The organism is Methylobacterium sp. Leaf125 (genome assembly GCF_001423085.1).
GTDB lineage: Bacteria > Pseudomonadota > Alphaproteobacteria > Rhizobiales > Beijerinckiaceae > Methylobacterium.
In genome coordinates this window covers 1-41,644 of sequence record NZ_LMNU01000013.1, presented here as the reverse complement: position 1 = coordinate 41,644, position 41,644 = coordinate 1, and the positions used below count along the sequence as shown (strand labels likewise).

The 41,644-nt window shown below is 71.7% G+C and carries 35 protein-coding genes and 2 pseudogenes; 22 read left to right on the top strand and 15 right to left on the bottom strand.

Translation table 11 applies throughout. The features are described 5' to 3' along the window. The first annotated feature begins 416 nt into the window (after nt 1–416). Entirely contained in the window at nt 417–746 is a 330-nt protein-coding gene (locus ASF58_RS15075) for a hypothetical protein (protein ID WP_055953974.1), read from the top strand. Nucleotides 747–751: 5 nt separating this feature from the next. Here the strand turns inward: ASF58_RS15075 and ASF58_RS15070 are convergent, their stop codons facing one another. Further along, the gene (locus tag ASF58_RS15070) at nt 752–1,078 is read right to left on the bottom strand and encodes a hypothetical protein (RefSeq protein WP_055953971.1); all 327 of its coding nucleotides are present in this window, start codon (nt 1,076–1,078) and stop codon (nt 752–754) included. Between the two features lie 174 nt (nt 1,079–1,252). On the opposite strand from ASF58_RS15070, the gene ASF58_RS15065 reads away from it, so the two are divergent. The 4 genes and pseudogenes from ASF58_RS15065 to ASF58_RS15055 form a co-directional block, all read left to right on the top strand. After that, nucleotides 1,253–1,522: a hypothetical protein gene (locus ASF58_RS15065; RefSeq protein WP_055953968.1), complete on the top strand. Its 270-nt coding sequence runs from the start codon at nt 1,253–1,255 to the stop codon at nt 1,520–1,522. A 270-nt stretch (nt 1,523–1,792) separates the two neighbouring features. Beyond that, the gene (locus ASF58_RS15060; protein ID WP_055953965.1) at nt 1,793–2,260 is read left to right on the top strand and encodes a MucR family transcriptional regulator; all 468 of its coding nucleotides are present in this window, start codon (nt 1,793–1,795) and stop codon (nt 2,258–2,260) included. A 437-nt stretch (nt 2,261–2,697) separates the two neighbouring features. After that, nucleotides 2,698–2,831 (top strand): annotated as a pseudogene (locus ASF58_RS27195) (DNA-binding response regulator); the annotation flags it as partial. A gap of 1 nt (nt 2,832) precedes the next feature. Beyond that, a pseudogene (locus tag ASF58_RS15055) lies at nt 2,833–3,569 on the top strand (response regulator transcription factor); the annotation flags it as partial. Nucleotides 3,570–5,090: 1,521 nt separating this feature from the next. Here the strand turns inward: ASF58_RS15055 and ASF58_RS27190 are convergent. Further along, entirely contained in the window at nt 5,091–5,867 is a 777-nt protein-coding gene (locus ASF58_RS27190) for a calcium-binding protein (protein ID WP_280137546.1), read from the bottom strand. Continuing rightward, a complete protein-coding gene (locus ASF58_RS25045; protein WP_162242051.1) occupies nt 5,764–6,876 on the bottom strand; it encodes a M10 family metallopeptidase in 1,113 nt (370 codons plus the stop codon). The genes ASF58_RS27190 and ASF58_RS25045 overlap by 104 nt, the downstream gene beginning before the upstream one ends. 565 nt (nt 6,877–7,441) lie before the next feature. Between ASF58_RS25045 and ASF58_RS26865 the strand changes: the two genes are divergently transcribed. Continuing rightward, entirely contained in the window at nt 7,442–7,801 is a 360-nt protein-coding gene (locus ASF58_RS26865) for a hypothetical protein (RefSeq protein WP_055953952.1), read from the top strand. 626 nt (nt 7,802–8,427) lie between these two features. On the opposite strand, the gene ASF58_RS15030 is transcribed toward ASF58_RS26865, so the two are convergent. After that, the gene (locus ASF58_RS15030; RefSeq protein ID WP_055953949.1) at nt 8,428–9,315 is read right to left on the bottom strand and encodes a LysR family transcriptional regulator; all 888 of its coding nucleotides are present in this window, start codon (nt 9,313–9,315) and stop codon (nt 8,428–8,430) included. Nucleotides 9,316–9,412: 97 nt separating this feature from the next. On the opposite strand from ASF58_RS15030, the gene ASF58_RS15025 reads away from it, so the two are divergent. Together ASF58_RS15025 and ASF58_RS26710 are read left to right on the top strand one after the other, a co-directional pair. Then, nucleotides 9,413–10,348, top strand: a complete 936-nt coding sequence (locus ASF58_RS15025; RefSeq protein ID WP_055953945.1) for an alpha/beta hydrolase — start codon at nt 9,413–9,415, stop codon at nt 10,346–10,348. A gap of 235 nt (nt 10,349–10,583) precedes the next feature. Then, a complete protein-coding gene (locus ASF58_RS26710; protein WP_181017440.1) occupies nt 10,584–10,727 on the top strand; it encodes a hypothetical protein in 144 nt (47 codons plus the stop codon). A gap of 145 nt (nt 10,728–10,872) precedes the next feature. Here the strand turns inward: ASF58_RS26710 and ASF58_RS15020 are convergent, their stop codons facing one another. The 3 genes from ASF58_RS15020 to ASF58_RS15015 form a co-directional block, all read right to left on the bottom strand. Continuing rightward, on the bottom strand, nt 10,873–11,076 hold the full coding sequence (locus tag ASF58_RS15020) for a hypothetical protein (protein WP_055953942.1): 204 nt from the start codon (nt 11,074–11,076) through the stop codon (nt 10,873–10,875). A 165-nt stretch (nt 11,077–11,241) separates the two neighbouring features. Then, on the bottom strand, nt 11,242–11,418 hold the full coding sequence (locus ASF58_RS26705; RefSeq protein WP_181017441.1) for a hypothetical protein: 177 nt from the start codon (nt 11,416–11,418) through the stop codon (nt 11,242–11,244). Between the two features lie 277 nt (nt 11,419–11,695). Beyond that, nucleotides 11,696–11,941 (bottom strand): hypothetical protein, encoded by a 246-nt coding sequence (locus tag ASF58_RS15015; RefSeq protein ID WP_055953939.1) that lies wholly within the window; start codon nt 11,939–11,941, stop codon nt 11,696–11,698. 336 nt (nt 11,942–12,277) lie between these two features. Here ASF58_RS15015 and ASF58_RS15010 point away from each other — a divergent pair, with 336 nt between their 5' ends. From ASF58_RS15010 to ASF58_RS27180, 3 genes are all read left to right on the top strand, one after another. Beyond that, nucleotides 12,278–12,526 (top strand): hypothetical protein, encoded by a 249-nt coding sequence (locus tag ASF58_RS15010; protein ID WP_055953935.1) that lies wholly within the window; start codon nt 12,278–12,280, stop codon nt 12,524–12,526. A 167-nt stretch (nt 12,527–12,693) separates the two neighbouring features. Continuing rightward, entirely contained in the window at nt 12,694–13,002 is a 309-nt protein-coding gene (locus ASF58_RS15005) for a hypothetical protein (protein ID WP_244477342.1), read from the top strand. Between the two features lie 72 nt (nt 13,003–13,074). Continuing rightward, on the top strand, nt 13,075–15,567 hold the full coding sequence (locus tag ASF58_RS27180; RefSeq protein ID WP_280137545.1) for a DNA topoisomerase: 2,493 nt from the start codon (nt 13,075–13,077) through the stop codon (nt 15,565–15,567). Between the two features lie 24 nt (nt 15,568–15,591). Here ASF58_RS27180 and ASF58_RS27505 read toward each other — a convergent pair whose 3' ends face one another. Further along, complete coding sequence (locus ASF58_RS27505) at nt 15,592–15,720, bottom strand: hypothetical protein (protein ID WP_274533541.1); 129 nt, start codon at nt 15,718–15,720, stop codon at nt 15,592–15,594. Nucleotides 15,721–16,166: 446 nt separating this feature from the next. On the opposite strand from ASF58_RS27505, the gene rocF reads away from it, so the two are divergent. Beyond that, on the top strand, nt 16,167–17,096 hold the full coding sequence (gene rocF / locus ASF58_RS14995; RefSeq protein WP_055953932.1) for an arginase: 930 nt from the start codon (nt 16,167–16,169) through the stop codon (nt 17,094–17,096). Between the two features lie 207 nt (nt 17,097–17,303). On the opposite strand, the gene ASF58_RS14990 is transcribed toward rocF, so the two are convergent. After that, entirely contained in the window at nt 17,304–17,762 is a 459-nt protein-coding gene (locus tag ASF58_RS14990) for a hypothetical protein (protein WP_055953929.1), read from the bottom strand. A 190-nt stretch (nt 17,763–17,952) separates the two neighbouring features. Between ASF58_RS14990 and ASF58_RS25885 the strand changes: the two genes are divergently transcribed. Next, nucleotides 17,953–18,096, top strand: a complete 144-nt coding sequence (locus tag ASF58_RS25885; protein WP_156375695.1) for a hypothetical protein — start codon at nt 17,953–17,955, stop codon at nt 18,094–18,096. A gap of 87 nt (nt 18,097–18,183) precedes the next feature. Here ASF58_RS25885 and ASF58_RS14985 read toward each other — a convergent pair whose 3' ends face one another. Continuing rightward, nucleotides 18,184–19,200: a PAS domain-containing protein gene (locus ASF58_RS14985; protein ID WP_055953926.1), complete on the bottom strand. Its 1,017-nt coding sequence runs from the start codon at nt 19,198–19,200 to the stop codon at nt 18,184–18,186. Between the two features lie 246 nt (nt 19,201–19,446). Here ASF58_RS14985 and putA point away from each other — a divergent pair, with 246 nt between their 5' ends. The 4 genes from putA (at nt 19,447) to ASF58_RS14965 (ending at nt 29,899) form a co-directional block, all read left to right on the top strand. Further along, nucleotides 19,447–23,190, top strand: coding sequence for a bifunctional proline dehydrogenase/L-glutamate gamma-semialdehyde dehydrogenase PutA (gene putA / locus ASF58_RS14980; protein ID WP_055953923.1), 3,744 nt, complete (start codon nt 19,447–19,449; stop codon nt 23,188–23,190). 154 nt (nt 23,191–23,344) lie between these two features. Next, complete coding sequence (locus ASF58_RS14975; RefSeq protein ID WP_055953921.1) at nt 23,345–24,595, top strand: DNA repair exonuclease; 1,251 nt, start codon at nt 23,345–23,347, stop codon at nt 24,593–24,595. 60 nt (nt 24,596–24,655) lie between these two features. Further along, complete coding sequence (locus tag ASF58_RS27500; RefSeq protein WP_055953918.1) at nt 24,656–28,108, top strand: YhaN family protein; 3,453 nt, start codon at nt 24,656–24,658, stop codon at nt 28,106–28,108. Between the two features lie 561 nt (nt 28,109–28,669). Further along, entirely contained in the window at nt 28,670–29,899 is a 1,230-nt protein-coding gene (locus ASF58_RS14965) for a GGDEF domain-containing protein (RefSeq protein WP_055953915.1), read from the top strand. Between the two features lie 114 nt (nt 29,900–30,013). Here ASF58_RS14965 and ASF58_RS14960 read toward each other — a convergent pair whose 3' ends face one another. Together ASF58_RS14960 and ASF58_RS14955 are read right to left on the bottom strand one after the other, a co-directional pair. After that, nucleotides 30,014–31,138, bottom strand: coding sequence for a hypothetical protein (locus ASF58_RS14960; protein WP_156375694.1), 1,125 nt, complete (start codon nt 31,136–31,138; stop codon nt 30,014–30,016). 70 nt (nt 31,139–31,208) lie between these two features. Next, the gene (locus tag ASF58_RS14955) at nt 31,209–32,117 is read right to left on the bottom strand and encodes a LysR family transcriptional regulator (RefSeq protein WP_055953909.1); all 909 of its coding nucleotides are present in this window, start codon (nt 32,115–32,117) and stop codon (nt 31,209–31,211) included. Nucleotides 32,118–32,243: 126 nt separating this feature from the next. Here ASF58_RS14955 and ASF58_RS14950 point away from each other — a divergent pair, with 126 nt between their 5' ends. The 5 genes from ASF58_RS14950 (at nt 32,244) to ASF58_RS14930 (ending at nt 36,751) form a co-directional block, all read left to right on the top strand. Beyond that, nucleotides 32,244–33,203, top strand: coding sequence for an NrtA/SsuA/CpmA family ABC transporter substrate-binding protein (locus ASF58_RS14950; protein ID WP_055953906.1), 960 nt, complete (start codon nt 32,244–32,246; stop codon nt 33,201–33,203). Between the two features lie 29 nt (nt 33,204–33,232). Next, nucleotides 33,233–34,051, top strand: coding sequence for an ABC transporter permease (locus ASF58_RS14945; protein ID WP_244477344.1), 819 nt, complete (start codon nt 33,233–33,235; stop codon nt 34,049–34,051). Between the two features lie 38 nt (nt 34,052–34,089). Beyond that, a complete protein-coding gene (locus tag ASF58_RS14940) occupies nt 34,090–34,869 on the top strand; it encodes an ABC transporter ATP-binding protein (RefSeq protein ID WP_055953900.1) in 780 nt (259 codons plus the stop codon). A gap of 105 nt (nt 34,870–34,974) precedes the next feature. Next, nucleotides 34,975–35,892 carry a polysaccharide deacetylase family protein gene (locus ASF58_RS14935; protein WP_055953898.1) on the top strand — a complete coding sequence of 306 codons (918 nt, stop codon included), beginning with the start codon at nt 34,975–34,977 and terminating at the stop codon, nt 35,890–35,892. Further along, nucleotides 35,882–36,751, top strand: a complete 870-nt coding sequence (locus ASF58_RS14930) for an alpha/beta hydrolase (RefSeq protein ID WP_055953895.1) — start codon at nt 35,882–35,884, stop codon at nt 36,749–36,751. The genes ASF58_RS14935 and ASF58_RS14930 overlap by 11 nt, the downstream gene beginning before the upstream one ends. Nucleotides 36,752–37,016: 265 nt before the next feature. On the opposite strand, the gene ASF58_RS14925 is transcribed toward ASF58_RS14930, so the two are convergent. From ASF58_RS14925 to ASF58_RS14915, 3 genes are all read right to left on the bottom strand, one after another. Further along, entirely contained in the window at nt 37,017–37,238 is a 222-nt protein-coding gene (locus ASF58_RS14925; RefSeq protein ID WP_055953892.1) for a hypothetical protein, read from the bottom strand. Nucleotides 37,239–37,813: 575 nt separating this feature from the next. Then, complete coding sequence (locus ASF58_RS14920) at nt 37,814–39,163, bottom strand: HlyD family type I secretion periplasmic adaptor subunit (RefSeq protein ID WP_055953889.1); 1,350 nt, start codon at nt 39,161–39,163, stop codon at nt 37,814–37,816. Then, nucleotides 39,163–40,917: a type I secretion system permease/ATPase gene (locus tag ASF58_RS14915; protein ID WP_055953886.1), complete on the bottom strand. Its 1,755-nt coding sequence runs from the start codon at nt 40,915–40,917 to the stop codon at nt 39,163–39,165. The genes ASF58_RS14920 and ASF58_RS14915 overlap by 1 nt, the downstream gene beginning before the upstream one ends. Between the last annotated feature and the right edge of the window lie 727 nt (nt 40,918–41,644).

Here is a 41,644-nt window from a genome sequence, read left to right as displayed (position 1 = left end):
CTCTCGGTGCGGTGTGAAGACACCTTAGCGACAGGGCAGACTTGGCGACTAGTGCAGATGCGCAACACCCAGATCAGATTGGTGAAGCGCCAGATGGTCTAAGACTGCGTTAGGGTTTTACTTACCATGTTGTTGAGGGTTGCCTCAACTGGCGGTGGCTCGATTGGTTCCGTGAAAAGCCGGAAAGCCGCGAAGCCGTCAACGCCCCACCGGCCTCGAGGAGACGAGTGGGATGCCGGCCGGCGTATCCAGGGCCTGATCCAGAACCAAGCCAACGGGTCCCTCGGGGATGCTGCTCACGGCGCGGCCTGAACGGAACGCCGTGGCAGGCGTCAGCCATGGTTCAGCAGCCGAGGCGCAGCCTTTGCTCTTGCCGGTCGGTTGAGCAGAGACCGGACGCCAATGAGGTTCAGGTCATGGTACGCGTGAAGGCCTTCGGGATAGCTACGGTGATGCTTGCCGGACTCGGTCTGGCAACGTCCGTCCACGCGGCTTCCCTTTCGTTCGATCCCTTCGAAGAGGGCCGCGGTGAGCCCGTCATCGAATTCGTCGCCGGTGGCTGCGGACCCGGCTTCCATCCCAATCCCTGGGGCCGCTGCCGCCCGAACGACCGCGGCTACGGCTATGGCGGCTACGGTGGACCTCGCCGGTTCTACGAGGGACGGCCCTACGGCTACGGTGAAGGGTATGGCCGTCGGGAGAGCTACGGCTACGACCGTCCGCGTCGATACTACGACGGCTATTGAGATCATCAGGGCTGGCGGCCCTCGGGCCGCCAGCCGTTCAAGCCGGCCCAGGCCTTGTCGATGATGCGCGTGCGCCGCTCGGCACGGTCCTGGGCGGCATCGGCGACGATGCGCAGCGCAGCCTCCATGGCCTCGGGGCCGCCGGCTGCCGCGGCGTCCTCGCCCTTTCGCCGGATCGCCGCCTGGAAGGCTTTCACCGCGGGTCCAGCCGTGGGGCCACTCTCGACGGCGGCAACGAGGCTCAGCAGAGCTTCGGCGATCGGTCCGATGGCCTCCTGCCAGGGGGGCGCAGGAGGCCGAGCCGGACTGTGCGGCGCCGCGGCGGACAGCATGGTCGTTCGTGGACGGATCAAAACGTCGTACTCCTGAGGCCGAGATATCGATGTGATGCCTGAGTGCCAAACGGCACGGCATTCCCGCTGCGGTAAGCCTAGATCAAGGTCACTGAACAAGTCACGGCCCACCGCCATTTGACGGAGACCGCGCAAACCCAAGTGGATTGTGCCATGAACACGCGTTTTGCTTCTCCCGTTGCTGCCGTCGTCCTGAGCCTCGGCGCGATGGCCTCGCCCGCCCTGGCCCAGAGCTATACCGCTCCCGCCGGCATTTCGGCCGCCGCGGCGCCCGGCAGCCACGCGGCCCGCAGCTACGACGACATCACCACCGGCTCTATCGGCTACGGACGGGACTACACCTCCGCTCAGCAGGGCAACGCCGAGCAAAACAACTTTCCCGTCTGGCAGTTCGGCCGCACCTCGGGCGGCACGGCCCGCTAGGCCTTCGATGCCTTGAGACGACCAGCGGCGGGGCGAAAGCTCCGCCGTCCTCGTTTCAGGCGTTGGCCCTCGACGACCCCGTCAGGACATTGTCCGGGTCCGATAGCAACGCCTCCCAGCTCGGATCGCATCGGCGCAGCATGAGAAATGTCTAAGAAGGCTATAGGACATAGGATGTGTACGGGAGCGCGAAGCACGCTACGTTCCTCTTGAACATTAATCTTGTATCGATCATGCCTTTCTCTGAGATCTTCACAACCAGATGGCAGCATGACGAACAGCTTCGACAACCAGAACTCCAATCTTATCGACCTCACCGGCGATATCGTCTCCGCCTACGTCTCACACAATTCGACCCCGGTGTCCGAACTGCCGGGGCTGATCCAGAGTGTCCAGGCGGCGCTCACGCGCCTTGCCACCGGCATGGCAGAGCCTCCTCCGGAGGAGGTCCATGAGAAGGCTACGCCTGCGCAGATCCGCAAGTCGGTGACACCCGGCGGCATCGTCAGTTTCCTCGACGGCCGGACGTACAAGACGCTCAAGCGCCATCTGACCGGTCATGGCCTCGATCCGCACAGCTACCGTCAGCGCTACGGCCTTCCGGCGGACTACCCGATGGTCGCTCCGGATTATGCCGCCCAGCGCTCGGCCCTGGCCAAGTCGATCGGCCTCGGCCGGGTCGGCGATCGCAGCGAGGAGCCGCAGCCGAAGGCCAAGGATCGTGGCAAGGCCGCATAAGCTCTCCGGCGCGGAAGTTGGACCGCCATGCGGCGCGCCGACGCGACCCGGACGCTCAGGGGCGACATCGCGGTCCCACATCGACACGCGCGACGCAGACCGACCGGGTCACCGAAGGCCTGCATCCCGAGGCCGAGCCCCATTGCGGACCGGCTCGTCGGTGAGAGGGACGAACCGCCCCGCCGGCCAGGGCTCGGATCGGGCGGCGGGGCGGCTTCATTGAACGTTAACGATCCGATCCCCACCTTGGCCCCAGACCGATCAGGGCTCTACGGCCCGATCGGATGCGGCCACGATGCCGGGATAGGGTGACGCCGAATGTACGCGCACCGTGCCCCAGCGTCCGTGGCCGTTGTTTTGTTTGGCCTCGGTGCAACCTTAACGGTTTGTTCGCGATGCCCGTTCAGGATGCCTCAACCTTTGGAGGATCCTGGCCCATGCGCGTGCTGCTGATTGAGGACGATGCCTCTGTTGCGCAGAGCATCGAGCTGATGCTCAAGTCCGAGAGCTTCAACACCTACACCACCGATCTCGGTGAGGAGGGGATCGATCTCGGCAAACTCTACGACTANCAAGTCCGAGAGCTTCAACACCTACACCACCGATCTCGGTGAGGAGGGGATCGATCTCGGCAAACTCTACGACTACGACATCATCCTGCTCGACCTGACCCTGCCCGACATCTCCGGCTACGAGGTGCTGCGGTCCTTGCGTGCCTCGAAGATCAAGACGCCCATCCTGATCCTGTCCGGCATGGCCGGCATCGAGGACAAGGTGAAGGGCCTCGGCTTCGGCGCCGACGACTACCTCACCAAGCCCTTCCACAAGGACGAGCTCGTCGCCCGGCATGGCCGGCATCGAGGACAAGGTGAAGGGCCTCGGCTTCGGCGCCGACGACTACCTCACCAAGCCCTTCCACAAGGACGAGCTCGTCGCCCGCATCCAGGCCATCGTGCGGCGCTCGAAGGGTCATGCCCAGTCGGTGATCACCACCGGCGACCTGATCGTGAACCTCGACCAGAAGACCGTCGCGATCGCAGGCAGCTACGTGAAGCTCACGGGCAAGGAATACCAGATCCTGGAGCTTCTTGCCCTGCGCAAGGGCACGACGCTGACCAAGGAGATGTTCCTGAACCATCTCTACGGCGGCATGGACGAGCCCGAGCTGAAGATCATCGACGTCTTCATCTGCAAGCTGCGCAAGAAGCTCGCCAACGCCTCCTCGGGCAAGAACTACATCGAGACCGTCTGGGGCCGCGGCTACGTCCTGCACGATGGCGTAGCCGAGCTGCAGGCTCTGGCCGGCTGACCGGCACATCGTTCTGTGTGTGAGGTCGCATCACCGCCCAGCGCGCCTTCAGGGGCGGGATTGGGCGCCACCCGGCACGTCGCGTCGGCCGAGGCCGCGATCAGCCTCGGCTGTTGATGCGCTCAGCGATCTTCAGGCTGGCGCGCTGGGCAACGGCCACTGCACGGTCGCGGCATCTGGCAGGTCGACCCGCGACCGCTAGGCCCTGACCGCGAACGCGCCGCGTCGGTGCGGCCAGCCCAATCCTCAGCGACCCCATCGGTGGGCGCGGCTGCGTGGCGGCTGACCGACTGACCGGCAGCCTCGCCACCCAGGCCGAGGCGCATGGCGAGGCGGGCCTCGACCCCATCACGCAGGACAGCCTCACCGCCCCGGCCAACGACATTTTCGGCTTCGCGGGCGCGGATCTCGCCGTCCTGCCGGCGCCGACTCAGCCCCTGCCCGTCGCCACAGACGCCCGCGGTCTGACCAGGACAAGCCGAGCGCGCCCTTGGCCGCGACGGACGACCGGCCGCCAGAGTTGCCTCTCCTGCTCGGCGCCGGCCCGCGCGGCACCTTCGTCAGGGACGATCCCGGCAGCGACGTTATCCGCGTCTGCGTCGGCCAGTCGGGCGCGGCGACCTCGTCCCGCCCGTGATCGCCGCGGGCGAACCGCAGGCCGGCCTGTCGGCGCCGGGTCGGGTCGAGCGGGCTCGAGGAGGAAAGCCGGGTCAGCGCCGATGCGATGGCGCTCACGGATACGCCCGGTCGGATTGTTGCCGGGCTCGACGAGCCCGAACGGCAAGGCCGAGCCCGCGGCACCCTCTGGGCGCCACGGGCTTGTTCGCCGTCAGTCCGTCTTGCTTCAGGCGAACAGCATCATGTCGTTGTGACCCTGACCCGCGCCGAGGTCGAGGTCGGTCACGCCCGCGAGCTGGAACGTCTCGCTCGCGCCGCCATGGTCGGTATCCGCCGTGATCGTGTAGAGGTCCGTGCCCCCGGCTGCGTGGATCAGCTTGGCCCCTGAGCCGAAGCCGTAGAATGCCAGATGATCACCCGCCGCCCCCGCGGCGGTGAAATCCATGACCTTGTCGCCGTTGGTCTCGCCCGCGCGGAACACGAAGGTGTCCGCACCGCCCCCGCCGATGAGCATGTCCTTGCCGCCGCTGCCGTCGAGGACGTTGGCCGCATCGTTGCCGATCAGGATGTTGGACTGGAAGTTGCCCGTGCCGTTGATGGCCTCCCGACCCGTCAGGGTCAGGTTCTCCAGGTTGGCCTGCAGCTTGAACGTCACCGAGGCCAGGACGGTATCGGTGCCCTCATTGGCCAGCTCGATCACCCGCTCGGTCGGGCTGTCGACGATGTAGGTGTCGTCGCCCTTGCCGCCGTCGAGCGTGTCGTTGCCCGTGCCGCCGTCGAGCGTGTCGTTGCCCGCCCCGCCGGAGAGGGTGTCGTTGCCGGCGCCACCGAAGAGATGATTGTCGCCCGCNAGGAACCAACCCATGCGGGTCTATTACGATCGTGACGCCGACCTCAACCTGATCAAGGGTAGAGCGTGTCGTTGCCCGTGCCGCCGTCGAGCGTGTCGTTGCCCGCCCCGCCGGAGAGGGTGTCGTTGCCGGCGCCACCGAAGAGATGATTGTCGCCCGCGTTGCCGGTCAGCACGTTGGCCAGGGCGTTGCCGGTGCCGTCGATGTTGGACGTGCCGGTCAGCGTCAGGTTCTCGACGCCGCCGTCCAGGGTGTAGGAGATCGCGGCCTCGACCGTGTCGGTGCCGCCGCCCGCATACTCCACCACCACGTCGCCCCTGGTGTCCACGACATAGGTGTCGTTGCCGGTGCCGCCCGCCATGATGTCGGCGCCGAGGCCGCCGTCGAGGCGGTCGTTGCCGGCATTGCCATAGAGCTGGTTGTTGCCGGTGTTGCCGACGAGGACGTTGTCGAGGTCGTTGCCGCTGCCCTTGAGGTCGGCCGTGCCGGTCAGGGTCAGGTTCTCGAGGTTGGCCCCGAGATCGTAGCTGATCGCGGAGAGCACGGTGTCGATGCCYTCCYTGGCGGCCTCGACGACCACGTCGCCGCGCGCGTTGACGACGTAGGTGTCGTCGCCSGTGCCRCCGACCATGGTGTCGTTGCCGACGCCGCCGTCGAGCGTGTCGTTGCCGCCGAGACCGACCAGCCGGTCGTCGCCRGCGCCGCCCGACAGGGTGTTGGCGGCGTCATTGCCGGTGAGGATGTTGGCCAGGGTGTTGCGCGTAGGCGATCGAGGCGAGGACGGTGTCGCTGCCCTGGTTGGTGTACTCGATGACGGCGTCGCCGGCATTGTCGACCACGAAGGTGTCGTTGCCGAAGCCGCCATACATCCGGTCGGCTCCGGCGCCGCCATTCAGCGTGTCGTTGCCCGAACCGCCGGCCAAGGCATTGTCGACACGATTTCCGACGATCGTATCGTTGCCTGCGCCGCCGATGGCATTCTCGATGATCGACGCCAGATTGTCGTCATAGAGGAGCGCATTGGCAATATTGCCGACCGCGTAATGGCCGGCACCGAGCAGGGCCAACTGACCAGCGGAGGTCACCGTCCATCCCCCGGGGGACAGATCGATACTTAGGTCCGTACCATAATTTGAGAAGTCGTATGTATCATGTCCTCCGCCATCCCAAACCGTCATGAACAAGCGGTTTTGCGACGGCACGTAAAACCCGTTTCCGTCAATCGAGAGCTGGCCTGTATCGGGGCTCCACTGGTACACGTTATCGCCGGCGTTGACGCTATAATTCGCTCCGTACATGTATTGCAGCGCTGCAATATCGTACATCATCAGCGATTGAGGAAAGCCATTGGCCTCGTTGTAGGCGTACATTCCATCAGACCCGACATAGGAATTGTAGGTCATGAGCGAATATTCGCTGGAATCATGGTCGTAGGTCATGGCGCCGAAGCTATCGGTCTCGTGACCGTGCTTCAGGCCGAGCGCGTGCCCAATTTCGTGAACGATGGAGTAAAAAGCATAATTTCCGACGACTGGATGATCGTACCACCCATTCGTGTTTCCATACCAACTGTCGCCGGCCTGGGGGGTATTGCCCGGATAGTAGGCCCACGCGGTCGAGGGCGTATCCGACATCGCAAAGCGCAAATCGCCGGCCCCGCCAGCCACCTCGGTGAAACTGACATTCGCGACCGAAGCAATGTGGCTCAAGGTGCTCCGGACAGCCTCCTGCTGCCAAGCGCTGAACGCCTCGAAGTTGTTGTTCTTCTCGCCACTATATTGGTACTGAGCAGGGTCTGTCGGAAAACTGAACGTGATTTGGGGGTTCGCCCAGCGCACCCCCGATAGCAATCCGTCGACATCTTGATTGCCGCTTGCGAAGACAGACGCAGACGTATTCCCCAATTTCCCCTCCAACCAATATAATTTTGGCTTTTGAACGTTTCTTGTGGCTGCTCACGTCCGGCCGACACCCGAACGATGCCCGGACATGCGCGCGTGCTGACCGACGTGCTCAGCATGTTGGCATGGAAGTGCACCTCCCAAACCATGCTTTAATTATTCTTCGCAAGAGTGTGTCGGCCGCGCGTCACCCAATTTGGGTGCAGGTGTAGCCGCGTTGCTGTCTTGGTGGGCGTTGAGCATATCACAGCCGTGGCGGGCATTGCGTCGGAAGTCTTCATGAGAACCGATATGTGCTTAATGATTCCTTTCGCAGGTGGGTCGCGGTGTCCGCGGGCGATCTCGCCTCGGCAACTGAGTTCTCCCGCCGCTGAAGCCAGGATTCGTCGACCGGAAGTCGGATGACGAGGACATCTCGGCTCAGGTATCGCGCCGCGTCGCAGGTCGGCCTTGGTTTGGCTCAGATGCCGATCAATACGGCGGCGGTCCAGGATCTCTCGATTTGCTCCGTGTCGTTGTCTTACTGCTGATCATCCTCACCTGTGGCGCTGCCCCGGATGCTGCGGCTCGGCCATCGACCCGTCGCGTCCAACTGCCGCTTCAAAGCGCGACGGGGACACCGGGCGAGACCGATCCTGCCAGGGCCGACGGCTCGCTCGAGGAGGCGCATGCCAAGTCGGTGGCGGTGATGGACGCCTTCGATCGAAGGATCGCGACGCGGACGCGCCGCGCCGTCTCGTCGATCTGCGATGGCTGCGCGTCGCCGCGCCGGGGCATCGAACCCCGCCGCGAGCGCTGGGAAGCGAGCGCCTTGCCTGACGGTGAGATCGTCGGTGACCCAGCCCAGGCCCCGCTCGACTAGGGTCTGTCATCGCGTGGTCCCATCGCGGGCTGCGGCGCGGCAGAGGGCGCCCATGACGCTGGCGGCGGTCGTCTCGGATCGGGTGGTACGGGCGCGCCCCTCTTCGAGCCCGGCCCAGGGGCGCGCGGGCGCGCCACTCTTCGAGCCCGACCCAGGGGCGCGCGACCTGACAGCGGTTGTCGTCGATCCCGTCCGGGCAAGCGGCGGCCGCCGCGTGGGGCCGGGGTGGGATCGCGGGCCGCGCGCCCAGGTTCCGGATGTGCTCGCGAAAGGCGTGGCTGGTGTCGCAGCGGTCCGGCAGCCCCAGCCGCCGCATGGTGCGCGCAGGGCGGTGTCGTCGAGGACCACCCTCCCGCGTTGGACGCCCCGCGCCCGCAGGCTGCCGAACCTCTCGCCCCAAAGTGACCGGAGCCTCCGCTGCTGAACGCCGCAGACGGCCCCAGATCCGCTGACGACGAACAACGGCTCGGGTTTGCCGGCAAGACCGGGATGGTCGTCGCGGCGATCCTGACCGGGGCGGCGGCCGGCAGGACCGCTTCGGCGATCCAGTGCCGGCCCGGACCCTTCGCGACGCGCAAGGAGGCGGTTTCAGGCCGCCATCACCCGTTCCGACGCCCTGAACCCCGTCAGACGGCCCGTACCAGCAGATCGATGAAGCGGCGGACCTTCGGGGCGAGATGGCGGCGGCTGGGATAGATGAGGCTGATCGGCACCGGCGGCGCGGCATGGTCCGTGACCAGCGCCACCAGCCGGCCCTCGGCCAGGTCGCGTTCGACGACATAGCCGGGAAGGAACGCCAGTCCCGCCCCGGAGACCGCCGCGTCGCGGAGCGCCTCGCCGCTGTCGAGCGACAGGCGGGCGCGCGGTGTGACCGCGACGGTCCTGCCCTCGACCGTAAAGCGCCACGGGCGCCTCTGCCCGGCGCTGACGTAATTCAGGCAGTCATGCCCCGCCAGATCGTCGGGATGCTGCGGCGCCGGACGGGTCGCCAGGTAGGCGGGACTGGCGACGACCAGATCGTGCTGCTGGGTCAGCGTCCGGGTGATGAGGCGGCTGTTCGCGCGGGGCTCGCCGATCCGGATCGCCAGGTCGATCCCGTCCTCGATGAGGTCGCTGACCCGATCGGTGAAGCTCACATCCGCCTTCAGCCGGGGCCAGCAGGCGAGGAAGTCGTTGAGCAGCGGCAGGATCACGACGCGGCCGAACGTCATCGGCGCGGTCATGCGAAACAGGCCCTGCGGCTCCCCGCCGCCATCGGACATCGACGTTTCCGCCGCTTCGAGGTCGGCGAGGATCTGCGTGCAGCGATCGAGAAACGCGCGGCCGTCGTCGGTCAGCCCCAGGCTGCGCGTCGTCCGGTGGAACAGGCGGACACCCAGACGGTCCTCGAGACGGGCGACGCTCTTGGCGATCCCCGACCGCGTCATCGCGCGGGCCCGCGCCGCGCCGACGAAGCTGCCCGCCTCGGCGGCCGCGACGAAGGCGACGATGTCGTTGATGTTGCCCGGTGCCATGCGGCGTTGCCGCTCCCCCGCAGTGTCGACGCCCCGTCGCCAATCACCGGCGTATAACGGGGAGGTGAACGGATCAACGCCATCAGGAGCCCGCGACATGACCTTCAACGACACCGTGCGTCACCGTCTCGATCAATGGGCCGAAAGCCTGCGGGACCTCGCCCCCGTCATCCTGGGGCAGAACACGGCGGTGACGCTCGACGACATCCGCCGGTCGTACATCCGCACGATGGCCGAGCATCCGACCCCGGCCGAAATGCGGATCGAGCCGGTCGACATGGGGGGCGTGCCGGCGAGACTGATCACGCCGGCGCAGGTCGAGGGGGACCGCGTGCTGTTCTACATCCACGGCGGGGCCTACATCGTCGGCGGACCGGGCGGCTATCACGGGCTGGCCGCGGCGTTCGCCACGGCATTGAAGGCGCGCGTCTACCTGCCCGATTACCGGCTGGCGCCGGAACACCCGTTCCCCGTTCCGATCGCGGATACGTTCGCAGCGTACCGCTGGCTGATCGCGCAGGGGCAGGATCCGGCATCGGTGACCTTCGCCGGGGACTCGGCCGGCGGGGCGATGGTGGTCTCGGTGATGGTCATGGCCCGCAACGCCGGCGTGAAGCTGCCGGCCGGCGGGGCGGCCCTCTCGCCCTGGGCGAACCTCGAGCACACCGGCGCGTCGATGGTCAATCGCGAGGGCTTGGACCTGCTGAACACCAAGGCGGGCCTCGACCTGATGGCCCGGACCTTCCTGGGCGGCGCTCTGCCGAACAGCCCGGAGGCATCCCCGGTCTTCGCGGATGTCCGCGGCCTGCCGCCGATCCTGGTGCAGATCGGCGAAGGCGAACTGATGCTGAGCGACGCCATCCGGCTCGCCGCGCATCTCGGCGAGAACCGCGTGCGCGTCTCGCTGGAGGTCTGGCCGGGCATGTTCCACGTCTGGCACATGTTCCATGCCGAGCTGGCCGAAGGGCGCGAGGCCATCGCGAACGCGGCGGCGTTCCTGGAGCGGGCCATGACGACGGCCTCCGCCGCCTAAGGGGGATCGCGGCCCCTGCGATCGGGCGTGGCGACGCGGGGCGTCGGAGGAGCCCGTCCCCGCCGACGCATCCGCGGGACGATGACACGCGGATCCCGGCGCCGCGGGGGCGCTTTGAGGATTTGTTCACCACGCCCGCGGAAGGCGCTGCGGCGGCGCGTCGGGCCATCGCACTGCAACAAAGTCGAAAGGGATCGATCCTATCCACCCCCTCTTAACGATGAGGGCAAGGGCGATGGGCGCGAAGGTGCTCCTGGCACTGACGGTGGTGGTCTACCTGACGACCGGATCCGCTCCGCGGATGCGCGAGGTTCGCAACCCGGATGCCGAGGTGAGCGGCGGGCGGGTCGCGGCATCCCTGAAGCGGAACACCCTCTAGGGGCGCCGCTGCCGCGCGCGGGAAGCCCCGTCCGCGCCACGGCCCGAACGGCGGCCGGCCCGACCTGATCCGTTCGCCGGCCGCGGCCGAAACGAAAAAGGGCCAGCCCGAAGGCTGGCCCCTGATGGAAGGCGGTGCGGGCCGCTTACTCGGCGGCCGACATCTCGGGCGTGAAGTGGCCGCACCAGTCGCTGGTGGCGACCACCGGCCAGAGGCCCTTCGATTCCGGGGCCGGCTGGGTCACGGGCGGGTTGTAGCGGCACAGGCCCTCTTCGCCGGCCGCCTGGGCGCCGTTCACCTTGTGCTCGTCGAAGAACTTGCAGCTGTCGCAATGCGCGTGGCCGGCCATGGGAGCTCCTTGGGAAGTGCGCGGCGGCGAAGGCCGCGCTCAGTTGCGAATTAGATCAATTCCAATCTGACTGTCAACGGCTGGCCTGGACACCGGTTCCCGCATGTCGGGGGAAGACTGCCTCGGCAAGCGGGACGCCGCGGTGGGGGCGCCCCGCGCGCGCCGTCAGTGCTCGGTGCCCGGCATGTTCTCGCGCGGCGTGCCGCCGTGGTCCCGCACGAAGCTCGATCGCTTCGGGTCGTTCTTCAGGTCGGCGACCTGCTTACGGGCCGCGAGGGCGAGGAAGCCGATGCCGCCGAGGGTTCCCAGGGCCAGGATCAAAAGTGGATAGCCGGCACTCATCCGTCACACTCCGGTTGACCCCGCTCGGACGTTTGGGGCGATCATGCATAATGCTGCAGAATACACGGAGGTTGCGCAGGAAATTTCCGAATCGCGGCGCGGCCGGCTGGCGCTCGCGGGCAATGACGGTGTTTGGAAGAGCGATCCGACCTCCTTCGTATCTGGGGTGGACCTTTGCCGCTCTCGTAGCCCCGTTGTCCGCGGGCCGCCGGAAGGCTTGGCTCAGAAGGCCTTGGCTTGGCTCCAAAGGCCTCGGGGTTGCAGCCCCTCCCCCGCCTCAGACCTTCCCGTGCGGCAGCGGGCGGGCTGCCGCATCCCACAGCCAGGCGGCGGCGAGATAGGAGACTTCCACCGCCGCCAGCATCAGCACGGCATCGCCGAGCACGGAGGTCAGGTCCCTCTGGTTGAGGGCGCCTTCGAGGCCCATGGCGACCGCCAGCAGCGCGACGAGCGCCAGCAAGCCCGGGACTCGGAACGCGCGGCTGGCCGCGGCGCCCAGGAGAAGAAAGGACAGGGTCAACATGGCATCACCGAAGGTAGGCCCGTTCAGACTACCTACGGTCCATGAAGGAACAAGTTCCACAAATAGGCTAGTTTGTGCTCTGCGGTATTAGTCGTGCATTGCAAAAAGCAGCATGTCAAAAGTGTTGTCAGGTCGAGATCGATGCAGCTCAGAGGACAGGTCCGCGGATAGTCGGGTCGAGCTGATCATCGGGCCTTTCGCGACACCGCGGGCACGCGGCGTCCCTCCGGGCGAGGCACGCCGCGCCGTGCTTCGGCCCCCATGTCCGGGTCGGACGGGACGTGGTAGAGGCGAAGGACGCAAGGCCCCCTTAAGGCCCCCGCCCCGGAACACGCGATGCCCCGCCTCCCCCACGCCGCCCTCCGCCTGGCGCTCGTCGCGCTTCCCCTGGGGCTGGCCGGCCCGGCCGCGGCGCAGAGTCCCGCGAAGGACTACCTGTTTCAGGAACAGCGCTTCAGCCGGGCCTGCCGGCCTCCCCTCAAGTATGCCGCCGGCGCCTGCGTCCGGCGCTGTCCCGCCGGCTTCGAGGATATGGGCCGCACCTGTCGGCAGCGGAGCATGCGGGGCGGCGCCGGCGGGCGGTAGCCGCGTCGGACCCCACCGCGACCCGATCGTCCCGTGCGCCTGCGGCGCGCGTACGGGACCCTGTGCCTGGCCACCCCTTGCCATCCGGGCGCCCTTGCTCTCATATGAGAACAGAGAGTGAACTCGGCGGTGTCCGAGCAGGTGTCGACGAGGGGAGTCAGAGCAGCATGGCCCGCTACCGCTTCCACTGCACTAACGGCCGCGAATGCGTCTTCGACGCCGTCGGGAACGACATCCGGGCGCCGCATCGCCTGCTGCGCCGGGCTGAGGCGGTGGCGCGGGAGGTGATGCGCAGCCTCGGCGAGCAAGGGGACTGGGCGGAGTGGCACGTGACCGTCCACGACCTGCGCGGCCGGCGCGTCCTCGTCCGGCCCTTCCTGTCCGTCGAGCCCCCGGCGCAGGGCCGGGACCGGCCGGGACGGACGGCGCAGCGCGCCCGGTTCCGGGACGGAGACGGCCTCGGGCAGGCCGCCTGAGCGTCAGCGCGCCATTCCATGTCTCCTGCCTCGCCCGTGTCTCCTGCCTCGCCCATATCCCCTGCCCAGCCCATGTCTCCCGCCCCGCCCGGCCGCACGCTGTTCTTCTTCGAGAAGCCGTCGGCGATGCGTCAGCTCCAGCGCTACTTCCGCTCGCCCGGCACCGTCTGCGTCGCGGCCGAGGGGCACCTGCTCGCTGCCGAGGAGCCGGGCCGGATCCGGCCGGACTGGAAGGCCTGGCAGTTCGAGACCCTGCCGATCGTCCTCGACACCCTGCCGGTGATCTGCGGCACCAACCGGTCCGGCCAGTCGCATGCGGGCAAGCTCGCGGCGATCGGCCAGGCCCTGCGGGGCGTCGAGCGCGTCATCATCGCCACCGATCCGGGGCGGGAGGGCTCGATGATCGCCTGGGAGGTGCTGGAGCATCTCGGCTGGCGCGGCCGGGTCGACCGCCTCAAGCTCGGCGCCCTCGACGACGTCTCGGTCCGGCGGGCCTTCGCCACCCTGGCCCGGGAGCCGGAATCCGGCGAGCGGGACTACGCCGCCTACCTGGAGGCGCTGTGCCGGCAATACGAGGATTACCATCTCGGCCTCAATGGCACGCGGGCGATCTCCCTGCGCCTGCGCCCGCCCGCCTTCCGCGAACCCTGGCGCTTCGGCGGCGTGCAGACGCCGACGCTGGCCATCCTGGCGGACCTCGAGGCGCGCATCCGGGCCTTCGTCCCGCAGGACTTCTTCAAGGTGGCGCTGCACGCCGAGACCGGCACGGGGGCGGCCCTGACCCTGTGGCACCTGCCGAAGGAGCGGATCTTCGAACGCGCCGCGGCCGAGACCATCCGGGCGGCGGCGGCCGCGTGGTCCGGCCCCCTCGGCGTGACGCAGCGGGACGTGCGCCGGGCGCCGCCGCGCCTGTTCTCCAAGGACACCCTGGCCCGGCGCTGCGCCAAGCGCTTCGGCTGGGACCCGCAGCACACGGCGCGGCTCGCGCAGGATCTCTACGACCAGGGCTACCTGAGCTATCCGCGCACCGAGTCGGACAGCCTGCCGGACGGACAGGCGGGGGATGCCGGTGCGGTGATGGCCGCCATCGCCTCCGTGCTGCCGGACCTCCGGGCCCTGCTGACCGCGGAACCGCCCGTCATCCGGCGCGGGGCACGGGGGCACTACGTCAAGGATCCGGGCGAGCACCACGCCATCGTGCCCCTCCGCAAGGTGCCGGAGCGCGGGCGCCTCGAGGCGGACCTCGCCCGCCTCTGGGAGCTCGTGGCCAAGGCCTATGGCGCCGCCCACCTGCCCGACGGCATCGATGCGCGCACGGAGGTCGTGGCCGAGGTGCCGACGCCCCTCGGCGCCAAGCGCTTCGCGGTCAGCGGACGCGTCGTGCGCGTGCCGGGCTGGCGCGCCCTCTACGGGGCGGAGGCCGAGGGCGAGGCCGATCTCGTTCCGGGCAAGGCCCGGCCCGACGACGAGGCGCGCGCCACCCGCCTGCCCGCCTTGCGCGACGGGGAGGCGGCCAAGGCCGCGGGGGCCGAGATTGCCGAGGCCGTGACCGAGCCGCCCCGCCGGATCACCCGGGGCGAGCTTCCCGTGGTGATGGGCCGCCTGATCGACCAGGTGGACGATCCGGCGGCGAAGCGGGCCCTGGAGAATCCCGTCAACCCGAACGAGCCGAAGGGGCTCGGCACGGCCGCGACCCGGGACACCATCCTGCCCAAGCTCCTGAAGAGCCACTACCTCGCCCTCGGGGACGGCAAGGACCCGGCCCTCACGGTGACCGAGGTGGGGCTCGCCTTCATCGCGGCGGTGCGGCGGGTGTTCCCGGCCTATGGCGACCCGGTGGGCCGGGCCACGTTCGAGGCGGAGCTCGCCGAGATCGGCCGGGCTCCCACGCGGGTCGAGGCGCGGGCGCGGGCGGAGGCCTTCCGGCAGCGCACCCGCAGCCGCCTCGACGGCCTGATCGCCGCCATCGCGCAGGCGGAGGTGGTCAGCCTGGACCCGAGCCTGATCCCGCCGTCGGGGGGGCGCGGCCCGGCGGGGGGCGGGGATCGTCCGCCGACGCCCGCCATGGTCGCCTTCGCGGTGGCGCTGGCGGCCCGCAAGGGCATCGCGCTGCCCCGCGGCTGCAAGAGCAGCCTCGCCCGCTGCCGGGTCTTCCTGGATGCCGAGGCCGGTCCCGCCGCGTCACGCACGGCGGCGCCGGGCGCGGATCGCGGGTTGCGTCCCCCCAGCGCGGCGATGCTGCGCTATGCCCGCACCCTCGCGGCGGAGCGCGGCCTGGATTGCCCAGCCGAGATCGAGACGCAGTTCGAGGCCTGTCGCCGGTTCCTCGACGCCCACGCGGCGCCGACGGGGACGGGTTCGTCCGCGCGCCAGGCGAGGCCGGGGCCGGTCGAGACGACGCCCGGCGGTGCGGCCGGCAAGGGGGTCGGCAAGGGGGTCGGCAAGGGGGCCGGCAGGGGGATCGGAAAGGCTGCCGGCAAGGAGTCCGGCAAGGGTGCGGGTAACGGTGCCGGCAAGGCCGCGGGGCGGCCGCGCCGGAGGGCGGCCGGTCGCGGCACCGGCTGAGCGGGCGCCGGCGGGGGGCCGGATTCAGGTGGCGGCGGGACGGCCGCGCAGGAGGCCGCCGAAGCTGTGGAACGGCAGCCAGAGGAGCTTCAGGAACGCCCGGATCGTCAGGACGGCGGCGACGGTGAAGAGCGCCAGCAGCGTTTTGATCATAGGAGAAACTCCTTGTGCGGGGTCGTGGCCGCTGCGTGATCCAGGGCCTCGACCCGCCCCAGTGGGCTCGGAGAAACGGGCGGGATTATGGACGCGCCGCCGAAATTCGGGACTCATCGGCGAGGCTGTCATCCGTTCCGCCGACCGCGCCGGTGGCCGAGGAACGGCGGCACGCTGCGGCCGGACTGGTTAACAAAACATGGAGGCCGGGATTCCGAGCCCCGCACGGGGCGGCGGAGACCTGCGGCGTCCCGCCCGGAACAAGCGTCATGGGGATCGCCTATCCTTCGATGGCAGGCCTTCCGCCCGGCCGATTTTCAGCCCGGCCGATTTTCAGCACGGCATGCCGGATCGCCCCGGCCCCGGCACGGGCCTGGCAAGATCCCGTCGGCGACACGGCCCCGCGAGGGGGCCGTGCCACCGGCGCTGCGGAGCGAGGCCCGACCATGACGAACCGACGCTGCATCCTTCTCGGCGCCCGCGTGCAGGAGGGCGCCGGCCGCCTCGGCTGCGACATGGGGCCGAGCGCCTACCGGGCCGCGGGCCTCGCCGAGACCCTCGGGGGCCTCGGCCTGGCCATCGTCGATGCGGGCGACCTCGCGCCGGCCGTCGCCGTGGAGCGGGCCCATCCCAACGGGGCCCTGCGCCACCTCGGCGCCTTCGCGGCCTGGACCGAGGCCCTGGCCGAGGCCGCCTACCGGCACAGCGCCGAGGGCATCCCGATCTTCCTCGGCGGCGATCACAGCCTGTCGGCCGGCACCCTGTCGGGGCTCGGGCGCCGGGCGGCGCAGGAGGGCCGGCCCCTGTTCGTGCTCTGGCTGGATGCGCACGCGGATTTCCACACCCTCGACACCACCACGAGCGGCAATCTCCACGGCGTTCCCCTCGCCTACGCCACCGGCCGGCGCGGCTTTTCCGGCTACCTGCCGGCCCCCGCCGCCCCGATCGACCCGCGCAACGTCTGCCTGATGGGCACCCGCAGCCTCGACCCGGCGGAGCGCGGGGCGGTGCTCGAGGCCGGCGTGCTCATCCACGACATGCGCAGCATCGACGAGGCCGGCGTCGTCGCGCCCCTGCGGGCGTTCCTCGGGCAGGTCGCCGCGGCCGGCGGGCGGCTGCATGTCAGCCTCGACGTGGATTTCCTGGACCCCGGCATCGCGCCGGGCGTCGGCACCACGGTGCCGGGGGGCGCGACCTTCCGGGAGGCGCACCTGATCATGGAGATGCTGCACGATTCGCGCCTCGTCGGCAGCCTCGACCTCGTCGAGCTCAACCCGTTCCTCGACGAGCGCGGACGGACGGCCCTCCTCATGGTGGATCTCGCCGCCAGCCTGATGGGCCGGACCGTGCTCGACCGGCCGACGCAGAGCTACTGAGGCGTCCCGCCGGGGGGGCGAGGCGGGGACCGCCGCCGCTGTGCCGCCCACGTCCCAGCCTCGCCATCCGATCCGCCGATCGGGTCCGCCAGGGTGCCCCTTCGGCACCGTCTCATCGGGCATCGGACGCCTGGGATCGGTGCGTCCCGATCCAAAGATGCTTTCGGGTGCGGTTGTCAGGCCGCTTGCGGCCACGCGGCCGGCGCCTCAGTCGCCGGCACGGGGCGGACGCCGCTGCGCCCAGTCCCGGTCCCGGGCGGCTTGGGCCTCGCGGACCTCGCCGGACCAGTGCTCCCACTCGGGATCGGCGGCCTGCGGGCGCCGCTGCGCACGCGCCGCCGCCTTCTTGCGCCGCGCCGCGTCCGCCGCCTTCTGCCGCTGCACCTCCTCCACCGTCACCGGCTCCGGGGCGGGCCTGGGCGTCGCCCAGGCGTAGGTGCGCTCGGCGGGCCGGCGCGGCCGGTCGCGGTTCGGTGCGGGGCCCGGGCCGGCTTGCGGGCGACGGGCATCCGCCAGGGCGACCGCGTCGGCGAGGCTGAGGCTGGCGGCGGCGGCCACCCGGGTCGCGGCGGCGCGTCCGGCCGCGCGCTCGCCGGGCGTGGCCCCGCGCTCCATCAGCGCTCGACACTTCGCGAACCGGTCGCGATCCAGGATCCCTGCAGCCATGGCCCACCCTACGGCCAAAGGCGACGGCGCGCCCCGGTCGCGCGCGACCGTCCACAGCGCGGCCGGGTGCGCCTCAGCACCGCGAAACCTGCCGGATCGGTCCATGGAGGATCCGGGCTCAGGCCCGTAACCATCGCAGGTGACGCTCCGATCCCCACCCGCCGATCCCATCCCGGCCGAGGAGATTCCGATGATTGCCGCAGGTCCGTTTCGTTGGCTCCTGACCCTCGTCGCGATGATTTCGCCCTTCGCCGCTGCGACCTGCAGTGCCGCCGACCGGAGCGGCCTCCAGCCGGAAGCCGACACCCGCGTGGTGTATCGCCACTTCCTGTAGACCTAGACCGGTAGACGCCTGCCGCAGGTCCCCGTTGCCGGGGCTTGTCCCCCCTTGCAGGGGCTTGGGCCGGGGCCGGGACGGCGTTCAGGCCGCGCCGGGCTTCCCGACGACGATGGTGGACCCCTCGACCAGCGAGAACAGGATCCCGGCCGCGCGCAGCGCAGCGATGGCCCGGTGCCGGCTGGACGGGACGAGGGCTTCCCCGCCTCCCTCCAGGCGCCGGATGGTCGAGAACGACAGCCCGCTGGCCCGGGACAGGTCGGCCATGGACCAGTCCAGCAGGGCGCGCGCCGCGCGGATGTGATGCCCTTCGAGGCGCTGCTCCAGCCCCTCCAGCATCGGGCCGGCGGCACGCACCGGCAATCCGGCCGGGCCGATGTAATTGGTCCAGTGTTCGAGCGTGCCCTGCCCATCCAGGACCGGGATCATGACCATGCGGTACGGGACGGTCTCGCCGTTGGCCAGGGTCAGGGTCGGCAGCGTGTGCACGATCCGGTGCGTCTGGTAGCATTCGCGTCCGTAGTCGCGCCAGTGGCGCCGCTCGGTCGCGACGACGGGCCGTGTCGGTTCGTCGAGCAGCTCGGCCTCGGGAAGCCCCACCAGCTCCAGCCACTCCGGCGAGAAGGTCCGGAAGGGGTAGATCGCCGTGGTCGAGGTGAAGGCCCGCACCTTCTCGAAGATGGCGCGCTCGCGTCGCCGCTGCGCCGCATGGGCCCGGGCCAGGGCCTCCCGGTCGCTGACATCGATGAGTACCCCGTGGGCCCGCAGGGGCCGGCCCGTGGGCGAGACGATGATCTCGCCGCGGCTCATGACGGTGCGCAGGGTCGAGTCCGGCCGCAGGATCCGGAAGGTCTGCTCCGTCAGGAGTCCGGCGTGTTGAATGGAGGCGGGACTCATCGTCGACGGGCGATCCGCCGGGTGGATCAGGCTGTGGAGGAGGCGGTAGTCGGCCCGGACGGTGCCGCTCGGCACGCCCAGGATGCGGAAGAGCCCCGGCGACCAGGCATGCTCGTTCTCGGCGAATCCCCAGCTCCAGGATCCCGTCAGGCCGAATCCTTCGAGCAGGCGCAGGGTCTCGACGGAGGCGAAGGGGGGAACCATGCGGTCTCGGGAACGAACGTCCAGGCGGAGGCCGATCGCTCGGCTCCGCGAGAAACTTACGGCTCTTGCTTTGGAGTGTCCAGTTGACGCGATGGTTCTACTGGCCTGTTCGCGCCGTCTATGCTTGAATAAGTCTCGGGACGGGCCTCGGCGCGTCCCCCCGCGGGCGGCGCCTCGACGCGCGCGGCGTCGCGTCCCATCCTTCCCGGCCGAGGCGGCGTCTCCGCCCGAGACCGTGAGCCCGCGATGCGCCCTGCCGATCCGGCACCGTCGTCAGCCCGCCCCTTCGGTGCCTTCCTGGAGCCGCGCGCCGCGCCGACGCCCCTGCGTCGCCGCCTGACCGCGGAGACCTGCGCGCCGGAGCCCGAGCGCGTCGCCGCCTGCCTGGAGGCGGTGACGACGGATCCCGGGGCCGCGGCGGTCACCGCGCGCCTCGTGCACGACCTCGTCGGGCGCCTGCGCGCCCAGGGCCCGGTGGGCGGCGTCCAGGGCCTGCTGCGGGAATACAGCCTGTCGACGGAGGAGGGCGTGGCCCTGATGTGCCTCGCCGAGGCGCTGCTGCGCATTCCCGATCCGGAGACCCGCGACGCCCTGATCCGCGACACGATCGGACAGGGGGACTGGGCGGCCCATCTCGGGCACAGCCCCTCGCGCTTCGTCAACGCGGCCACCTGGGGGCTGGTGCTCGCCGGGCGCCTCGCCCCCGCCGCGGAGCGCCGCGCGGCCGGACTGTCCGGCACCCTCGCCCGGGTCGTCGCCCGGGGCGGCGAGCCCCTGGTCCGCGCGGGCGTCAACCAGGCCATGCGGCGCATGGGCGGCCAGTACGTCACCGGCGAGACCATCGCGCAGGCCCTGCGCCAGGCCCGCCCCCAGGAGGCGCGCGGCTTCACCCACTCCTTCGACATGCTCGGCGAGGCAGCGATGAATGCGGCCGATGCCGCGCGCTACACGGCCGACTACACGCACGCCATCCACGCCATCGGCGCGGCCTCGGCGGGGCGCGGCCCCTTCGCCGGCCCCGGCATCTCGATCAAGCTCTCGGCCCTGCACCCGCGCTACGTCCGCGCCCAGCGGGACCGGGTGATGGCCGAGCTCCTGCCCCGCGTCGCCGCCCTGGCACGCCTCGCCCGCCGCGACGACATCGGCCTCAACATCGACGCCGAGGAGGCCGATCGCCTCGACCTCTCCCTCGACATCCTGGAGGCCCTCTGCGCCGACCCGGACCTCGCCGGCTGGAACGGCCTCGGCTTCGTGGTGCAGGCCTACCAGAAGCGGGCGCTGACGCTGACCGCGGTCCTCGTCGATCTCGCGCGCCGCTCCGGGCGCCGCCTCATGGTCCGCCTCGTCAAGGGCGCCTACTGGGACACCGAGATCAAGCGGGCGCAGGTGGCGGGCCTGGAGGACTTCCCCGTCTTCACCCGCAAGGTCCACACCGACCTGTCGTACCGCGCCTGCGCGGAGCGGATGCTCGCCGCCCCCGAGGCGATCTTCCCGCAATTCGCCACCCACAACGCCCAGACCCTGGCCGCCCTCCACACCCTGGCGGGGCCCGACTTCCATCTCGGGCGCTACGAGTTCCAGTGCCTGCACGGCATGGGCGAGGCCCTTTACGACGCGGTGGTGGGACCGAACGGCCTCGACCGCCCCTGCCGGATCTACGCGCCGGTGGGGACCCACGAGACGCTGCTGGCCTACCTGGTGCGCCGCCTCCTCGAGAACGGCGCCAATTCCTCCTTCGTCAACCGCGTCTTGGATGCGCGCGTGGCCGCGGTCGAGCTCGCCGCCGACCCGGTCGCGGTGGTGCGGGCCACGCAGCCCGTCGGCGCCCCCCACCCGGCGATCCGGAAGCCCCGCGACCTCTTCCCCGACCGGGTCGCGGCGGCCGGCCTCGACCTGTCCGACGAGCAGGGGCTGGCCGACCTCGCCGACTGCCTGGCGGCGGAGGGCGGGCGTCTCTGGCGGGCGGTGCCGATGCTGGCCGAGGCCGAGCGCACCGGGCCGGCCCGGGACATCCGCAACCCGGCCGACCGGGCGGACCGCGTCGGCACCGTGGTGGAGGCCGGAGCGGATCTCGTGGGGGAAGCCCTGGCCCAGGCCGGAACCGGCGCCGCCGCCTGGGCCGCGCGGCCGGGCGCGGCGCGGGCGGCGATCCTGGAGGCGGCGGCCGCGGCGCTGAGCGCGCGTCAGCCCGCGCTGATCGGCCTCCTGATCCGCGAGGCCGGCAAGTCGGCCGCCAACGCCCTGGCGGAGGTGCGGGAGGCGGTGGACTTCCTGCGCTACTATGCCGGCGCGGTCCGGGACGTCACCGCCGCCACGCACCGGCCCCTCGGGGTCGTCGCCTGCATCAGCCCGTGGAACTTTCCCCTGGCGATCGTCACCGGACAGGTGGCCGCGGCGCTCGCCGCCGGCAACGGCGTCGTGGCCAAGCCCGCCGAGGAGACCCCGCTGGTCGCCGCCGAGGCGGTGCGGATCCTGCGCGCGGCCGGGGTGCCGGCCGGCGCCCTCCAGTTCCTGCCCGGCGGTGGCGAGACCGGGGCCGCCCTCGTCGCCGATCCGCGCGTGAACGGCGTCCTGTTCACCGGCTCCACGGCGGTCGCGGCGGGCATCCAGGCGATCCTCGCCCGGCGCCTGAACCCGGATGGCCACCCCGTGCCCCTGGTGGCCGAGACCGGGGGGCTGAACGCCCTGGTGGTCGATTCCTCGGCCCTGACCGAGCAGGTGGTGGCCGACACCCTGGTCTCGGCCTTCGATTCCGCCGGCCAGCGCTGCTCGGCCCTGCGCCTGCTGGCGCTGCAGGCGGAGATCGCCGACCGGACCCTGGCCATGCTGACGGGGGCGCTCGCCGAGTGGCGGGTCGGCAACCCGGACCGGCTGGTCACCGATATCGGCCCGGTGATCGGCGCCGAGGCGCGCGACGCCATCGAGGCCCACGTCGCCGCGATGCGCGCCGCCGGATATCCCGTGCATCGGGCGCCCCTGCCGGAATCCTGCGATCGGGGCACCTTCGTCGCCCCGACCGTGATCGAGATCCCGTCCGTCGCCGCCCTCACCCGCGAGGTCTTCGGCCCGGTGCTGCACGTGGTGCGCTTCGAGCGCGCCGCCTTCGCGGCGACGGTCGCGGCCATCGACGCCACCGGCTACGGCCTCACCTTCGGCATCCAAACCCGCCTCGACACCGCGATCACCCGGGCCTGCGCCCAGAGCGCGGCGGGCAACCTCTACGTCAACCGCACCCTCGTCGGGGCCGTGGTCGGGGTGCAGCCCTTCGGCGGGCACGGCCTGTCCGGCACCGGCCCCAAGGCCGGCGGCCCGCTCATGCTGCGGCGCCTCCTCGCCGCCGCCCCGGCCGGGACCGGCCTCCCGCCCGGGCCTCCCGCCCCGGCGGCCCTGGCCTGGGTCCGATGGCTGCGCGATCAGGGCCGGCCCGGGGAGGCCGCGGCCGCTGAGGCGCTGATCGCCGGCAGCCCCGTGGGCGGCGGGCTCCTGCTGCCGGGACCCGTGGGCGAGGAGAACCGCTACGGCCTGCATCCGCGCGGCACCATCCTGTGCCGGGCGACAACCGGGACCGGCCTCGCGGCCCAGATCGGCGCGGCGCTCGCCACCGGCAACCGCGTCGTTCTCGGTCCCACCGCGGCGGCCCGGACGCTCCTCGCCGCCCTCTCCCGACCCTCCCTCCAACCCTCCCTCCAGCCCTTGCCCCACCCCCTGCCCCGCCCCTTGCCGCCCGCCCTGGACGGGGTCATCCGGGCCGCCGATCCGGAGACCGCTGCCGACGCGGTCCTGTGGGAGGGCGAGGCCGAGGCCCTGACGGCCTTCGCCGCGGCCCTGGCCGCCCGTCCCGGGCCCCTGGTGGCCATCCTGCGGCCCCGCCCCGATCCGGCCGCCGGCACCGAGGCCTATCCGGTCGAGGGCCTCGTCCGCGAACGCGTGGTCAGCCTCAACACGGCGGCCGCCGGCGGCAATGCCAGCCTGATGACCCTCGACGGGTGAGGGCCGCCGGCGCGACCCGGACCGAAAGCCGTGGAATCGTAAGGGCTTGTGGGCGGATCCGAACGCCCACGTTGCAATCGGGCGCCAAACCCGCGACCCTGGTGCCCGCATCCTCCCGCCTCGGACGCCTCTCAGGGCCCCTCATCCGCACAGCATGTCCGCGTTCACCTTCATCCACGCCGCCGATCTGCATCTCGGCAGCCCGCTCAGCGGCCTCGCCCTCAAGGACCCCGACATCGCCCGGCGCTTCGCCTCGGCGGGGCGCCGGGCCTTCGAGGATCTCGTCACCCTGGCGATCGAGCGGGGCGTCGCCTTCCTGATCGTGGCCGGCGACGTCTATGACGGCGACTGGTCCGACAACACCATCGGGCTGTTCTTCGCCCGGCAGGTCGCCCGCCTCGACCGGGCCGGCATCCCCGTCATCCTGGTGCGCGGCAACCACGACGCCGAGAGCGTCATCACCCGATCGATCACCCTGCCGGACTCGGTGCGCAGCTTCCCGACGACCCGGGCGGAGACCCACCGCCTCGCGGACGTCCGGGTGGCGCTGCACGGCCGCAGCTTCCCCAACCGGGCGGTGGAGGAGAACTACGCCCTCACCTATCCGCCCGCCCTGCCGGGCTGGTTCAACATCGGCATCCTGCACACCTCCTGCACCGGCCACGCGGCCCACGCCACCTACGCCCCCTGCTCGGTGGCCGACCTGGCGGGGCGGGGCTACGCCTACTGGGCGCTCGGCCACGTGCACGAGTATGCCGAACTCGCCCGCGACCCCTGGATCGTGTTTCCCGGGAACCTCCAGGGGCGCAGCATCCGGGAGCCCGGCCAGAAGGGCGCCGTCGCGGTGTCCGTCGCCGACGGGCGGGTGCAGGGCGTCGAGCGCCTCATCGTCGACCAGGCCCGCTTCCAGCCGGTCGAGGTCGATCTCGCCGGCGTGCCGGACGAGCGCGCGGCGGTCGCCCTGGTCGAGGCGGCCCTGCGCCCCCTGGCGGAGGCCGCCGCGGCGCGCCTCATCGCCGTGCGGGTGCGCCTGCGGGGGGAGACCCCCGCCCATGACCGCCTGGCGGCCGACCGCGAGGGGCTCACTGCCGAGATCCAGGCCGCCGCCCACCGCATCCACGAGGATATCTGGCTGGAGCGCCTGAAGATCGAGACCGCCCGTCCGCGCCGGCCCGTCGCCGAGGCCCGCCCCGACGCCTTCGCGGCCATCGACCCCGCCACGCTGCTGGCGGCGGTGGACCACGAGCCGGAATTCCGCGCCCGCGCCCGGGCGGCCCTGGCCGAGATCGCCGCGAAGATGCCGGCCGGCCTCGCCGCCGAGGACGACCTCGCCGCCGACCTCGAGGCCCTCTGCGCGGAGGCGGAGGCGGTGATCCTCGGCCGCCTCTCCGGGCGGACCTGCTAGGGCCCGAACCCGCCGTCGTCCGCCCCGAGCGTCAGACCCGCCTTCCCCCCCAAGGTTCCAATGCGTCTCCTCTCCCTCGTCCTCGAACGCTACGGCCCTTTCACGGACCGCACCGTCACGTTCCGCGAGGATGCGCGCCTGCACGTGGTGCTGGGCGCCAACGAGGCCGGCAAGAGTTCGGCGCTCAGCGCCGTCACGGACCTGCTGTTCGGCATCGAGACCCGGACCCGCTACGACTTCCTGCACGACATGCCGCAGATGCGGATCGGCGCCGAGATCCGCGCCGCGGACGGGCGCCGCCTCGGCTTCCGGCGGCGCAAGGGCAACCGGAACACCCTCGTGGACGCCGCCGACGCGGCCCTGCCGGAGGATGCCCTGGCGCCCTTCCTCGGCGGATTGTCCCGCGAGGTGTTCTGCCGCGCCTTCGGCCTCGACGCCCGCGCCCTGCGGGCGGGGGCGGCCGAGATGATGGATGCCGAGGGCGAGGTCGGCGCCAGCCTGTTCGCGGCGGCCTCGGGCCTGCGCGGCTACAGCGGCCTCCAGGCCGAGCTCGAGACCGAGGCCGCCGGCATCTTCATGCCGCGTGCCGCCCAGAGCCGGACGTTCTACCAGGCGCTTCAGCGCTACGACGAGGCCCGCAAGGCGATCCGTGCCGGGGAGCTGCGGGCGGGCGATTGGCGCGACCTCAACGGCGAGATCGAGGGCGCCGGGGCGACCCTCGTCGCCCTCAAGGCGGAGCGCGCGCGCATCGCCGCCGAGCAGGCCCGGCTCACCCGCCTGCGCCGGGTCGGCCCGCTTCTCCAGGCCATCGATGCGGCCGCCGCCCGCGCCGAGGCCGAGCCCGACCTGATCGCGGTGCCGGAGGCCTGGATCGATCGCCTCGGCCAGGCCCTGACCGTCCGGCGCACCACGGCGGAGGCCGCGGCCCGCACCCGGGCCGCCGCCGCGGAGGCCACCCTGGCCCTGGAGCAGGTGCCGGTGGAGGAGGGCGTGCTCGCCCGGGCCGACGAGATCCTGGAGGCGTTCCGCGGCGCCGACCGCTTCGACAAGGGCGGCATCGACCTGCCCCGCATCCAGGGCGAGGCCGATGCCTTCGCGCGCGAACTCGCCCAGCTCGCGGCCCGGATCGGCCTTCCGGATGCCGAGGCCCTGCGCGCGCGCCAGCCCTCCGATGCGGCCCGCACCCGCATCGAGGGCCTGATCCGCGCCGGCCGCGAGGATGCCGCCACGATCGCCCGCCTGCGCCAGGACCTCGCCGCCCGGGAGGCCGAGCGGGACCGCCTCGCCGCCGCCACGGCGGGCGCGGGCGCCCTCGCCGATCCGACTCCGCTGCGGACCGACCTGAAGGCCTTCGCGGGCCTGCGCCGCGACCTCGACCGGCGCGACGACCTCGACGCCGCCCTCACCCGCGAGGCGGCCTCGATCCGGACCCAGGCCGGCCGTCTCAGTCCCCCGATCCCGGATCTCGACGCCTACGCCGCCGGGCGCCCGCCCTCGGCCGAGGCGGTGGCGCGCTACCGGCGCACCCTCGACGGGGCGCTGCGCGAGCGCGACCGGGCGGCCGACCGCCTGGCGGCGGCGCAGGGGGCGGTGGCGCAGCGCCGCGCCCGCCTGGAGGCCCGGGCCGCCGGCCGGCCGATCCCGAGCCTGGCGGACCTCCTGGCCCTGCGCATCCGTCGCGACGCCCTCCTGGCCGAACTGCCCGGGGGCGCCCCCGACGTCCTCGCCCGCTTCGGCGCGGCCCTCGCCGCCGCCGACCGGGCGGCCGACGACCTCGTGAGCGACGCCGCCCGGGTGGCCGAGCAGGGCGCCGACACCCGCAGCCTCGCGGCCGAGCAGGCCGAGGCCGCCGCGGCGGACGAGGCCCTCGCCGCCTGCGAAGCGCGGCTGGCCGAGGGCGCCGCGGCGTGGTGGGCCGCCTGGGCTCCGTGCGGGATCGAGCCCGCCGCCCCGGCCGAGATGGCCGCCTGGCTCACGGAGGTCGAGACCCTCCAGGATTCCGCGCAAGGGCTGGAGACCACCCGGCTGGAGCAGGCGCGCATGGCCGCCCGGGTCGAGGCCTGCCGGGCGCCCCTGGCCGATCTCAGCCGACGGGCCGGCCTGCCCGACCTCGACGGCCTCGATCTCGGCCGGATGCTCGTCCGCCTCGAGGACCGGGTCGGCGAACTCGCCCTGCGCTGGGAAGCGGTGCGCGAGGCCAGGACCCGGGCCGAGACCGCCGCCGAGCAGATCGCCCGCACGGCGGCGGCCCTCGCCGAGGCCCTGGCCCGCGAAGCCGCCTGGCGCACGGCCTGGGGGCCCGCTCTCGCCGATCTCGGCCTGGCCGCCGAGGCCACGCCGGACGAGGCCGAGGCGGCGCTGGCCGCCTGGCGGGCGGTGCCGGCGGCCCTGTCCGAGCGCGACAATCGCCTCGGCCGGGTCAACGGCATTGCGCGCGACATCGCGGTCTATCGCGAGGCTGTGGCGCGCCTGACTGCGGCGGTGGCGCCCGATCTCGCCGCCCTGCCCCCCACCGCCGCCATGAAGGCGCTGCACACCCGCCTGCAGGACGCCCTCCGGGGCGAGACCCGCCGGGCGGAGCTGGCGCGCCAGCGCGATGCCGCCGAGGCGGCGCGGATGCAGGCGGCCCGGGCGGCGCAGGCCGCGGCTGCCGACCTGACCGCGCTCATGGCCGAGGGGCCGGCGGCCGGGCTGCCCCCCGGCACCGACCCGGAGGCGCTCCACGGGCGCCTCACCGACCGGCGGGCCTGCGAGGCCGAACTGGCCGAGCGCCGCGCCGAATTGGCCCGAGCGGCCGACGGCCTCGCCGAGGCGGATCTCCGAGCGGACCTCGCCGCCCTCACCGGCGACGACATCGAGGGATCGCTCGCCAACCTGGCGGCGGAGGCGGAGGACCTGGATCAGCGCGGACAGCGCGCCTTCGCCGACCGCGATCGGCACGAGCGCCGTCGCATCGAGCTGGAGGGCGGCATCGGGGCCGAGCTGGCGCTCGCCCAGCGCAAGGCGGCGGAGGCCGAACTCCAGGCCAATGCCCGGCACTGGGCGGTGCTGAAGCTCGCGAGCCTGATGCTCGGCACCGCCATCGGCCGCCACCGGGCCGGCCAGCAGGACCCGCTGCTCACCCGGTCCGGCGCCCTGTTCGGGGGCCTGACCGGAGGCGCCTTCGCGGGCCTCGCCCAGGATTACGACGCCGCCGACACCCCCCGCCTCGCGGGACGCCGGGCCTCGGGCGAACTCGTGCCCGTGGAGGGGCTGAGCGAGGGCACCCGCGACCAGCTCTACCTCGCCCTGCGCCTGGCCTACCTGGAGGACTACGCCGCCCGCGCCGAGCCCGCCCCCTTCATCGGCGACGACCTGTTCCTCACCTTCGATGACGCCCGCACCGCCCACGGTCTCGAGGCCCTGGCGGCGGTGGGCGACACGATCCAGCCGATCCTGTTCACCCACCACCGCCACGTGGCGGACCTGGCCCGGGCGCGCCTGGGGGATGCGGTGGACGTGCTCGACCTGTAGGGGCGCCGCGCCGACGCGGGCGCCGCTCGCTCAGAACCGGTCGCCGAGGCCCGCATTCACGCGCAGGGCGGCGATGGCGGAGGATCGACGCGGCACGAAGAGGGACGTCCCCCGCGGCGTTCCCGCCCCCGTCGCGGCCGAGGTGACCCGTGAAGCCGGCCTGGAGCAGGGGCTGGGCAGCGATCCGCGCGTGGAACCCGACTTCCCCTGCGTCGGGGATCGCGAGGGGCATGGTCGCGGCGACCGCGAGCGCCGAGCCATGTCGCGCGCGGCGCAACCCGGCCGCGGGTCCGGCCCGGACAACGCGGGGGATCGCCTGAATACACCCTTAAGCATGCCGCATGCTGTGCCTTTGAACTTGCTCAAAGACAGCCTTATAAGCCTGGTTCGATAGGAATATATTTGTTTTCAAAGTATAGATCAATGATTGTAACAGACGGTTTTCGTCGAGAACTCAGTGCGCGTTCGGATCTGTTGAAATGACGCGTTCCAGGTGTGCGCCCGCCGACGCCGCGATTGCCTCGAAGATGATGCTGCTGTGCGTGGAGATGGAGCCCTGCGATGCTTGATCTCCATACGCTTCACTTCGCCAGTGCCGCCAGCCGGTGCGCCTACGTCGTCGTCTTTCTCGTCACGGCTCTCACGCAGCGTCAGCAGACCTTTCTCTGGCAATGGATGGGCGCCATGGGGACGTCGATGGCGGGATCGCTCATCATGATGCAGGTCCCTTCGGCCGCCCCGCCGGTCTGGATCGCGGTGATCGTCTATGGGCTCTATGCCGCGAGTCTGGTCCTGTGCTGGACCGGCCTGCGCAGCTTCTTCGGCCGCCCCGTGCGGATCGATCTCGGGATCTGTCTCACGGTCCTCCCGGGGCTCCTCTATCCCCTGCTGCTCGCGGCCGGTGTCGCCCACCGCCTGGCGCTCGCGGCCGTGTTCCTCTGCTGCCTCGGGGTCGCCCTCCTGGCCGCCTACGAGACCGTTCGCCTCTCGCCGGGCGTCGAACGCCTGTGGTCGCAATCCATCGTGACCGTGGCGTTCGGATCCTACGCGCTGGTCTTCGTCGCCTCGATCGGAATCCTCGTCGCCACCGACTGGCCGATGGCCTCAGCGGAGACCGCCCGCAGCTCCATGATCCTGGATCAGGTCATCGGGGTCTTCGCCTATTTCGGCTACATGGCGATGGCCGCCGAGCGCGCCAACCGGACGCTCCTGCACCTGGCCGAGACGGATTCGCTCACGGGGCTCTCCAACCGCCGCGGCCTGCAGAAGCTGCTGCGCCTCCGCCTTCCGGCCCCGGGCCGGCAGCCGCTGGGCGCGGTCCTGATCCTGGACCTCGACCACTTCAAGTCCATCAACGACCGCTACGGCCACGCGAGCGGGGACGCCGTCCTGGCGACGTTCGCGGCCCGCCTGACGGCAACGCTCCGGACCACGGACCTGGTCGCCCGCTGGGGCGGCGAGGAGTTCCTCGTCGTTCTTCCGGGCGCGGGTCCGCAGGAACTCCTGCCCGTGGCCGAACGCTTGCGGGCGGTCGTCGCGGAGGCGCCGTTTCCGCACCGGTCCGGGGCGCTGACGGTCACGGTGAGCATCGGAGCCGCCATGATGGGGCGGGACGCGGCGAGCTTCGAAGAGGCGACGCGGCAGGCCGACGCCGCCCTCTACCAGGCGAAGGCCCAGGGGCGGAACCGCGTCTGCTGCGAGCGGAAGCCTGCGCCGGCGCCCGGCCCGGTGGCGGGGGGCGCGGTGGGGCCGGCCCATGCCCCGGCGCAGGCCGATCTGCGTCTGGCCTAGGCGTCCCCCTGACTTAGGGTCTCCCTGGCCTTGGCGTCCCGGACCTGCTCCGGCCGGACCGGCCTCGCGCGCCTGAACACGTCGAAGGGTCGCGCCTCCGACCCGACGATTCCGTCACTTCCCGGCCGCGTTCCGCAGGCTCGGGGGCCTGGGCCGGCGCCAGATCGCGCGGCCGAGGAGCAGTCCGAGGCGTCGGCAGAAGAGGGCCAGACCCAGGCACCAGGCCAGCCCCGCCAGCAGGGCGCTGGCCAGGGCCGTGAGGCCGGCACCGAGGGCCAGGGCGCCGCGGCCGAGAAGCGCCAGGGTGGCGCGGGTGCGGGGGCCGAGGCGCTCGCTGAGGCGGACCGCGCGGGTGACGTCGCCCGGGTCGCGGGCGAGGCCGAGTACCTGCATCACCCCGCGCTGGCCGGTGCGGCGGCCGAGGACGAGGGACTCGCCGGCGAGGGTCGTCAGGCGCGCCACCGTGCCGGGACGGATGGCGAGGCTCGCGGCCGTCCGGGCGCCGGCGAGGTCGAGGCGGGCGGAGGCGCCGACCGCGCGGGCCAGGGCCTCTCCGTCGAGGCCCGCCCGCACGGTGCGCCCGAGGCTCGACGCCAGGGCGGGCGAGAGCCGGCCGCCGCGCCGGGCCGCCTTCAGCACGGTCATGCCCGCGCGCGGGGCCGCCCCCGACCCGGCCGCCCAGGTGGCGGCGGTGAGGGGCAGGCCGACCAGGGCCATGCCGAGGAGGAGCGGGTCGTAGGGCTCGGCGCGGGCGTAGCGCCCGCCCTCGCGCAGGAGGTCGCGCAGGTCGCCGAGCCCGGTCACGTCGGCCGCGAGGGTGCCGGCGAGGCCCGCCGCCCCCTCCGCGGTGCCCGAGACTGCCCCGGCCGCGAAGTCCCGGGCGGCACGGCCCATCCGGCCCTGCGCCAGGGCGTCCACGCGGGCCCGGCGGGTCGGATCGACGGGCAGGCCGCGCGTCTCGGCCAGCGCCAGGAAGCTCAGGGCCAGGTCCTCGTCCTCCGCCGCGACCGCGGCATCGAGCCCCGCCTCCAGGCGCTCCGGCGTGGCCGCGCGCTCCAGGCGGATCTCCGCCAGGGCGCCGGGATCCTCGGCCGCCGCGAGGAGGCGGCCCGCGAGGTAGGCGGGTGCGAGGACCGGTGCCGCCGCGATCGCCAGGGTCGCGCCGCCGGCCAGGAGGCCGATCCAGCCCGCGGCCGCGGAGAACCGGGCCGCACCGTCGCGCAGGCGCATCCGTGTCATGTCCGATCCCGTTCCGGTGGTCCGGACGAGATGGGGACGCGGCCGAGGACGCGCATCCCGGCCCCCGCCGTCAGCCTGCCTCGACGCCATAGCGCTGGTGCAGGCTGCTGGCGAAGCGGTCGGCGAACTTCGCCGTCGCCACCGGTAGGGTGCGACCGCGCAGCTGCGCCAGGATCAGCGCCATCGGGGCGAGGTCGCGCGTGTCGATGGGGCGCGAGCGCAGGCGCGGATCGTCGGGGATGCCGCTCGGGACCTGCAGGCTGACCGCGTCCTCGCGCAGGACGAGGTTGCGCAGGAATTCCAGCGAGCTCGATTCGATGACGGCGTTCACCGGTGCGCCCCGCCGGGCGAGGGCGTCGTCGAAATGGTGGCGAATGGCGAGGGAGCGGTCCGGCAGGGCCATCGGGTGGGCGAGGCAGTCGCGCAGGCGCACCGGGCCGGTCTCCGCGGCCAGCGGATGCTCGGCCCGCATCAGGGCGCACAGCGTCTGGCGGCAGGAGAACAGCACCTGCATGTCGGCGGACGGCGGCGGCTGCAGCACCAGGGCGAGGTCGGCCTCGAACTGGGCCAGCGCCGCCACCGCCTGGACATGGTCGCGGACCTGCACGGTGAAGGTCACCTGCGGGAATTGCGCCCGGTAGGCCTCGACCTCGTCCGGCACCACGTGGTTGACGAAGGCCTGGCTGCAGGCCAGCGCCACGTGGCCGCGCCGGACGCCGGACAGGTCGGCGATCTGCGAGCGTACCCGCTCCAGGTCGGCGCGCTGGTCGCGGATGTGGCGCACCAGCAATTCGCCGGCCGCGTTGAGGCGCATGCCCTGGGCCACCCGCTCGAAGATCGGCGTGCCGAGTTCGTATTCGAGGTCCTGGATCTGCCGGGTCAGGGCGGAGGGCGTGATGTTGAGCCGCTCCGCCGCCCGGCGGATCGCCCCGTGGCGCGCCACTTCCGCCACGTAGGTGAGGATGCGTAGGTGCTTCATCGTGCGGGTCCGCCGGTTCCGTCCCTGTTGCCCGAAGAGCAACGGGCCAGTCAAGAAACAGCACTCGCGTGCAACACGAGCCGGTTCTAGCTTCGAGCGAGAGAATCGCTGTCCGGAGCCCTGCTCATGATCCGCCGTCGCACCCTCCTGGCCGGCCTCGGCGCCGGCCTCCTGGCAGCGCCCCTCGGCCTTCCCCGCCCGGCCCGGGCCCAGGCCCCCACCGTGATCCGGATGGGCTCCCTGAAGCTGATCCACTCGATCGCGCCGCATTTCTACGAGCAGTTCACCCCGGCGGGCTTCAAGGTCGAGGTCGTGCCCTTCGAGAGCCCCACCGAGTGCAAGAACGCGGTGGTGACGAAGTCGGTGGATTTCGGGACCTTCGGCATCGCGGCCGGCACCCTCGGGGCGGCGGCCGGCGAGCCCCTGGTCATCATCGCCTCGACCTGCAACCGCGGCATGGCGATCATCGCCAAGAAGGATGCGGGCATCGCCACGCTCAAGGACCTCAAGGGCAAGCGCGTCGCCCTCTGGCCCGGCTCGACCCAGGAGGTCTTCGCCCTGGAGCGCCTGCGCCAGGAGGGGATGAGCGTGAAGGACATCACGCCGGTGCGGATCTCGTTCTCGGAGATGCACATCGCCCTCGCGCGGGGCGACGTGGACGCCTATGTGGGCGCCGAGCCGGCACCGGGCGTGAGCCTGGCCAGCGGCGTCGGCAGCCTCGTCGAATATCCCTACGGGACCGAGATGGGCGCCCTCAACATGGTGTTCGGCGCCCATGCCGACACCACGGCGCAGCGGCCCGAGATCGTCCGCACGATGCTGGAGATCCACCGCAAGGCCACGGATTACGCGCAGGGCAACCGCGCGGCGATGATCGCCATGGCGGTGGCCAAGCTCGGGCAGAAGCGGGAGGCGCTGGAGCTCTCCGCCCCGAATGTCGAGCTGAAATGGAAGCTCGGCGCGACCGAGATCGCCCAGGCCAAGGTCTATGCCGACCGCATGCTGGCGCTGAAGCAGATCAAGCGCCTGCCCGATTTCGCGACCTTCATCGACACCCGCTTCGTCGATGCCATGAGGGACGCGTGAGCGCCGCGCCGGCCGCCGTCGCGGCGTCCGTGCCGGCGGCCCCGCCCCGCCCGCGTTTCGCATGGCCCTGGGGGCGCCTGCGGGAAACGGCCCTGGCCCTGGCGATCCCCGCCGGGCTCGCCGTCGTCTGGCACCTCCTGACGACGGGGCGGCCCTACAGCCTGATCCCGCCGCCCGCGGAGGTCTGGACGGCGCTGGTCGATCTCGCCGTGGGGGGCATCAACGACGACGCCTTCAGCGCCACCCTGCTCATCCATCTGGGCGCCTCGCTGTCGCGGGTCTACGGCGGCTTCGGGCTGGCGGTGCTCTTCGCCCTGCCCCTCGGCCTCCTCATCGGCCGGGTGCCGCTGATGCGCCAGCTCCTCGACCCGACCTTCCAGATCCTGCGGCCCGTGCCCGTGACCGCCTGGCTGCCGCTGGCCATGATCCTGTTCGGCCTCGGGCCGCGCTCGGCCTACTTCCTCGTCTTCCTCGGGGCGTTCTACCCCATCCTGGTCAACACCATCTTCGGGGTGCGCTCGGTGGAGCCGCGCCTGTTCGAGGCGGCCAGCATGCTCGGCTGCCGGGGCTCGGCCCAGTTCGCCCGGGTGGTCCTGCCCGCCGCCCTGCCGTCGATCTTCACCGGCCTGCGCCTCGGCCTCGGCTTCGCCTGGGTCGTCATCGTGGTCGGCGAGATGACCGGCGTGCAGACGGGGCTCGGCGCCATCATCATGGAGGCGCGCCAGCTCTCGCGCACCGAGATCGTCATCTGCGGCATGATCGTCATCGGGGTCGCCGGCTTCCTGTCGGACCGGATCGTGATGGGGATCGGCCGCCGCCTCCTGGCCTGGAGCCCGTCCCATGGTTGAGGTGTTACGGGTTGAGGTGTCACGGGCTGAGGTGTTCCATGGCTGAACCCACCCTCCCGATCCTCGAGATCCGCGACGTCGGCAAGACCTTCGCGGTGCAGGGCCAGACGGTGACCGCCCTGAAGGGCGCCAACCTCACGGTGGCGCGCGGCGCGTTCGTGTGCCTGCTGGGCGCCTCGGGCTGCGGCAAGTCCACCCTGCTGCGCATCGCCGCCGGCTTCGAGGCGCCCTCCTCCGGCCAGGCCCTGATGTGGGGCCAGCCCATCGCGGGCCCCGATCCGTCGCGCGGCATGGTCTTCCAGGATTACGGCCTCTTTCCCTGGCTGAGCGTGCGCGACAACATCGGCTTCGGCCCCAAGTCCCGCGGGCGCCCCGCCGCCGAGATCCGCGACACGGTGGCCCGCTACATCGACCTCGTGGGCCTCGGCGCCTTCGCGGACGCGCATCCCCACCAGCTCTCGGGGGGTATGAAGCAGCGCGTCGCCATCGCCCGGGTGCTCGCCAACGAGGCCGAGGTGGTGCTGATGGACGAGCCCTTCGGGGCGCTGGACGCCATGACCCGCGAGCGCCTGCAGGACGAGCTCCTCGAGCTCTGGAGCCGCACCGGCCTCACCGTGCTGTTCGTCACCCACGCCATCGAGGAGGCGATCTTCCTCGCCGACCGCGTCGTGGTGATGTCGCCGAGCCCCGGCCGGATCGACGCCGTCCACGACATCGCCCTGCCCCGTCGCCGCGACGTCTCGAGCCCGGCCTTCAACGACATCCGCCGCATGCTCTCGGCCCAGCTCCACAGCCGCCACGGCCGCGTCGCCGCGTGAGGCCCTGAAGCCCGGCACGGGTCCCTCTTCCCCTCGTGGGAAGGGGAACGGGGAGCGCACGTCGCCCTCTGAATTTCCAACCTCTGGTGCCGCGTCGAGCCCCCCATGACCGAACCGGACTTTTCCGATCCCCGCCGTCCCGAGCGTCGCCTCGCCTACCGGGCCGCCATCGACCGGCCGCGCCTCGTCCTGCCGGAGGGCAAGCACGTGGCGATCTGGCCGGTGGTGAATGTCGAGCACTGGCTCATCGACAACCCGATGCCGCGCCAGATCCTGGTGGCGCCGACCGGCGCGCCCCTGCTGCCCGACCTCGCCAACTGGGGCTGGCACGAATACGGGATGCGCGTCGGGTTCTGGCGCTTCCTCGCGGCCTTCCAGGCGCGCGGGATCCGCCCGACCCTGTCGATCAACGGCTCGGTCTGCGAGGCCTATCCCCGCGTGGCCCACGAAGCCCACGCCGCCGGCTGGGAGTTCATGGGGCACGGCTTCCACCAGGTCCCGACCCACCGCATCGCGGACGTGCCCGCGATGATCGCCCGGACCCTGGCGACGATCCGCGCCGTGACGGGGGCGAACCCGCGCGGCTGGCTCGGACCCGGCCTGACCGAGACCCTCGATACCCCGGACCACCTCGCCGCCGCCGGCCTCGACTATGTGGGCGACTGGGTGGTGGACGACCGGCCCAGCCGCATCGCCACCGCGACGCGCCCGCTCATCGCCCTGCCCTACTCGGTGGAGCTGAACGACATTCCCCTGCTGGCGATCCAGCATCACCGTGCCGACGAGTTCGTGGACCGGGCGCTGGCCCAGGTCGAGCGCCTCGCCGCGGAGGCGGCCGGCCACGGGCCGCTGGGCGGCGCCAAGGTGATGGGATTCGCCATCCACCCCTACATCACCGGCGTACCCCACCGCATCGGGCTGCTGGAACGGCTCCTCGACGCGCTCCTCGCCCGCGACGACGTCTGGTTCGCCCAGGGCGGCGAACTCGTGGATTGGTACCGGGGAACCGGCGATGCGGCTTGAGACCGACGGGACGCCCCCGATCGACTGGCGGGACCTCGACCGCGCGGCCTTGAGCCGGGCCTACGACAATTCGGGGGCGGTCGCCGACAGCGCCGCCCGCCTCGCCGACTGGCGGCTGCGCAGCGCCGCGCTCCGGGCCCGCCCGGGTCACACCCTCGACCTGCCCTACGATCCGGGTCCGGCCCACGCTGCCGGTCCCCGGAATCGGATCGACCTGTTCGCCTGCGGCCGTGCCGGCGCCCCGCTCCTGGCCTTCATCCATGGCGGCTACTGGCAGCGCAACGCCAAGGAGGGCTTCGCCTGCCTGGCCGAGGGACCGCTCGCCCTCGGCCTCGACGTCGCCCTGATCGGCTACACCCTGGCGCCGGAGGCGTCGCTGACCCGGATCGCCGACGAGATCGGGGCGGCCCTGCGCGTCCTGCGGGCGCACGATGCGGCGGCAGGCCTGGGGCGCCGGCGCCTCGTGGTTTCCGGCTGGTCCGCGGGCGGGCACCTCGCCGCCCTGGCGCTGGACGGACCGGACGCCGATGCCGGCCTCGCGATCAGCGGGATCTACGATCTCGCGCCGATCCGCCGGACCTCCCTCGACGACGCGCTCCGGCTCACGCCCGGGGAGGTCGAGGCGCTGTCGCCGATCCGCCTCGCACCCCGCCGCGGCGTCCCCCTGGTGGTGGCTTACGGGGCCGACGAACTGCCTGAACTTCGGCGCCAGTCGCGGGCCTATGCCGCGGCACGCGCGGCTGAGCCGGAGACCCGCTGCGTCGCGCTCGACGGCGCGGATCATTTCTCGATCCTGGAGGCCCTGGCGCATCCGGACGGGCGCCTGGCCCGCATCGCCGCCGCGTTGGGCCATTCCTGAACTGTCCCGGACGTCGGCTCCCCACGCCCGTCACCCCGTTACGCCGCTGCCCTCGGGTGCAGCCGCCCGGTGCCGTGACGGCAGGCACATTCCGACGGTCTGCGGGCCGGCCAATCCGTCGGCTCGGTTCAGGGCAGGCCAGTTCGCGTGACGCTCATCGAAAGTTCATGGAAAGTTAATGCACGGCCCCGCCGATGCGGCATAGCTTCGGCTTCGGCTTCGGCTTCGGCTTCGGCTTCGGCTTCGGAGGTGCATGCCGGTGCACTCACGCCTTCGGGACGACGGGGATGCGATGCAGGTCCCGCCCGTCCGCATCCCGGATCACGAGATCCCAGACACCCTCGACATGGACCAGTTCGCCGCTCCTGCGCAGTTCCTCGATGACCAGCGCGGCCTGGGCGATGGCCTCGGCGAGGTCGGCCGCTTCGGCGCCCCTCGGGTCGGGCATCGTGGTCCGGCCATCGGTGAGATCGAAATGGAAGCGCATCGGGGAAATGGCCCTCGGGACGCAGGGACGGGCATGGGCCGGTCGCCCCCGCCGGCCTGCCGCCCGTCCGCTCCAGGCCGGACGGGATCCAGGCCTCGGGATGCGGGCGACGGGCCAGTCAAAGGAAGGCCGTAGCGTGCTTGGTCTCGGATGGTGTTGCTCAATCCCGGTTTACTTCAGGACGAATTAAGCGCCTCGTTCATCGAAGATGCAATTGGTGAGCGGGATCTGCAATTGCGCTACAAGCAGGTATTGACAACCGATCGGGAATAATACTTTTTGTCTTTTGTGCACTGCAAAAATGCGTCGTAGCATTGAGGGGCGCCGACCGATGACTGGGTTCGACGGATACCATGCAGGTCCGGGACGCGAGGGGGCAGGAACCGAGACCCTGCCCGATGAGCGGGTCCTGGCGCTCCGCGCCCATATCCGGGCCGTCCTCCGAAGCCTGATGCCCGCGACCCAACCAGCCTGCTGATCCCCCGTTCAGGCGGGGCGGCCCGCGCGCATGCCGGGCAATCCGGTTTGGCGCGAGACAGATGTCCCGCGCCAAACCTTGCTTCTGGCGCCAAGCCTTACTTCTCGCGCCAAGCCTTGGCGATCTGGTCGGTGAGCGGCTTGGTGAGGTAGCTGAGCACCGAGCGGTTGCCGAGCTGCATGAAGGTCTCGACCGGCATGCCCGGGACGAGGCGGGCGGTGCCGAGGCGCTCCTTCTGGTCCTCCGGCACCCGGATGCGGGCGGTGTAGTAGCTCATCCCGGTCTTCGGGTCGGAGGTGACGTCGGCCGAGACCCGGGACACCACCCCGTCGATCTCCGGCGTCGTGCGCTGGTTGAAGGCCGAGAAGCGCAGCACGGCGGCCTGGTCGAGGCGGACGTTGTCGATGTCCTGCGGCTGGATCTTCACCTCCACCGCGAGCTGGTCCGCCTCCGGCACGATCAGCATGGCGGGCTCGGAGGGCGTCACCAGGCCGCCGATCGTGTGCACCGTCATCTGGTGCACGGTGCCCGATTGCGGCGCGCGCATGTCGACGCGCTTGAGCTGGTCCTCGGCGGCGACGCGCTTCTCGACGTATTCCGACCACTTGCCCCGGATCTCGGCGAGATCCTTGCCGGTCTCGGTGCGCATGTCGCCGTCGATCTGAAGGATCTGCAGCTCGGTCTCGGCGATCTTGCCCCGGGCCGAGGCCGTCGAGGCGAGGAGCTGGCCGCGCTCGCCGTCGAGGCGCGCGGCGTCGCGCTCCAGGGCGTTGACCCGGGCGAGCGGCACCAGGTTCTTGGCGTAGAGCTCCCGCACGCCCTGCAACTCGCCGGTGATGAAGCCGACCTCGCGGGCTTTGGCCGCGACCTGCTCCGTCAGGCCCTTGATCTCCTCGCGCAGCTGCTGGACGCGCTCGCGCAGCTGCGCCTTCTGGCCCTCGCGGCCGGCCACGCGGGACTTGAACAGCCGGGTCTCGCCCTCGATCAGGTGAGCCACCGAGGGGTCGCTGTCCTTGCGGGCCAGCAACTCGGGCGGGAAGGTGATAGCGGCGGCGCCGTCGCGCTCGGCCTCGTCGCGGGCGCGACGGGCGGAGAGCTCGTCCAGGGCCTTCAGGATGATGTCGAGGTTGGCCCGGGTCTGGGTCTCGTCGAGACGGATCAGGATATCGCCGGCCTTGACGTGCATGCCGTCGCGCACCCGCAGCTCGCCGACGACACCGCCGGTGGGGTGCTGCACCTTCTTCACGTCGGATTCGACCACGAGCTGACCCGGCGCGATCACGGCGCCGGAGATCTGGGTGAAGGTCGCCCAGCCGCCCACGCCCACCACCAGCACCGCCCCCAGGGCGACGCCGAGGGCGAGGTGGCGGCGGATCGAGCCCTGCGCGGCGGGACGCGGGGCCGTGAGGGCGGGATGCATGTCGATGGGGCTGAGGGCGACGGACATCAGGCACTCTCCTGCAGGGCGCCGGGGGCGGCCTGCGTGTCCACGGGGCGGGCCTCCACGGGGACCGAGGCCGGGCGCAGCACGCGCTTGAGAACCTCGTCCTTCGGCCCGAAGGCCTGGGCCCGGCCCTCCGCCATCATCAGGATGAGGTCGACCGCGCCCAGCGCCGACGGCCGGTGGGCGATGACGATGCAGACGCCGCCGCGGCGGCGGACTCCGATGATCGCCTGGGTCAGGGCGTTCTCGCCCTCGGCGTCGAGATTGGCGTTGGGCTCGTCGAGGATGACCAGGAAGGGGTTGCCGTAGAGGGCCCGGGCTAGGCCGACGCGCTGGCGCTGGCCGGCGGACAGGCCGGCACCGCCCTCGCCGATGCGGGTGTCGTAGCCCTCCGACAGGCGCAGGATCAGCTCGTGCACGCCGGCCGCCCGGGCGGCGGCGATCACCGCCTCGGAGGGGGCCTGCGGATCGAAGCGGGCGATGTTCTCCGCCACCGTGCCGGCGAACAGCTCCACCTCCTGGGGCAAGAAGCCGATATGCGGACCGAGATCGTCGGCCGACCACTGGTCGAGGGCGGCGCCGTCGAGGCGCACCTTCCCGCGCACGGCCGGCCAGACCCCGACGAGGGCGCGCACCAGGCTCGACTTGCCCGAGGCCGAGGGGCCGATCACGCCGAGGCCCTGTCCGGCCTGGAGGGCGAAGCTCACGTCCTGGACCACGAGGCGGGGGGTTCCGGGCGGGGCGACGCTGATGCTCTCGACCTGAAGCGCACGAGAGGGGGCCGGCAGCGCGTGCGGCTGCGCGCCGGCGGGCATGCGGGCGAAGAGATCGGACAGGCGGGCCCAGGACTGGCGTGCCTGGACGAAGCCCTTCCAGTTGGCGATGGCGAGCTCCGCCGGGGCCAGGGCCCGGGCCACCAGGATCGAGGAGGCGATGATGATGCCGGCGGAGGCCAGGCCGTTGATCACGAGGTAGGCGCCCAGGGCCAGCACCCCGGACTGGAGAGCGGTGCGGAACACCTTGGACCCGGCGCCGTAGCCGCCGGCGATGTCGGAGGCGCGCTGCTGCGACTGCATGTAGTCGCGGTTGGCCAGGGCCCAGCGGGTGGCGAAGCGCCCCTGCATGCCCATGGCGGCCAGCACCTCGGCGTTGCGGCGGCCGGCCTCGGCCAGGCCGTTGCGGCGCAGGCCGTGGGCGGTGGCGGTCTGGGCCGGATGCCGGGTCGCCCGGTCGGTGAGGAGGCCGAGGGTGGCGAGGACGGCGGCGCCCGCGAGGGCCGCGACGCCGATCAGGGGATGGAACAGGAAGCAGATCAGGAGATAGATCGGCATCCAGGGAAGATCGAAGAAGGCGGAGGGGCCCGAGCCGCCGAGGAAGGCGCGCAGCTGGTCGAGGTCGCGCAGGGGCAGGAGGCCGTCGCCGGGAGCGGCCCCCTTCAGGGGGGCACGCACCACGATGTCGAAGACCCGCCCGCTCAAGGATTCGTCCAGGGCGGCACCGATCCGGGCCAGGATGCGCGAGCGCAGGGCTTCGAGCAGTCCCTGGAAGATGTAGAGCACCAGGGCCAGGATGCAGAGGCCGATCAGGGTCGGCACCGACCGGCTCGGAATCACCCGGTCGTAGACCTCCAGCATGAAGAACGAGCCGGTGAGATAGAGCACGTTGACGAGCCCGCTCATGGCCGCCACGCCGATGAACGCTGTCCGGCACTGCGCCAGTGCCGAGGCCAGCTCGGCGGAATCCCGGGCCTGCGTCACGATCTGCTTCCTTCCCGGCGGCACCGGTGCGGCCCGCCCATCCCCACAACTGTATTTTGAGCGAGCCATTCAGTCGAAGCAAGTGTCCGCTGAAGCAAGTGCCTGCGCGCGGATGCCCGCGCATGTCCGCGCCTGACCCGTCAGGATTACGTCCGATGCCGAAGCGGAACGCGCTGCGAAGCCGGGGCGGAGGCCCCCTCGATCAGGCTGCCGCGCATTCCATAGGCATGCGGCAATCGTGTGAAGATGCGGTGAATGCGCCCTCCGCCGGGATTCCGGCCGAGCGCGGCAGGGATGGCGCAATCGGCCGTGGACAGACGCGGGCGGCCCCTCCCCCGGCGGGCGGGGCCGTGACACTGTGCGGGGAGCGCGTGAGACCGTCGCGCTCCCGACCGCGGATCCTGCCCGACGGTCGCCGGCCCGCGGCCGTCGTAAAAATGTGATGTTGGGTGTTGACGGGCCCGAGCGGCGCCCGTATACCCCGGCTCATCGGCGCCGGCCAACGGGTTTGGCAGCGCACCGACGCTTCTACAGAAAGAATTTCGGATGGAGATCCGGCGAAGAGCTGGATGGCCAACTGTTTTTGTCTGTTGTGAGTGTCGGGCCGGACGGTTTCCGTCGGGTGCCATGTTCTTTGACAAGTGAATCTGAGAAAGAGAAGCGTGGGCGGCGATTTGGCTCTTGCGGATCCTCTGTGAAGGGGATTGTGAGACGATTGCTGACACGT

Bases quoted from the DNA above. Each gene is read 5' to 3' on its own strand.
- ASF58_RS26705 (WP_181017441.1), bottom strand. From the start codon at position 11,418: ATGAGTGCCGGCTATCCACTTTTGATCCTGGCCCTGGGAACCCTCGGC.
- ASF58_RS15025 (WP_055953945.1), top strand. From the start codon at position 9,413: ATGACCTTCAACGACACCGTGCGTCACCGTCTCGATCAATGGGCCGAA.
- ASF58_RS27505 (WP_274533541.1), bottom strand. From the start codon at position 15,720: ATGATCAAAACGCTGCTGGCGCTCTTCACCGTCGCCGCCGTCCTGACG.
- ASF58_RS15020 (WP_055953942.1), bottom strand. From the start codon at position 11,076: ATGGCCGGCCACGCGCATTGCGACAGCTGCAAGTTCTTCGACGAGCAC.
- ASF58_RS15075 (WP_055953974.1), top strand. From the start codon at position 417: ATGGTACGCGTGAAGGCCTTCGGGATAGCTACGGTGATGCTTGCCGGA.
- ASF58_RS14950 (WP_055953906.1), top strand. From the start codon at position 32,244: ATGATCCGCCGTCGCACCCTCCTGGCCGGCCTCGGCGCCGGCCTCCTG.
- ASF58_RS14920 (WP_055953889.1), bottom strand. From the start codon at position 39,163: ATGTCCGTCGCCCTCAGCCCCATCGACATGCATCCCGCCCTCACGGCC.
- rocF (WP_055953932.1), top strand. From the start codon at position 16,167: ATGACGAACCGACGCTGCATCCTTCTCGGCGCCCGCGTGCAGGAGGGC.
- ASF58_RS15010 (WP_055953935.1), top strand. From the start codon at position 12,278: ATGCCCCGCCTCCCCCACGCCGCCCTCCGCCTGGCGCTCGTCGCGCTT.
- ASF58_RS14960 (WP_156375694.1), bottom strand. From the start codon at position 31,138: ATGACACGGATGCGCCTGCGCGACGGTGCGGCCCGGTTCTCCGCGGCC.
- ASF58_RS26710 (WP_181017440.1), top strand. From the start codon at position 10,584: ATGGGCGCGAAGGTGCTCCTGGCACTGACGGTGGTGGTCTACCTGACG.
- ASF58_RS14925 (WP_055953892.1), bottom strand. From the start codon at position 37,238: ATGCGCTTCCATTTCGATCTCACCGATGGCCGGACCACGATGCCCGAC.
- ASF58_RS15065 (WP_055953968.1), top strand. From the start codon at position 1,253: ATGAACACGCGTTTTGCTTCTCCCGTTGCTGCCGTCGTCCTGAGCCTC.
- ASF58_RS14955 (WP_055953909.1), bottom strand. From the start codon at position 32,117: ATGAAGCACCTACGCATCCTCACCTACGTGGCGGAAGTGGCGCGCCAC.
- ASF58_RS14985 (WP_055953926.1), bottom strand. From the start codon at position 19,200: ATGGTTCCCCCCTTCGCCTCCGTCGAGACCCTGCGCCTGCTCGAAGGA.
- ASF58_RS15005 (WP_244477342.1), top strand. From the start codon at position 12,694: ATGGCCCGCTACCGCTTCCACTGCACTAACGGCCGCGAATGCGTCTTC.
- ASF58_RS14965 (WP_055953915.1), top strand. From the start codon at position 28,670: ATGCTTGATCTCCATACGCTTCACTTCGCCAGTGCCGCCAGCCGGTGC.
- ASF58_RS25885 (WP_156375695.1), top strand. From the start codon at position 17,953: ATGATTGCCGCAGGTCCGTTTCGTTGGCTCCTGACCCTCGTCGCGATG.
- ASF58_RS27180 (WP_280137545.1), top strand. From the start codon at position 13,075: ATGTCTCCCGCCCCGCCCGGCCGCACGCTGTTCTTCTTCGAGAAGCCG.
- ASF58_RS14990 (WP_055953929.1), bottom strand. From the start codon at position 17,762: ATGGCTGCAGGGATCCTGGATCGCGACCGGTTCGCGAAGTGTCGAGCG.
- putA (WP_055953923.1), top strand. From the start codon at position 19,447: ATGCGCCCTGCCGATCCGGCACCGTCGTCAGCCCGCCCCTTCGGTGCC.
- ASF58_RS14940 (WP_055953900.1), top strand. From the start codon at position 34,090: ATGGCTGAACCCACCCTCCCGATCCTCGAGATCCGCGACGTCGGCAAG.
- ASF58_RS14935 (WP_055953898.1), top strand. From the start codon at position 34,975: ATGACCGAACCGGACTTTTCCGATCCCCGCCGTCCCGAGCGTCGCCTC.
- ASF58_RS27500 (WP_055953918.1), top strand. From the start codon at position 24,656: ATGCGTCTCCTCTCCCTCGTCCTCGAACGCTACGGCCCTTTCACGGAC.
- ASF58_RS15060 (WP_055953965.1), top strand. From the start codon at position 1,793: ATGACGAACAGCTTCGACAACCAGAACTCCAATCTTATCGACCTCACC.
- ASF58_RS14930 (WP_055953895.1), top strand. From the start codon at position 35,882: ATGCGGCTTGAGACCGACGGGACGCCCCCGATCGACTGGCGGGACCTC.
- ASF58_RS15070 (WP_055953971.1), bottom strand. From the start codon at position 1,078: ATGCTGTCCGCCGCGGCGCCGCACAGTCCGGCTCGGCCTCCTGCGCCC.
- ASF58_RS14975 (WP_055953921.1), top strand. From the start codon at position 23,345: ATGTCCGCGTTCACCTTCATCCACGCCGCCGATCTGCATCTCGGCAGC.
- ASF58_RS15030 (WP_055953949.1), bottom strand. From the start codon at position 9,315: ATGGCACCGGGCAACATCAACGACATCGTCGCCTTCGTCGCGGCCGCC.
- ASF58_RS15015 (WP_055953939.1), bottom strand. From the start codon at position 11,941: ATGTTGACCCTGTCCTTTCTTCTCCTGGGCGCCGCGGCCAGCCGCGCG.